The following is a 56666-nucleotide window of genomic DNA, read 5'->3' on the forward strand; positions in this document are numbered from 1 at the left end:
TCGGCCACGGTGCGGCAGAAGGGCACCATCACCTTCACGTTGGCGAGGCCCATGTCGTGGCGCACGCGCTTCAGGGCCTCGCACTCCAGCCGGAAGCCTTCGCGGTACTGCGGGCTGTAGTAGCGGCTGGCACCCCGGAAGCCCAGCATGGGGTTTTCCTCTTCGGGCTCAAACTGCCGCCCGCCCAGCAGGTTGGCGTACTCGTTGGTTTTGAAGTCGCTCAGGCGCACGATGACTTCGCGCGGGTAGAAGGCCGCCGCCACGAAGCCCAACGCCTCGGCCAGCTTTTCAATAAAATACTCGGGCTTGCTGGGGTACTGCTCGGTGAGGGCCGTGATTTCGGCGCGGGCCCGCGGGTCGGTGAGCTGGTCGAAGGCCACCAGGGCCATGGGGTGAATGCGAATGGCATTGTTGATGATGAACTCCATGCGCAGCAGGCCCACGCCCTGGCTGGGGTAGCGGGCCAGCGCCAGCGCCCGGTCGGGGTCGGCGAGGATGAGCAGGGGCTTGGTGTGGGGCCGGGCCAGGTGCTCCAGGTCCACTTCGGTTTGCTCAAAAGCCAGCTCGCCGTCGAACACCTGCCCCTCGTCGCCTTCGGCGCAGGACACGGTGATGCGCTGCCCGTCCCGGATTTTCAGGGTGGCGTCCAGCGTGCCCACCACGGCCGACAGGCCCAGCTCGCGCGCCACAATGGCCGCGTGGCTGGTGCGCCCGCCCTGGTTCGTGACGATGACGGAAGCCTTTTTCAGCACGGCGTTCCAATCGGGGCTGGTGCTGTTGGTCACGAGAATGTCGCCGGGCTGCAGGCGGTGGCCGTCGGCCGGCGAGTCGATGAGGCGGGCCGTGCCGGTGGCAATCTGGCTGCCCACGGCCTTGCCGGTGGCCAGCACTGGGCCGCGCGCCAGCAGGCGGTACTCGTGCAGGCGCAGCGCCCGGCGGCCGTGGTGCACGGTTTCCGGACGGGCCTGCACGATGTACAGCTCGCTGTTGAGGCCGTCTTTGGCCCATTCAATGTCCATGGGCAGGCCGTAGTGCGCTTCTATCTGCAGGCACCAGCGGCCCAGCTGCTCCACCTCGGCATCGCTGAGCACGAACTCGGCCCGGCGCTCGGCGGGCGTGTCGGTGTTGCGAATGCCCGCCGGGCCGGCGTCGGGGCCGGTGGCGTAGCGCATGGTGAGGGCCTTGCTGCCCAGCTGCTTGCGCACCAGCGCCCGCTGCCCCGCCCGCAGCGCGGGCTTGAAAAGGTAAAACTCGTCGGGGTTCACGGCGCCCTGCACCACGTTTTCGCCCAGGCCCCAGCTGCCGGTGAGGTAGAGCAGGTTTTCGTGGCCGGTTTCGGGCTCGATGGTGAAGGCCACGCCAGCCGCGGCCAAATCGGAGCGCACCATGGTTTGCACGCCCACCGAAAGGGCCACTTTCAGGTGCTCGAAGCCGTTCTGCACCCGATACTTGATGGCCCGGTCGTTGAACAGCGAAAGGAAACACTTATGGCAAGCCTCCAGCACGCCGGCCCCGCTACGCACGTCCAGAAAAGAGTCGTGCTGGCCCGCAAAGCTGGCCGTGGGCAGGTCTTCGGCCGTGGCGCTGCTGCGCACCGCCACCTGAATCTCGTGCTCGTAGCCGGCGCGCAGCTCGTGGTAGGCCTCCGTGATGGCCGTGGCCACCGGGGCGGGCAGCGTGGCCGCGCGCACCAGCGCCCGGGCCCGGGCCCCTACTTCGGCCAGGTTGCTGAATTCCCGGGTATCGAGGCCGGCCAGCAGGGCCGTGAGGGGCTCGCGCAGGCGGTTTTCGTCTAGAAACAGGTTGTAGGCTTCGGCCGTGGTGGCAAAGCCGTTCGGCACGTTGATGCCCTGGCCGTTGAGGCGGTTGAACATCTCGCCCAGGGAGGCATTCTTGCCGCCCACCTGCGCCACTTGGTCGGTGGTGATGTCTCGGAAAAACAGGGTGAACGGAGCAGTTGCCATGGCGCGGGAAGGGGTTAGAAATGAGGGGTAAGCAAAGCTAGAATCCTGCCCCGGGGCCGGCACTGCGCGCGCTCACCCCAACGACTGATAGAAATCAGGGCGACCTCCGGACAGCTGAAAAGCTGGCTGCCAGCACGCTGCGGGATGCCCTATCCTTTCTTCAGCAGCTTGTACACTTCCAGGGCGCCGGCGCCCAACAGCGCGGCCAGGGCGCAGCCGCCCAGCTCGGCGGCTGGCACGGGCGCGAAGCCGAACAGTGCCCGCGCGGCCGGCACCCACAAGCTCACCAGCAACAGGGCCAGCGCCAGGGCCAGCATCAGCCAGAGCAGGCGGTTGGGCACCGCCAGCGTGCGCCACAGCGGCTGCGAAAACGAGCGGTTCACCAGCGTGAGCACCAGGTTGCTCAGCACCAGCGTGGCAAACACCAGCGTGCGCACTTCGGCCACCGGCCGCCCCGCCCGCATGGCCGCGTAGTACACGCCCAGCACCGCCGCGGCAATGCCCAGCCCCTGCAGCAAGCTGCGCCCCAGCGCCCAGCCGCCCAGAAACGCGTCCTCCGGCGCCCGGGGCGGGGCGTGCATCTGCCCGGCCTCGGCCGGCTCGTTCTCGAAGGCAATGGAGCAGGTGGGGCCCATCACCAACTCCAGAAAAATGACGTGCACCGGGCCCAGCAGGTTAGCCAGCGGCCAGCCGGCCAGCAGCGGCACCGCCACCGTGGCCACAATGGGCAGGTGAATGGCCACGATGTAGGAAATGGCCTTTTGCAGGTTCTGGTAGATGCGGCGGCCCTGCGCCACGGCCGTCACCATGCCACTCAGGTCGTCGTCCACCAGCACCAGGGAGGCGGCCTGCCGGGCCACCTCGCTGCCGCGCCGGCCCATGGCCACCCCAATGTGGGCGGCCTTGAGGGCGGGGCCGTCGTTCACGCCGTCGCCGGTCATGGCCACCACTTCACCGTTGGCTTTCAGGGCGTTCACCACGCGCAGCTTGGCCTCCGGAAACATGCGCGCAAACACGGCCGTGCCGCCCACGCGCTGGCGCAGCGCGGCCTCGTCGAGGGCCAGCACTTCGGCACCAGTCAGCAGGGCATCGGCGCCGGGCAGGCCCACCTGGCGGGCAATGGCCTGGGCCGTGGCCGGGAAGTCGCCGGTTATCATCTTCACCTGAATGCCGGCCTGCCCGAAGGCCCGCAGCACGGCCGCCGCGTTTTCCTTGGGCGGGTTTTCGAGCGCCACCAAGCCCAGAAACTCCCAGTCGAAGTCGTCCTGGCTGGCCGGAAAATCCCCCTTCGGGGCCTCGGCCTGCGCCACGCCCAGCACCCGCAGCCCCTGTTCCGAGAGTTGCCGGGCCACGGCGCGCACTTGCTCAGCCTGCCCGGCATCCAGCCCTCGGCACACAGCCAGTACTTGCTCCACGGCGCCCTTGGCGGCCACGACCGGCGGGCCGGCGGGGCGGCGCCGCACGTGCGTCATCATGGGCGGGGTGCCGGCCAGCGGGTACTCGTGCACCAGCGGAAAATCAGCCGCGTTCAATCCGGGCGCAGTAGCGGCCCAGGCTTCCACAATGGCTTTTTCCATGGGGTCGAAGGGGGCGGTTTCGCTGGCCCAGCGGGCGTAGGCCAGCACGGCCGCGGCGGTGGTCGACAAGGCCGCGGGCAGGGGCAGCAGCTCGCCGGTGGCCCCGTCGAAGAGGCTGGCCACGCGCATGCCCGCCTGGGTGATGGTGCCGGTTTTGTCCACGCAAATCACCGAGGCCGAGCCCAGGCTTTCCACGGTTTGGGGCTGCTTGGTGAGCACGCCGGCCCGGCTCAAGCGGGCCGCGCCCAAGGCCATGAAGCTGCTGAAGGCCACTGGAATTTCCTCCGGCAGCAAGGACATGGCCAGCGTGAGGCCGAAGAGCAGGGCCGTGGCCCAGTCGCCGGTGCGGGCGTAGTTCACGCCCCACACCACGGCAAAGGCGCCCAGCCCCGCCCAGGCCATGCGCCGCACAAAATGGCTCACCTGGAGCTGCAGAGGTGTTTTTTCAGTAGCAATGGCGTGCAGGCTCCCGCCGATGCGGCCCAGCTCGGTGCCGGCGCCCACGGCCGTGAGGGTGAGCCAGGCGCTGCCCGATACGGCGCTGGTGCCGGCGTACACGGCGTCGGCCGGGGCTTTGGCCACCGGCACGGCCTCGCCGGTCAGGATGGCCTCGTCCACGGCAAAGTCGTTGGCGCTGTCCACGCGGCCGTCGGCCGGAATGCGCTCGCCTTCTTCCACCAGCACGGCATCGCCCACCACCAGGTCGGCGGCGGGCACGGCCCGGAGCTCGCCGCTGCGCCACACCTGGGCGCGGGGCTGGGTGAGCTCGCGCAGGGCCTGCAGGGCTTGATTACTGCGCACGCTTTGGTAGAGCGAGATGCCCGCCACGGCCAGCAGAGCCACCACCAGCGTCACGCCCTCGGCGGTGTGGCCCAGGCCAAAATACAGCCCACACGCCACCAGCAGCAGCAAAAACATGGGCTCGGTAACCACCTCCCGCGCCGTGGCCCGCCACCCGGAGGAATCTTCGGCGGCCACGACATTGCGGCCGTGCGCCGCCCGCGAGCGGGCCACGTCCGCATCGGGCAGGCCTCTTTCAACCGCCAAGGCTGGTTCCATCATGATAAGGGTTGAATGAGGCAATTTGGTCAACATTCCTAGGAGCCCGACGGCGCTACTGCTGCGCCGCCACCGTCAGCTCACTGGCCGTGGGGCGGGGCCGCGACGAAGCCGTGGGCAGCACCAGCACGGGCACGGGGCTTTGCTCCAGCAGCCGGGCCGTCACGCTGCGGTGGAACAGGTCGCTCATAAAGCTGCGCTGCCGGGCCATGACGACCACCGCGTCGGCGGCCGTGTCCTGGGTGGCCGTGAGCACGCCGTCGGCGTAGTCGCCGCTGCGGTAGCCGCGCAGCTCGGGGGCGCTGAACTCAACCAGGCCGCTGGCGCGCACGGCCTGGAGGGCGGCCGCGCAACCGTCGTCGTCCTCCACGCCGTCGGACACGTGGCCCACCACCACGCTGGTGGCCAGCAGCGCCAGCGCCGGGCGCAGCGCCTGCGCCGGCCCCGACAGCTCGAAGGGCTCGCGGTCGGCCGCCACCAAGAAGCGGTGGGGCGCCTGCTCGGTCGGGGCCGTGGCCGGCACGGCCAGCACCGGAAACTGGCCGGCCCGCAGCAGCTCGGCGCACAGGGCGGCGGTGCCGGCAAAGTCGGGGTGGTCTTCGTCGGGCTGGCCCAGCACAAACAGCGCCGGGTGGTAGCGGGCGGCCAGCTCGCGGGCCACGTCGGGCAGCAGGTCGGTGGCCATTTCCACGGTGGCGGGCACGCGCAGGGCCTGGGCCAGCTGCTGCAGGGCGGCGGCCGTGTCGGTCTGGCCTTCCAGCTCCTGGCGGTGGTACTCGCGGCCCACGGCCCCCACCAGCTCGTAGGGGTCGACCAGCGAAACACGATTGACGTGGAGCAGCACCACGCGTCCGTGCACGGCCTGGGCCAGGATTTCGGCGTAGCGGATGGCGTGGCGGGCGGGCTCGTAGAACCCCGAGAAAACGATGAGCGTGAGGGCCATGGCGATGAAAGATTTACGTCTTGATAAGTGGAAGGCAATTGCCGGGCGGCTCAGGGCCGCAGGGGCGCCGGGCTGGGCGTGGGCTGCGTGGCTGCCAGCAGCAGCACGGGCACGGGGGTGCGGCGCAGCACCTGGTCGATGACGCTGCCGCTGAACAGCTTGTGCAGCAGGCCATGGCCAATATCGAGCAAGGCCAGCCAATCGGCTTCCAGGTCGGCCACGGCGTGCAGCAGGCCGGGCGCGGGCTCCTCTCCCACCACTTTGTGCAGGCCGCAGCCGGGCATGGTGGCCATCAGGCCGCAGGTTTGGGCCGCGTGCAGGCCCGCCCAGCCGCGAATGCTTTCATCGCGCGTCAGCACGGTCACGGCCACCGCGTCGGGGGCCAGGGCGTCGAGCAGCGGGGCCACGGCCCGTGCCTGTGGCACCAGCACAAACGGCCGGTCTTCCACGGCCAGGGCCAGGCGCCGCGGCAGGCGCAGGGCCGCGTCGGGCAGGTGCTCGGGCACCAGCAGCAGCGGGTAGCCGGTTTGGTGGGCCAGGGGCTGGGCGCGGTTGCTGAGCCACTCGCTGAGCCAGTTGGAAGCGGCCGTGAGGCCGGCCACCACCAGCACGGGGCGGTACTTGGCCAGGGCTTCTTCGATGGCGCCGGGCCAGTCGGCTTCCAGCACTTCGGCCGTGGCGGGTACGGGCAGCGCGCGGGCCACCTGCTGCAGGCTGCGGGTGGTATCGGGCACGTACTCGGTGTCCAGCACGGGCAGCACCTGGCCGTACTCGGTGGCGATGGGCAGCGGCAAAAACACGTGCACCAGGTGCAGTTCGGCGTCGATGGCCGCGGCCAGCACGGCAGCGTAGACGCGGGCGCGCTCGGCGGCCCGCGAAAAATCGGTCAGCACAACCAGATTGGGTTTCATGGCTCAGCAGCTTTGGAGGTTGAGTAAAACAGTTGGCGCGGTCCGCTAGTCCTGGGCCGGCAGCAGCAGCACCGGAATGGGGCTTTCCTGCAGCAGCTGGGCTGTTACGCTGCGATGGAACAGGCTGCCCAGCAGGCTGTGGCGCCGGGCCACCACCACCAGCAGGTCGGCCTCCTGGCGGGCGGCTTCTTCGAGCACGCCCCCGGCAATGCGCTGGCGGCTAAGCTCGTGCAGGCGGCTCAGTTCGGGGCCCTCGTCCACCAATTCGTTTTGCCGGATGCTGCGCAGCAGGTCGGCGGCGTCGGGGCGGCCGTGCTCATCATCGGTGATGTGCACCACGTCGAGGGTGCCTTCGTTGGCCTGCAGCAGGCGCTGCACCACCCGCTGGTTGTGGCACAGGTTGAAGGGCTCGCCGTCGACGGCCAGCAGCAGGCGGCGGGGCGGAAAGGCATCCCAGCCCACGGTGGGCACCACCAGCACCGGAAACTGCGCCTGGCGCAGCAGGTCCATGGCCGTGCTCACGATGATTTCCTGCGGGGCATGGGCCAGGCCCGGGCGGCCCAGCACCAGCAGCAGCGGCTGGTGGCGGCGCACCACCTCCTGCACGGCCTCGGGCAGGTAGTCGTCCGAAATATCAACTTCGGCCGGCACGGGCTGCGCCGAGGCCAGGGTTTCGAGGGCCCGGCGAGTGCGCTGCTCGCCCTCAGGGGTGTGGCCGGCGTGGTATTCGGCCGGCGCCAGCAGGCCGTCGTGGCGCACGTGCAGCAGCACCAGGTGGGCATTTAGCGGCAGGGCCAGCCCGGCGGCGTAGGAAAGTGCGCGGTTGGAAACGGCAAAAAAATCGGTGAGGACAACTAAAGACGGACTCATGGCCAGAAGGGCAAAAGGTGGGTTAATGCGAAAAGCGAATGGCCGGAGCCGGCACTACCAGCGCCGGGGGCCACTGCGGGCCGCGGGGCCGGCAGCGGCGGGTACTGGTCGCCCCAGTCGTCGAGCGCCATGGCGGCATCGGCTTCGAGGGCGCGCAGCTGCGTGGCGGGGCTCACGGGCAGGGTCGGGCCGCCGGGCGCATCGGCCGAAGGCGCCGCGAAGGGCAGCAAGTGGAAGGACATAGCCCGGAAAATGAAAGGTGGAGCCCGCCGCGCAAGCCCGCGCGGCCAGGCAAAGGGGCCCGGCGCAGGCAGTTGCCGGGCGCGGCCGCTAGCGGGCCGCCGGGCCCTGGGAGCGGCCGTGGTAATAGGCGCTGGTGAGGGCCAGCACCGCCAGCAGCAGCACCGAAAACATGAGGGAGGGCGTAATCATGACCGGGAGGAAAGGGCCCTGGGCCAAAGCCCCGGGCAGGTGAAGAGAACACCTCAAAATTCGTTTTCTCCGGCCCCCAACGCCCTGACGCTGATTACCTCGGGGCCTGATTTTCATCAGGCCCAAACAGCGCCCGCCGCACGCTCTCGTCGCGTCCGTACACGTCGGCAAAGAACCGCAGGCGGCCGTTTTCGGCGGTGCAGGTGGCGTAGCGAATGAAGATGGGCATGGGCCGGATTAGACGGACGTCGCGGGGCGTGGGCTGACGGGCGCACTCGGCCTCGCTGGGCAGGCGCACCGGGCGGCCCTCGCGGCGCAGCAGGTAGGCGGCCAGCGCCAGGGGCTCGGCTAAGCGCACGCAGCCGTGGCTGAAGGCCCGGGCCGGCGCGGCAAAAAACTGCCGCATGGGCGTGTCGTGCAGGTACACGGTGTAGGGGTTGGCGAAGCGGAACACCACGTTGCCAAGGGCGTTGTCGCAGCCTGCCGACTGCCGGATGGTGTACGGAAAGTTTTGGGCCGTCACCGCCCGCCAATTCATGGCAAAGGGGTCGAGTGAGCGGCCCTGCTGGTCGTACAGGGCCAGATTGTTCAGGGCCAGGTAGCCGGGGTCCTGCTTCAGAAGGGGCAGCATTTCCTTGGTGGCAATGGAGCGCGGCACGTGCCAGTCGGGCGCCAGCGTGAAGTAGCGCACGGCACTGCTAAGCGTGGGCGTGGGCGTTTCGGGCTTGCCGATGATGACGCGGTGGCGCCGCCGCACCGAGTCGCGGGCCACCACCTGCAGCTCGTAAGCGGGCAGGTTCACGAGGAGGTATTCCGGCGTGGGCGCCCAGGCTTCCCAGCGCCAGCGCTCCAGGTTGAGGGCGGCCTGCTGGTAACGGGCGCGGTGCGCGGCGGCCGAGTCGGGCGGCACGGGCCGGGCCAGCCACCGCGCCAGCGCCGCCTGCAGCTGGCGGTACTCGCGAGTGGTGGGCTGGCCCGCGAGCATGGCGGCCGGCACTGCGCCCTGGCCCAGCGCGGCCCGGAGGGCAGCCACGGGCTGCCACTTCGCCCCTCCCCTGGCCCAGGCGGGCTCGGCCTGCGGGCGCAGGCGGCCGCGGTGCAGGTCGCGCATCAGCCGCAGCACGGCGTCGCTGAGCTGCAGTTCCAGTCGGGCACGCTGCCAGCTGCGCCGACCCGGGTCGGCCGGCAGCGCCAGCGAATCGCGCAGGGCGACCAGCGCAGCCGGCAGATAATCAGCAGGCAGGCCCAGCTCGGCGGCGCGGCTCAACTGTTGCCAGGCGGCCGCGGCATCGGTGGTGAGGCTGTCGGCGGTGGTCCAGATGGGCTCGTAGGTCGGGTTATAGAAAGCTCGCACTTCGGGGCCGGCCTGCAGGCCCAGGCAGGCATCGGCGGCGCGGGCGCTGCCGGCCGCTGCGGTATCGAGCAGGGCCTGCAGCAGCGGCGCCACGGGCACGTCCTGCGCGGGCGGCGAGGCAGTGGACTTGCTTTGGCCGGGCTGGCTGGCGGAGCTGTGCGTTTCGCTGGGGGCCGGGCTGCACCACGGCAGCACCGCCGCCAGGCTCAGCATCAGGCAGCGGCGCATCACAACCAGGGCAGATAATGGAATCACAGCGAAGCGTTAGCCAACTACATCTCAAGGTAAGCAAGGAAACAGCACGGAGGACGGACGTGGTGAGAACACAACCGTGCAACGGTCATCGGTCAGACGCCCGCACCGTCGGACTACAAGCGGCCGCTTGTAGTCCGCGACCTGCCCACCCGGCGCAGCCAGCGGCCGGCCTGAATCAGCAAGAGGGGCAGCAGGCCACTGGCCAGCACCAGAACCAGGGCCGCGGGCGGCAGCGGCACCAGGCCAAACACCGGCCGCAGCGCCGGCACCAGGTAAATGGTGAGCATGGCGCCGCTGCACAAAGCCAGCGCGCCCCACACGTACCAATTGCGCGTCACCTCCGAGCGCAGCAGGGTGCGCCGGTCGGCCGCGAAGTTGAACACGTGCAGCAGTTGGCCCAGCGCCATGCCATAGAACACCACGTTGTTGCACACCGCGGCCGACAGGCCCATTTCCCAGCGCGCGCAGGCAAACGCCCCCGCGCCGCCCGCCGTGAGGGCTGCCGCGTAGAGGCCCGCGCGGCGCCAGTCGGCCAAGCCCAGCAGCGGCTTGTGGGGCGAGCGCGGCGGGCGCTGCATCAGGTTGGGGTGGCCGGGGCCCAGGGCCAACGCCAGGGCCGGAAACACGTCGGTGAGCAGGTTCAGAAACAGAATTTGCAGCGGCCAGAGCGGCACCTTCGGGTGCAGCAGCGCCACCAGGGTCACGATGAGCACCTCGCTCAGGTTGCAGGAAATGAGGTAGCTCAGAAAAGTGCGAATGTTGGCCAGCATCACGCGGCCCTGCGCAATGGCCACCACAATGGAGCCGAAAGCGTCGTCCTGCAGCACGAGGTCGGCGGCTTCGGCGGCCACCTGGGTGCCGCGCAGGCCCATGGCAATGCCGATGTCGGCCCGGCGCAGGGCGGGCGCGTCGTTCACGCCGTCGCCGGTCATGCCCACCACCTGGCCGTGCTGCTGGTAGAAGGCAATGAGGTCGAGCTTCTGGGCCGGGCTCATGCGGGCAAACACCTGGGCCCGGTGCAGGCGGCGCCGGCCGGCGCCGTTGGGGTGGCGCAGCAGGTCGGCCAGCTCGGCGCCGAGTATCACGCCGTCGGGCTCTTCGTCTTCCAGCAGCCCCACCTGCCGGGCCACGGTGCGGGCCGTGGCGGGGTGGTCGCCGGTGGCCACTATCACGCGAATGCCGGCGGCCCGGCAGGCGGCCAGCGCCGGCGCCACTTCCAGCCGGGGCGGGTCGAGAAAAGCCACCAGGCCCACCCATTCCAGCTCGCGCACGAAGTCGGGGCCCGGGTGCCCGGGCCACTCGGCGCTGGCAAAGGCCAGGGTGCGCAGGCCGCGCGCGGCCAGGCCCTCGGCGCGGGCCACCCAGGCGGCGCGGTCTTCGGCGCTGAGCGGCTGGGGGGCGCCGGTGGCCGCCCACTGGTAGCGGCAATGGGGCAGCACGGCCTCGGCGGCGCCTTTCACGGCCACCAGGCAACGGCCGCCGGCCAACTGGTGCACGGTGCCCATGAGGCGGGTATCGGAGCGAAAGGCCTGCTCGGCGAGGCGCAGCGGCGGGGCGGCAGCGCCCTGGGTGGCGCCGGCCAGCTGCCACAGGGCAATTTCGAGGGGGTCGCCGGTGGTGCGGCCGGGGTCGGTGGGGTGGTAGGTGGCGTTGTTGCACAGCGCGGCCAGCAGCTGCAAATGCGCAAAGCCCGGGCTGGACAGCAGACCGGGGGCCCCGCCGGCCACGGCGCTCAGGCTGTCGTCCTGCAGGCGCACTTCGGTGCAGCCGTCGGCCAGCCACACGGTGTGGGCCTCGATGCGGTTTTGGGTGAGGGTACCGGTTTTGTCGGTCACGATGACGCCGGTGCTGCCCAGGGTTTCCACGGCAGGCAGGCGCTTCACCAGCACCTTGTGCCGGGCCATGCGCAACGTGCCGGCCGCCAGCGCCAGCGTGGCCACGATGGACAGCCCTTCGGGAATGGCCGCCACGGCTAGCACAATGGCGGTTTTCAGCACCTGCCCCAGCGGCCGGCCCTGCGCCCACACCAGCAGCCCATAGCCCAGCGTGAGCCCGCCCGTGAGCAACAGCAGCTGCCGGGCCAGCACATCGAGCTTGCCCTCCAGGGGTGTGGGTGGGCGCCCGGTGGCCTGCACCAGCCGCGTGATGCGGCCCAGCTCGGTGCCCATGCCGGTGGCCACCACCAGGGCCCGGCCGTTGCCGTCCACCACGGCCGTGCCCTTGAACACGCGCTGGCGCTGCTCGGCCAGCGGGGCATCGGGCGCGGCCGGGCCGGGCACTTTGCCCACGGGCAGCGACTCGCCCGTGAGGGCCGACTCATTGATTTGCAGCTGGTGGGCTTCGAGCAGGTCGGCGTCGGCGGGCACCACGTCGCCGCCTTCCAGCAGCAGCACGTCGCCGGGCACCAGGTCGGCGGCCGGCAGCAGCTGGGGCTGGCCGTCGCGCAGGGCCCGGGCCTGGGGCACGTCGAGGGCGTGCAGGGCGTCCATCGAGGCGCGGGCCTGCCACTCCAGCCCAAACCCGATGGCCGCATTCAGCAGCACCACCGCCCCAATGGCCACGGCCTCCGCCGCATCGCCGCTGAAGGCCGACACGGCCGCCGCGCCCGCCAGCACCAGCACCGTGAGGCTTTGGAACTGCCGCGCGGCCATGCGCAGCCACGATTCGCGCCGCGCCGTGGCCAGCACGTTGGGGCCGGTTTCGAGCAGGCGCCGCCGGGCTTCGGCAGCCGGAAGGCCGGCCGCCGACTCCGAAGAAGCGACGGGCGCCACTGCGGCGGCCGGCTGCGCAGTTTTGGGAAGCAGAGGCGCAGGGGGCAACGGCATGGCGGCGGGCGGGTTAAAAGCGGTGTAAATGGCCGGGGCGCCGCTCAGAGGCGGGCGGGCACTGCCCCGGCCGCGCCCAGTTCGTGCTCGGCCGGGTGGCCCAGCGCCCAGGCGTTGAGGCTGGCCAGGGTGGCGTCGGCAATGTTGGTAAGGGCCTCGCGGGTCAGGTAGGCCTGGTGACTGGTGAGCAGCACGTTGGGAAAGGTGAGCAGGCGCGCAAACTTGTCGTCGAGCAGCAGCTCCTGGCTGTGGTCGGCGAAGAAGAGGGCCTGCTCGTTTTCGTACACGTCCAGCCCCAGGTAGCCCAGCTGGCCGCTCTTGAGGGCGCGCAGGGCGGCGGCCGTGTCCAGCACGCCGCCCCGGCCGGTGTTCACCAGCATCACGCCGCGCTTCATCCGGCGCAGCAGCTGGTCGTCGATGAGGTGGTGGGTGGCGGCCGTGAGCGGGGTGTGCACCGAGATGATGTCGGCCTGCGCGCACAGCTCGGGCAGCGGCACGTAGCGCAGGCCATACTTCGCGGTGAGCTCGGGGGTGGGCTGCACGTCGTGGCCCAGCAGCTGGCAGCCGAAGCCGTGCAGAATGCGCGCCACCACGCCCCCGATGCGCCCCACGCCCATGATGCCCACGGTCTTGCCGTGCAGGTCGAAGCCGATGAGGTGGTCGAGGCGGAAGTCGTTGGCCCGCAGCTGCTGGTCGGCCTGGCGCAGGTGGCGGCACAGGGCCAGCATCAGCGTCACGGCGTGCTCGGCCACGGCGTAGGGCGAGTAGTCGGGCACGTTGGCCACGCGCAGGCCCAGGCGGCGGGCGGTGGCCAGGTCCACGTGGTCGGTGCCGGCGGCGCGCACGGCCAGGTAGCGCACGCCCCGCTCGGCCAACTCCTCCAGCACGGGAGCCGACGCATCGTCGCGGGTGAACACGCTCACCGCCAGGGCGCCGTGCGCCAGGTGCGCGGTGTCGGCCGTGAGGGGCGTGTCGAGCAGCGTGAGCTGGTGGTGGCCCTGGTTGGCGCGCTGCAAAAAACCGCGTTCAAAATGCTGAACACTAAAAGCCGTAACGTTCATAATCGAGTAGTTTGGCAAAATCAGTCCGCCCGTGGCGGCTGGCCGAAGCTGCCGGTCAGTAAGGTTTCAGGACTGTATAGTCCAGGTCCTGCACCACAAAACGGGCGTAGGGCCGGCGCCGGCCGCCCACCACCCAGCTGGCTTCCAGCACCGTGGGCACGCACACGCCATGCCAGTCGCGGTAGGCCGAAAACCGGCCCAGCCAAGGCTCTGGCGGGCCGTCGCCCCGGTGGCGCAGGGCTTCGCACTCCGCTATTTCGTCGTACTCGTTGAAGCGCACCAGATACGCGGCTTCCTGCCCGTCGTGGCGGCACAGCAGGCGGGCCGAGTGGTCGTCCACGTCTACCCAAGCCAGCTCAGGACCAGGCAGCAGCGCGGTGGGCATCCAAGCACTTTCGCCCAGCCAGCGCAGCAACTCGCCCTGGTCGTAGGCCGGACCTTCGCCGCGTAGCAGCGGCACGGCCCCCAGCAGGCGCACCGAAAGGCAGCCGTGCCCATCCGTGTATTCATCGCGGGCCGTAAACAGGCTGGTGGCGCCCTGCCAGATGAAGCCAGCCGGGCTGGCCCGCATGTACTCCTCCCCTTCTATGGCCACCCAGTCCTTGTCGATTTCGGTTTTGAATTGACCGTTGTGGCGCAGGCGCAGGCCGCGCAAATACGGCTGCCCGTCGCGCAGCACGTGCCGGAAATAGCGCTTCACCGGGGCGGGCAGTCCCACCAGCCGGGCCTCGTGGTGCACCTGCCCCGCCACGTCCGCCGACTCGGCAAACAGGCGGGCCACGTCTGCGCGCAGGCGGCAGGCCGCCGCGCGCTCCGCAGCAAGCAGGGCCACACCAGTGGCCGCCAGTGCCAGCCCGGCCGAACCGAGCAGCAGGAATTTCCAAGTCTTCATGGCGTAATGAATTGCTTGAGCCAATAGTAATATTCAATTGATTATCAGCACGCAACTATCAGAATATTCATCCTTGAAGTCAGCTATTCAGGCTTCTGAACACGGCGCGCACGGGCTAGCGCACCACGGCCGTAGCGTGCGCCGCGGCGTCTTCCATGGCGGCGGCCTGCTCGGCATCGTGGGCCAGGTGGGCCAGGGCGGGCAGGTCGAAGAGGCGGCCGCGCAGCACCACGGCCTCAATCAGGCGCAGGTTGTGGATGTCGGCGAGCGGGTTGGCGTTCAGCAGCACGGCATCGGCGAGGTAGCCCGCGCGAATGCGGCCGAGGTCGAAGCCGCGGCCCATGGCCATGGCCGGGTTCACGGTGCCGGCGCGCAGGGCCTCGGCCGGCGTGAGGCCGATGGCCACGAGGCGCTCCAGCTCGTCGTGCAGGCTGCCGCCATGAAAGAGGTTGGGCGTGGCCGAGCCCGCGTCGGAGCCGGCCACCAGGCGCACGCCCTGCCGGCCAAACGCGGCAATCAGGCTCCGCTGCAGCGAGTCGAGGGCCAGCAGCCGGGCCCGCCGGGCCGCCGTGAGGCGCGGCCGGGCGCGCAACGCCTTCGTCCACTGCAGGCGCACCGCCGCCGGCACCGAGCGAAAGCGCGGGTCGGCCGGGTCGGGCTCGCGGCCCAGGGCAACGTCCTGCGCCCCCAGCGCGGGCACCACAAAAGTGCGGTATTGCCCCAGGGCCTGGGCCAGGGCCGCGCAGCGCTCGGCGCTGAAGCTGGCCAGAATGAGCGGCTGCTGGGCTTTCACGCGGGCCTGCAGGGTGGTGAGGGGCCGCGGGCCGGCCAAGGCCCGGGCGCGCGCCTCCACCAGTTCGGCCTCACGGGTCGAGCAGCTCAGCAGCAGCTTATCGACGCCGTCGATGCCGCGCTGCCCGGCTCCGATGGCGTCGAGCACGGGCACGGCTTCGGGCACGGGGCCGGTAAGGTGCACGTGGGCTTCCTCGGCGGCTGCGGCCACGCCCCAAAAGGCGTCGTGCGAGAGCAGCGGACCCGTTTGCAGGCTGCACCAGCCGGCTTTGATGTGGCTTTCGGCCTGGGTGCGGCCTTCGGCGCGGGTGGCCGTCAGGCCGAGGCCGGTGCGCTCCGTGGCCGAGCCGTCGAGCACGGGGCCGGCCAGCTCGATGCGCGGGCCCACGCGGCTGCCGGTTTCCAGGGCCTGGTAAGTGCGCAGCAGGTCGTTGAGGGGCCGGGCGGTGGTCACGTCGCGGATGCTGGTGATGCCGTGGGCCACGTACAGCGGCAGGGCCATGCGCTCGTCGGCGGCCGAGCCCAAGGCATGGGTGTGGCCGTCCCAGAGGCCCGGCACCAGGTACTTGCCGGTGCCGTCGACGGTGGGCACGCCCCGACCGGCGGGCACCCATTTGCCCACCGAAATGATGGCGCCGTCGCGCATCACCACGTTTTGGTTAGGCTCGATTTCGCCCAGGTCCACGTTCACCACGCTCACGTTGGCGATGACCAACTCGTCGACCATCGGCGGTATTACCACCGGCGGAATGGTGGCGCCCGGCTGTTGGCCCAACGCAGCGCGGCCGGCCAGGCTCAGCCCCAGCAGCAGCCCGGATATACGGTTCAATTTCATGGCCCGGAATGTTTAATTGACAACGATTTTTCTGGTAATCAAATGCCGGCGAACAGCTGCACGCTTTCGAGGTACTCGGGCACTTCCACCTGGGGCCAGTGGCGCTGGCGCAGGGTGGCGGCCAGGCTTTCGGCGGCCGGGGGCTCGCCGTGCACCACGAAGGTGCGCTGCGGCGGGGCCTGAAACTGGTCGAGCCAGCGCAGCAGCTCCTGCCGGTCGGCGTGGGCCGAGAAGCCGTCGAGGTGCTCCACGCGGCAGCGCACGGGCACCAGCTCGCCAAACATTTTTATCTCCCGCTCCCCGGCCAGCAGGCGCCTTCCCCGGGTGCCCTCGGCCTGGTAGCCGATGAGCAGCACCGTGTCGGTGGGCCGGGGCAGACGGTGGTGCAGGTGATGCACAATGCGCCCGCCCGTGCACATGCCGCTGGCCGAAATGATGATGGCCAGCGCCGTTTTCTGGTTCAGGGCCTTCGACTGGGCCGCTTCCGTCACCAGGTGCAGGCCTTTGAAATCGAACACGTTGCCGTGACCCAGCCGGTGCGCCGCCGGGTGGCGCGGAAACAGGTCGGCTACGCGCAGGGCCATGGGGCTGTCCACGTACACCGGCACCGGCGGAATGCGGCCGGCGGCCAGCAGCTTTTTGAGGTAGTAGAGCAGGGCCTGCGTGCGGCCCACGGCAAAGGCCGCAATGAGCAGCACGCCGCCCCGGTCCAGGGCCTCGTTCACCACGTGGGCCAGGGCGCTTTCGGGGTCGGCCAGGCGGGTACTGCGGTCGCCGTAGGTCGATTCGACCAGCAGCACGTCGGCCTGGGCCACGGGGGTGGGGTCGTGCAGCACGGGGTTGTCGTAGCGGCCCAGGTCGCCCGAAAACACCAGGTGGCGGCGCTGGTGCTCGCCCTGCACCGTCACTTCGGCCAGGGCCGAGCCCAGGATGTGGCCGGCGTCGCGGAACGTAACCGTGAGCAGGCCGCCAAGCAGGGCCAGCGGCGCGTCGTAGGCCACGCTTTCCACCAGCGTGAGCACGTGCTCCACGTCGGCCTGGGTGTAGAGCGGCAGGGCCGGGTGGTGGCGCGAATAGCCTTTCTGATTGGCGTAGGCGGCTTCTTCTTCCTGCAGCTTGGCCGAGTCGAGCAGCATGATGCTGAGCAGGTCGGCGGTGGCCTCGGTGCACAGAATGCGGCCCCGGAAGCCGTCTTTCACCAGCTTGGGCAGGTAGCCGCTGTGGTCGATGTGGGCGTGGGTCAGGATGACGGCCTCCACTTCGGCCGGCGCCAGGGGCAGCTTCTCGCGGTTGCGCAGGCGCAGCTCCTTGAAGCCCTGAAACAGGCCGCAGTCGACCATGACGCGGTGCCGGGCGGCGGCGCTTTCCAGCGTGAGCAGGTATTTGGAGCCCGTGACGCAGTGAGCCGCCCCCAGAAATTGCAGATGAACGTTCATGGACCTGAGGCTGAAGAAGATGATAATGCAAAGGTTCCCGCCGTTCCGGCCGACAAAACATGAGCAATGTCAGTCGCTTGGCTAATTTTGCGCAGGTCCGCCGCCCGGATTAGGCCGGAGCTTTGTCGCAGGAAATCCCCCATTTTTTGCCCCGCCTCATGGACGCCTCCCTGCTCATTCTCACCGATTTCTTTCAGGCCGCCAACAAGGCCCTGGACTACGCCACCAACCTGACCGGCCCGCTGGGCGCCCGCCTGGTGCTGCTGCACGTGCGCCGCGACTCCCTCCTCGACCCCGAAGCTTTCACGGGCGGCATCTCCAACCTGAGCCAGGATGCCATCCGGCTGGCCCTCAACAGCGTGGCCGACAGCCTGCCCGTGCCCGTGGTGGCCGAGGTGGGCCACGGCCGCGTGGCCTTCGCCGTGGCCGACGCCGTGAGCCGCCACCACCCCCTGCTGGTGGTGCTGGGCCGCCCCGATTACTCCGACACGCCCGACGAGCTGGTGCAAACCACCTCCCTCGACCTACTGCGCACCGCCCCCTACCCCATGCTGGTGGTGCCCCACGGCGTGAGCTCCACGGCCCCGCCCCGCCGCGTGCTGCTGGCCACCGACGGCGGCCCCTTCTCGCTGGGCGAGCACGCCGGCACCGCCCGCCACCTGCTGGCCGCCCTTGGGGCCGACATCACCGTGTTTCACGTGGTGCCCGAAACCGGGCCCGACGAGTTGCCGCCCCTGGTGCTCGACTCGGTGATGCGCACCGGGCTCATGCTGGACCTGCCCCCGGCCCAGTGCCGCACCGTGGTCAGCGAGCAGGCCGCCGCCGGCATCCTCAACGCCGCCCAGCCCGCCGACTACGACCTGGTGGTGCTCATTGCCCGGCGCCGCAGCTTCATGGGCAACCTGTTCCACCACAGCGTGACGGCCCAGGTAATGCTCGAAAGCAAGCTGCCCGTGCTGGTGCTGCCCGCGGAGTAGCCCACGCAGATAAAACCACAAAAGCCCTTCGGCCGTGCGCCGAAGGGCTTTTGTGGTTTTATCTGCGGAGGAAACGCCACTCGTTGCAAGCGGCCGAACGGCCGCCCACTTAGCGCAGCAGCGGGGCCACGCGGGTGCCCAGCAGCTCGGTAGCGCGCAAAATTTTCTCGTGCGGCAGCACGGCCACGTCCATCTGAAACGTGACCCGCGAAATGCCGCCCAGGGCCTCGGCGTGGCGCAGAATCTTGGCCGCCACTTCCTCGGGGTTGCCCACCAGCAGCGCCCCGAGCGGCCCGGCCTGGGCGTCGAAGTGATAGCGCGTGAGGGGACTGCCGCCCCGCTCGCGGGCCCGCTTGCTGAAGGTTTCGAGGTAGCCGGGCACGAAGTCGGCCACGGCTCCTTCGGTGGTGGGAGCCACGTAGCCCAGCGAGTGCAGGCCGACTTTCAACTGCTCGGGCGCGTGGCCGGCGCGGCGGCCCGCCTCCCGGTAGAGGTCGACGAGGGGCCGGAAGCGGTGGGTATCGCCCCCAATGATGGCCACCATCAGCGGCAGGCCCAGGGCCCCGGCCCGCACAAACGACTCGGGCGTGCCACCCACGCCCAGCCAGATGGGCAGCTGCGCCTGCGCCGGGCGCGGGTACACGCCCTGCCCCGTGAGTGCGGGCCGGTACTGGCCCTGCCAGCGGATTTTTTCGGTGTCGCGGATGGCCAGCAGCAGGTCCAGCTTTTCAGCAAACAGCTCGTCGTAGTCGTTGAGGCTGAAGCCGAACAACGGAAACGCTTCCGTTGATGACCCGCGGCCCACCACCATTTCGGCGCGGCCCTGCGAAATCAGGTCCAGCGTGGCGTATTCCTGAAACACCCGCACGGGGTCGGCGGCCGAGAGCACCGTGACGGCGCTCGTCAGCCGGATGCGCTGCGTGCGCGCCGCGGCGGCGGCCAGAATCACGGCCGGGGCCGAGTCGAGGTATTCGGCCCGGTGGTGCTCGCCGATGCCAAACACGTCGAGGCCCACCTGGTCGGCGCGCTCAATGCGTTCGAGCAGCAGGCGCATGGCCTCCAGCCCGCTCAAGGGCGTGCCGCCATTCTGGAGCAGGTGCGAGGCGAAACTATCAATGCCAACTTCCATGAGAACTGATAAACTTCAGGGATGAACGGCTAAAGCCGTGATAAAAACTTATCAAATGTACATACATAAAATGTACATACATTGTTCAACCGAATAAATAATTATTCTCGATAGATGTAGTAGGGAAATTGTGGCGCACAAAAGACTAAGCGGCATTAGAGTCGTTGCAAAAACAACTCTAATGCCGCTATCCACGCCGTGCCGCAGTAATTACTGCTTAGCCGGCCCGGCCTCGACTAAGCAGCCGGCTCGGCACGTAGCAGCAGTCGGATGCCCCACGGGTCGGTGACGAGGGGCCCGGCGGGGGTGGCCTCGGCCGGGTAGCCGGCGGCTTGCAGGCGGGCCGCGGCGGCATCGCGGGTGGCGGCATCGGGCAACCACAGTTCCCAGCGGAGCAGGCGGGCATCGGCTGCGGTGGCGGCGGGCGAGCTGGCTGCCCACACGTTGAGCCCCAGGTGGTGGTGGTAGCCGCCCGCCGCCACAAACAAGGCCCCCGACAGGTTCCAGGTCATGACGTCGAAGCCCAGCGCCTCGTGGTAAAAAGCGGCTGCCCGGGCCAAATCGCCCGTGTAGAAATGCAGGTGGCCCATGGTGGTGCCGGCCGGCAGGCCCTGCCAGGGCGTGTCGCCGGCCGCCTGCAGCACGCCCGCCGCATCGAGCGGGTCGAGGGCCGACTGCACCTCGCCCTGCGCCGACACCCACCACTCGGCGCGGGGCCGGTCGCGGTACACTTCGATGGTGAAGCCGTCGGGGTCGGTGAGGTAGGTGGCCTCGCTGTAGCGGTGGTCGGACGAGCCCACGTGCACGCCCAGCGCCTGGGCGTGCCGCAGGAACCGGCCGAGGTCGGCGCGGGTGGGCAGCAGCAGGGCAAAGTGGTAGATGCCCAGACGGCCGCGCCGCGGCACGGGGCGGGCGTCGGGCTGCTCGTAGAGGGCCACCAGCACGTCGGAGCGGCCGGCCACGCCCAGCTCAGCCGTGGCATACGGGCCGTCAGCAGCCGAGGTGCGGCGCAGCCGCTGAAAGCCGAGCACGCCTTCGTAAAAGGCCAACGAGCGGTCAAGGCTGGCCACGGTCAGATGCACGGTGCCCAGGCGGATGGCAGCCGGCAGCTCGGCGGGCGGGTGAATGCCGATGCGCTCGGCGGGCATAGCAGGATAAGGCAGCAGGTTCGTGGACATGGCAGGTAGGAAAGTGGGAAATACGCCGGGAGTCAGCTAATACTCCGCTAAGCACACGACAAAGGTTGCCCGCTGCCCCACCCCGGCGCCTTATCCTAGGATAAGAAATGTAGGCTTGCATAGCCACGCTTCCCGGCTCGCCTTCCCGAGCTACAGCTGCCGCCGCACCCGGCTCAGCGACTCGGGCGTGATGCCCAGGTAGGAGGCAATGACGTGCTGCGGCACCCGCTGCACAATGGAGGGATGTTGGTGCACAAAGTGCTGGTATTTCTCGGCCGCCGTCTGGCTCAACGAGGCGTTCACCCGCTCCTGAAGGGCCACGTAGCGGCTTTGCATAAGCAGGCGCATGTAGCGCTCAAACAGGGAGCATTCGGCGTAGATGGTTTCTAGGTCGGCCTGCGCCAGCAGCAGCACCTGCGAGTCTTCCAGCGCGTCGATGTTCAGGGTGCTGGGCTGCTGCGTCAGAAAGCTGTATAAGTCGGATACCCACCAGTCTTCCGGGGCAAACTGCAGCGTGTGCTCCTGCCCCTGGGCATTGAGCGAATAGCTGCGCAGACAGCCTTTCGTCACAAAAGCCAGGTCGGTACACACGGCGCCGGCCACCAGCAGGTGCTGCCGCTTGTCCAGAGCCAGGGGCCGCACGTGCCGCTCAAAAACAGCAAAGTCGGCGGTGGTAATAGGCACGCGGGCCTGCAGGTGGGCCCGCAGCAGTTCGAGGGCAGAAGGAAGCGCCATGCCGTGAAGGTAGCCACGCCGCTGCCCCGCCCCGTGCCCCGGCCTGGCGCTAAGGGACCCGACTTCCTTGGCCGGTCGGCTGCATTCGGGTGCCTTAGGGCCAGGCCGGGGCTCCTTGGCTGGATATGCAGCAATAAAAAAAGCCCGTTTCCAAGTTGGAAACGGGCTTTCTGGTGGCCACGTTAGGAATCGAACCTAAATCAAGAGCTTCGGAAACTCTCATACTATCCGTTGTACGACGTGGCCGGTACGTGATAGGACTGCAAAAGTAGCCTTAAAAGCGCATGGCTACCAAATAGCTTGGGCAAATTCCTCGGTCCGGCTGGCCGGGCGGCACAACCCCGGCGCCCCAAAACCAGTTAAGCCAGTACCATACCGATTGAAAATCCCATCACCTCCCGCTCTGTTTTTATGAAGAAGAACCTGTATACGGCCGATGCCTCGGCCGTGGGTGGCCGCAGCGGCCACGTTCGCTCCGCCACCGGCGTCATCGACCTGGAAATGTCGGTTCCCGAGGGCCTGGGCGGCAAAAATGGCGCCACCAACCCCGAAGAGCTGTTTGCCGCCGGCTACGCCTCGTGCTTTCAGCAGGCCCTGCTGGTCACGGCCCAGCGCAACGGCGACACCCTCGACAAGGAAAGCACCGTGACGTGCTCCGTCACGCTCTTTCAGGAAGGCGAAGGCTACGGCCTGAGCGCCATTCTGGACGTCGACCTGAAGAAATTTGACGAAGCCAAAACCATCGACATGGTGCGTTACGCCCACAAAATCTGCCCCTACTCGGTGGGTACCCGCGGCAACATGGAAGTGGAGCTGCGCGTGCAAGGCAAGCCCGTGCCAGTACAAGCCGAAGAAAACGCCGGCGTGGCCGGGAAATAGTTGTTCGTTGCTCGTTATCCGTTGTTAGCACAACGAACAGCCTCAATAAAAAGGCCCGCCTGACGACTCAGGCGGGCCTTTTGGCTGCTAACAACTAGCAACGAACAACTGACAACTAGGCGTTGGCCAGCACTTCTTTCACGCGGGCGGCGGCGTCTTTCAGCAGCACGGCCGACGACACTTTCAGGCCGCTCTCGTCGATGATGCGGGCGCCTTCTTCGGCGTTGGTGCCTTGCAGGCGCACGATGATGGGCACGCGGATGTCGCCGATGGCTTTGTAAGCCTCCACCACGCCGTTGGCCACCCGGTCGCAACGCACGATGCCGCCGAAGATGTTAATCAGGATGGCCTTCACGTTCGGGTCCTTCAGGATGATGCGGAAGCCGGCTTCCACCGTCTGGGCGTTGGCTCCACCGCCTACGTCGAGGAAGTTGGCGGGCTCGCCGCCGCTCAGCTTGATGATGTCCATGGTGGCCATGGCCAGGCCGGCGCCGTTCACCATGCAGCCCACGTTGCCGTCGAGCTTCACGTAGTTCAGGCTGTTGTTTGAAGCCTCCACTTCCAGCGGGTCTTCCTCGTTGAGGTCGCGCAGGGCCAGGAAATCCTTGTGGCGGTAGAGGGCGTTTTCGTCCAGCGTCACCTTGGCGTCCACGGCCAGGATTTTGTTGTCCGAGGTTTTCAGCACGGGGTTGATTTCGAACATGCTGGAATCGGTTTCGTCGTAGGCCTTGTAGAGGGCCGTCACGAACTTCACCATTTCCTTCTGCGCCTCGCCTTCCAGGCCCAGGTTGAACGCAATTTTGCGGGCCTGGAAGCCCTGCAGGCCCACGGCGGGGTCCACGTGCTCGCGGTGGATTTTCTCGGGATGGGCCTCGGCCACTTCCTCGATGTCCATGCCGCCCTCGGTGGTGTAGATGATGACGTTTTTACCCAGCGTGCGGTCGAGCAGCACGCTCATGTAGTATTCTTTGGTTTCGCTCGGGCCGGGGTAGTACACGTCCTGGGCCACCAGCACCTTGTGCACCTTGCGGCCTTCGGCACCGGTCTGCTTGGTCACGAGCTGCATGCCAATGATTTCGCTGGCAATGTCCTTCACCTTGTCGATGCCTTTGGCGAGCTTCACGCCGCCCCCTTTGCCGCGGCCACCGGCGTGGATTTGCGCCTTGATGACGTACCAGCTGGTGCCGGTGTCGGCGGTCAGCTTCTCGGCGGCGGCTACGGCCTCTTCGGGGGTGTCGGCGGTGATGCCTTCCTGCACGCGGACGCCGTACTTTTTCAGGATTTCTTTGCCCTGATATTCGTGAATGTTCATAAAAACGGGTAAGGGGTGGGTTGTGCCTTGCAGCCCTGCGGTTGCAGACGCGAAAGTACGGCGCCCGGATTTGATTGTCGCAACCAAATAACTAGCATTGTAGCGCGGACTCTGCGAGTCCGCGCATTCTCACGTCGGTAAATGGGCGGACTCGCAGAGTCCACGCTACACTATCACTGCCCATACCAGCGGGCCAGCACGGTTTCGGCGGGCTTGTGCTGGGGCGTGAAATCGGCGTGGCGGCGGGCCGGGCCGTCGGGCGCCAGGCCCGGGTACCACTTCCAGATAAACATGCCTTTCAGCCACGGCTGGCCCCAGGTGGCCCGGAACAGCGCCTCGTAGCAGCGGGCCTGGGTGGCCTCGTCGGGCGCCTCGGGCAGGGCCGTGTGCTCGGGCCACTCCCAGGGCTTAGCGGCAGCGTCGGGCGTGGTTTTGTAGCCCACTTCGGTGAACACAATGGGCTTCTTTACCTTTTTCTGCCAGGCGGCCAGCTCGCGCAGGTGGGGCTGCCAGCCGCGCACCAGCGTGTCGAGCGACGGACTGAAGGCGGTGCTCAGCGGGAAATAGGCCTGAATGCCCACGTAATCGAGCGCGTCCCAGAACCGGATTTGCTGGTACTCCACGGCCCAGTTGGCGGCGTAGGTGAGCGGGCCGTGGTACACTTTCCGAATGCGCTTGATAAGCCCGCGCCAGGCTTTTTCGTGGGCCGGCTCGGTGGCGTGCAGCAGCTCGGTACCAATGCACAGGCCGTCGAAATGCGCGCTTTCGGCCAGGGCGGCGTAGTGCAGGATGAAGGCCGAGTAATTGGCAAACCAGGCATCCCAATCGGCTTTATTGGTCATATTAATGTCGCCGGGCCAGGCGTTGCGGCCCCGCACCCACAGGTGCGGCTTGAGCAGCGTGCGGATGCCGTGCTGCCGCGCCAGCCGGGCCGTGTACGTCAGGCCGGCGTCGCTTTCGCCCCAGAGGCCGCGGCGGCCGGTGGGCCGCGCCGTGTTGGTGCGGATGCCGGGCTCAGTAGCGCCGGCCTGCCAGCCGAAGGGCATCTGGGCTATCCAGGTCACGTGGTCGCGCAGCAGCGGGGCCAGCTCTGCCTCTGTCACCGAGTCGCTGCCCACCCAGCTCACGCCGCGCAGGCGGCTGCTGTCATAGGGCGAGCCGGGGGCGGCGGGCAGCCGCAGCGCGCGGTCTAGGTCGGCGCCAAGCGCCTGGGCTGCCCCGGCATCTCTACGCTGGAACGCGGTGCGCTGCAGCCGCCAGCCGGCCACGCCCATTGCCAGCGCGGCAACCCACAGCCAGCGGCGAACCGAAAAAAAAGCGGACATCGGCAACGAAATCTGAGTCATCAACTGAAAGATAGCTGCGCCAAAGCGGCGGCGGCCCAGCAGGCCTGGCACGGCTGCCACCGGATTGTGCGTAGCTTTGTTGCTACTGCATTCCGTTCACGTCTATCGCTGGCTCCGTTGCTGCAAGCTATCAACATTCACAAGAGCTACAACGCTCTGAACGTCCTCAAGGGCATCGATTTGACGATTGAGAAGTCGGAAATCGTGAGCATCGTCGGTTCTTCGGGCGCGGGCAAGAGCACGCTGCTGCACATTCTGGGCACGCTTGACAATCCCGATTCGGGCGAGGTGCTGTTCGATGGCGAGTCGGTTAGCTCGCTGGGGCGCAACGATTTGGCCCGGTTCCGCAACCGGCATATCGGCTTCATTTTTCAGTTTCACAACCTGCTGCCCGAGTTTACGGCCCTCGAAAACGTGTGCCTGCCCGCCTACCTGGCCGGCCGCTCCGAAAAAGAAGTGCGCGTGCGGGCCCGCGAGCTCCTCGGCATGCTCAACCTGGAAGGCCGCGCCGAGCACAAGCCCAGCGAAATGAGCGGCGGCGAGCAGCAGCGCGTGTCAGTAGCCCGCGCCCTCATCAACTCGCCCGAAATCATTTTCGCCGACGAGCCCAGCGGCAACCTCGACACCAAAAACGCCCAGGAGCTGCACCAGATTTTCTTCCTGCTGCGCAAGGAGCTGGGCCAGACCTTCGTCATCGTGACGCACAACGAACAGCTGGCCGACATGGCCGACCGCAAGATTGTGATGCGCGACGGCCACATCCTGGAAGGCGGCTAAGACACTGTTCTCGCAAAAAGGAACGTCATGCTGAGCGTAGTCGAAGCATCTCTACCGCGCAACGTAACTACTTACTATTGCACGCGAGATGCTTCGACTACGCTCAGCATGACGTTCCTTTTTGTATTAAGCCCCGCTCCTGCTCACGGCGCGGCGGCAAACCACTTGTCGCCGGAGTCGTCGAGGTTGTGGCCTTCTACTTTGCCGCGGGTGGCGCCGTCGCCGGCGTAGTAGTAGAGCGGGCGGCCCTTGTACGTGAGCTGCTCGCGGGTGCTGGTGGTGGTGCCGTAGGGCCCGGTGGTGGTGCTGGGCTCGCGGGTGATGGTGCCGAAGTCACTGGCGCGCAGCGTGGAAGGCACGAGAGGCGCACTCTTGTACACGGCGGGCCAGATGGCGGCGCAGTTGCCAGTGCAGTTGGTGGCCTGCGTGGCGGGCGTGGCGCCGTTGTCTTTGGCAAAGAAGTAGAGCGTGCGGCCCAGGCCGTCGACGAGGTAGGTGCGGCTGGCCACTACGTGGGTGGTTTTGTCTTCCACGTTTTTGCTGGCCAGGGTCACGCCGTAGTTGGGGCTCACCACGTGCCAGATGCCGCCGATGCCGTTGCCGCCGGTGGTGCCGGGCGCCTCGCGGGTGTTGACGCCGCCCACGGCCGGGGCGTAGTAGTAGAGCGGCCAGCCTTTGTAGGTGGTCTGCGGGCGGCCGTCGGTGGTGGTTTTGGTGCTAAAATCGGCCGCGTTCAGCGCTCTGGGCACTTTGATGTCGGCCTGGTAATACACGGGCCACAGCGGCATGCAGGTGGCGCTGGTGCAGGCATTGGTGCCGTCCACGTCGCGGGCGAAGAAATAGAGCGTGTTGCCGTCGGCATCGGTGAGGTAGGTGCCCAGGGTGGCCGAGTTGGCCAGCTTCACGTTGGCCACGGCGTCTTGGTCGATTTCGGGCGTGGAGTCTTTTTTGCAGCCGGCCACGCCGGCGCCCAGCGAAGCCAACAGCGCAAGCCAGAAGGCCACGAGCCGGAAACGCCCCAGAAATGAGTGTGCTGAATGTGCCATGAATAGTGGTTGGTTTGGTGGTGAGTGAAAAATGCGACCCGGCAGTTTCGGGCGCAGCGGTTCCTGACCCGGCCGGCAGGCGGCGGGCAAAAGCAGACACAGCCAGCAGGCGGGCCGGCCAAGCAAAAAGGACATCGAGCAGCCAGCAGGTGAGCGGGCAGCCACCGTCGGCGCCGACGGGAAGCCGCCCGTTCACGGGCTAGCCAGCGCCCCGTTGCGCGGACCTGGGTGAGTCAGTCGCGCCGGGGCCAGGGGCTTTACCTCCTACTCGGAGGCAAGCAACAAATGGTTGGCTCAGCGCTAAAAAATGGTGCCTTCGGGCCCGGCGGAATTAGGCTGGCCGCCGCTCAGAGAATCTGCATTGAGCCGGAATTTTAGCAAAGCCGCTGATGTTTGGGAGCCGAGAAGCACATCCCAATCTAATTAGCCATAGATATTTTTCCTAATGTTGATAATCTGCTGATTTACACCAATAAAATTTACCAATATTTTTGGCTTTTTTGGCACGTTTCATTCTATCTTTGGGTTATACTCACGAACATCAGTTGGACACATTAACACACCGCACCGCCATGAACGAGGCCACCAAAACCACCAAGGACATTACCAAAAAAGTAAAAGTCGAGAGCTTTGACATCAGCCGCTCCGACGAAACGCTGGACTTGGCGAAGGACCTCGCCAAGTTCATCAAGGACAACAAGCTCACCACGAACGTGCAGGGCAAGGAGTTCGTGAATGTGGAAGGCTGGCAGTATGCCGGCTCGCGCCTGGGCATCGTGCCCATCGTGGAGCACGTCATCAACGTGAGCTCGCCCGAGGAAATGAAGTACCAGGCCAAGGTCACGCTGTTTGACCTGCGCCACAACGCCACCGTGGGCGCTGGCTTCGCCGTGTGCTCGAACAAGGAGAGCGGCAAGAAATTCTACCAGGAGTTTGCCATCATGAGCATGGCCCAGACCCGCGCCATCGGCAAAGCTTACCGCAACTGCCTGGCCTGGATAATCCGCGCTGCCGGCTACGAGCCCACGCCTGCTGAGGAAATGGATTACAACACCAACACGCAAGCCGCCGCTCCGGCCCCGGCTGCTGCCGTGGCCCAGGCCGTGCCTGCCATGCAGGTAGTGCCCGCCGAGGCACCCGCCGTAGCGGCCGAGCAAGCTGCGCCGGTGCAGTACGCCACGGCTTCGCAGAAAGAGGAAATCATCCGCCTGCTGAACCACCCGGTCATCACCCGCCCGGAGAAAACCAAGATGCTGCTCAACATCAATCGCCTCGACGAAGAGCGCGCCGTGCAGGCCATCGCCAAGCTGCGCAAAGCCATCGACGACCGCGAGAACGGCGAGAAGGCTGCCGCTTAATCAACATCGCTTCTATCTCTACCAGCCCGGTGCCGCAAGGTGCCGGGCTTTTTTGTGGCAAGGTTGGATTATGTGGTCGCAGTCACCCCATCCGTTCATCCCACCCACGCCAGCAGCCCCACCACCAGCAGGGCAACGGCCAGCACGCAGAGAATGATAGTGCGTAGCAACCGGTTGCCAGCCTGCTCTCGCGAGTTGATGCCGTTCCACGCCCGGTCCAGTTGGTGGTCGACTTGCCGCTTGACGAAGTACACCACGTTGGCTCTTTTCGCCTTTTCTTCCGTGCTGTTGAGGTCGTACAGGGATGTCTACCGGGGGCTGAATAAGTAAAGCCAAGGACCAAATTTAGCTGCCTTCATTCTCCTTCCATCAAAGGGCGCGCGTCTACCTTCGCCCTTTCTGATTAGTAGCAGACGCTTCAATTCGTCATCGCAATAGCGCGCGTGAAATCCAAGTGAAAGGACTAGCGGAAAAGTGGAACTAATCTGACCTTCAACTGTATATTAGCTGTCACTCTTAGCGTCTGTTAAAATTTAATTTGTGTGAAGTCTGCTGCTCTACCCAATTATGCCTCTTGGCTGGATGCTGCCCTGCTGGAGGCCATGCAGGAGAGCGACGAAAGAGCTTTCGCAGAGATATATAAGCGGTACAGCTATCAGCTTTTTACCGTGGCATACGGGAAGTTGAAAAGCAAAGAAGCGGCCGAGGAGCTGGCCCAGGACTTGTTTGAAAACCTGTGGGACAAACGCCGCAGCGCCCAAATCCAGCAGTTGAAGCCCTATTTGTTTTCGGCCATCCGCTACCGCATCATCAACTACATCAAGTCCGAGAAAGTCCGGACGAGCTACGAGCTGTTCTGCCGCCTCACCCGCACCGATGCCGACACGGGCACGGAGGCCACGGTGGCACTCAACGACCTGAACGAGGCGCTGGCTGCGGGCATGCAGCAACTCTCCGAAAAGACCCAGGAAGTCTTCCGCTTGAGCCGGTTGGAGCAGTGCACCATCCCCGAGATTTCGGTGCGCGTGAACTTGTCGGAGAAAACGGTGGAGTATCACCTCCGGAAGTCGCTCAAGCTCCTGCGGTCCTACCTGCGCAATTTCCTGCTAACGGTGTGGCCCTTGTTGTTTTTCATAAGGTAAGTGACTGATAACAGCACATTTGTTGTCAGAGAGATGGTGTCAAAAAAAATAATTCGGTTTGATTGAGGGTAAATGGCGGCTTGGGTGACTTCCTAATTAGCAGCCAGCCCAACTCTCCCAGCCGTGACGGAATCCGAATTTCACAAGCTACTTGAACGCTACCTCAACGGCTTATGCACGCCCGAAGAGCAAGCCGTGGTCGAACGCTGGTACGACCGGCTGGAACAAGCAGAAGGCCCGGCCCTGCGCACTCAAAACCAGGAAGACATTGAGCAAGCCATCTGGGCACGGCTCATGAGCAAGCGTGCTACCAAACCGGAGCCTCGGGTGGTAGCCATGTGGTCGTCGGCGCCGCTGCGGTGGGCAGCGGTGCTGGCGCTACTTGCGCTCGGTATTGGCTGGTTGGTGTTCTCCACCAGCCGTTTTGCCAAGCCTTCTCAGCAAACTACGGTTGCGACTACGAATGGCGGGTGGACGCGCCGCAGCAACCAGACCCAACAAGTGCAGGCCTTCCGCTTGCCCGACAGCAGCCGCATAAGCCTGCACCCGGGCAGTAGCGTGCGCTACGCCACGGCCTTTGCCGGCCCCCGGCGGGAAGTGCATCTGGTGGGCGAGGCCTTCTTTCAGGTAACCAAGAACCCCCGTCGTCCCTTCCTGGTGTTCACCAAAGACGTTGTCACCACCGTGCTCGGCACCAGCTTCCGGGTGAAGGCCTACGCCGACGGGAAAGAAGCGTCGGTGGCGGTGCGCGAAGGCAAAGTGTCGGTGCAGGCCCGCGAGGGAGCGCAGCTCGACGCCTCGCCGGCCCACCCGGCGGCCGCGGGAGTGGTGCTGCTGCCCAACCAGCAAGTGGTGTACTCGGCCAGCCAGCGGCGCTTGAAGAAGGAATTGGTGGACCGGCCGGTGGTGCTGGCGCCACAGTCCTTCGAGTTTGAAGAGCGGCCCGTGGTTGAAGTACTGGCCGCGTTGGAAAAAGCCTACGGCGTAGACATTGTGTACGACAAGGCCAAGCTGGCCAACTGCACGGTGAGCATCACCTTCTACGACGAGCCCCTGTTCGAGAAGTTGGGCTTGCTCTGCAAGTCGTTGGGGGCCTACTACACCCTTGCCGATACCAGCATCCTCATTCACAGCCCTGGCTGCCAGGGCCAGCTAGGCAAATAGGACAGGCATTTTGATTCTGCCCGAGCCTCGTGCGGCGGCGGTGGCCTCCCCTGGCAACCCTTTCACAATCGATTGCGGAAACGTCACCCGCTTCTTTTTCCAGTTTCAAATTCCCACAAACTACCCCACATCAATCCATGAAAAAAACAGTACAGTTTCCGCCGCCTTCCTGGTCTGCCGTGAAGGTTCTCTTGCTGCAGGCAGCTCTGGTGAGCTTGCCGGCCGCGGCGAGCGCACATGTAGGTGTGAAGAACGCCACCGCGCCGCGCCGGGCCGTGACGCAAGGTGTGCTTGAGCAAAAAATCACTTTACGGGTAGAAGCCCAAACGATTAAGGAAACGCTCAGCCAGATTGCGAAGCAAGCCAATATCCGCTTCGTTTACAGCCAGCAGCTGGTGGGGGCCGAGCGCCGGGTAAGCATCAATGCGCAGGATGCGCCGTTGCTGGCGGTGCTGGATGAATTGCTGGCTCCGCTCAAGGTCCAGTACGAAGTTGATAATAAGCGTGTGGTGCTGCGCGCGCCCTCTGAGCCCATTTCCGCAATCGATTCCGGTAGGCAGGACGTCACTGTGTCCGGGCGGGTGACGGACGCCAAAGGGGAAGGCATGCCGGGCGTGACGGTGGTGGTAAAAGGCACTTCCACCGGCGCCAGCACCGGCCCCGACGGCAGCTTCACGGTGCAGGCCCCTGAAAACAGCGTGCTGGTGTTCAGTTTTGTGGGCTTTGCCCGGCAGGAAGTAACCGTGACCGGGGCCACCAGCAACTTGACCGTAACACTGGCGGAAGACAAGCAGGCCCTGAACGAGGTAGTGGTCATCGGCTACGGCACGGCGCGCAAAAGCGACCTGACCGGAGCCGTGGCTTCGGTAACGAGCGCGCAGCTGACGCAGGTAGCTACCTCCGACGCCGTGCAGGCGTTGCAAGGCCGCGCGGCCGGCGTGGAAGTTACTTCCAACAGCGGCCAGCCCGGCTCGGGCACCCGCATTCGGGTGCGGGGCGTGGGCACCATCAACAACAGCGACCCCCTGTACGTGGTAGACGGCATCCAGACCAGCGACATCGGGTTCCTGCTGCCCGCCGACATCGAGTCGACCGAGATTCTGAAGGATGCTTCGGCCACGGCCATCTACGGCTCGCGCGGGGCCAACGGCGTGGTGCTCATCACCACCAAGCACGGCAAGGCGGGCGCCACGCAGTTCAACCTGTCGGGCTACACGGGCTTCCAGCAGATTCGGCGCACGCTGCCCCTTGCCAACGCCGCCCAGTACGCGACGCTCGTGAAGGAGGCATACACCAACGCCGGACAACCACTGCCCGCCGACTATAGCTCGCAGCTGCAAAACGCCATTGACACCAATGCGCAAGGCATTGATTACCAAGAATTGGTCACTCAGAAGGGGTTGATTACCAACTACAGTTTGTCGGCTTCGGGCGGCACCGAGCAAAACCGCTACCTGGTGAGCGGCAGCTATTTTCAGCAAGATGGCATCGTCAAAAATTCGGGCTTCAGGAAGTACGTCGTTCGGGTGAACGACGACGTGGTGCTCACCAAGCGCATCAAGGCGGGCGTAGCGGCTACGTTCACCAACAACAACCAAACGGGCAGCGGCGACGGCCAGGGGGGCTCGCAACCCTACCTGGTGCTGCAATACGCCTTGCAAAAGAACCCGCTTCTCGACCCCTACGGCCCCAACGGAACCTACAACGACGACATCATCACGCGCAATGCGCCGAACGTGCCGCGCTACCTCGATGAACAGAAGTACAATAAGATTATCAACAACAACCTGTTCAGCAGCAGTTACCTGGACATTTCGCTGGCCAAAGGACTGTCGTTCCGCTCCACGTTTGGCGTCAACTACTTCAACAACCACCCCAAAGTTTTCCTGCCGCAGTACTACATCGGTCCCACGGACCAGCGGGCCCAGAGCGCGCTCATCGAGACGCGCACCGAGAACGTCTCGTGGGTGTGGTCGAACTACGCCAACTACACCAAGACCTTCGACAACAACACTTCCTTCTCGGCTACGCTGGGCCAGGAGGCGCAGCGCGGCTACGGCAACGGGATTTCCAGCACGGCCTTCGACGTGCCAGCCGATGCCTCATTACAGTACTTATCGGCTTCGCGCAGCACCAACAACGTGGTGCGGAGCACCCAGTACGACGGCAGCTTATCTTCTTACTTTGGGCGGGCCAATTTCAATTTCCGCGACCGCTACCTCGTGACGGGTACGTTGCGATTGGACCAAACCTCGAAGTTTTTGGGGCCCGTGCGCAAAGGGTACTTCCCATCGGTGGGCGCGGCCTGGAACATTTCCAACGAGAACTTTCTCAAGGGCGTTAGCTACCTCTCGGTGCTGAAACTGCGGGCCAGCTACGGCCAGGTGGGCAACCAGAATGCCGCGCCTAACTACGGCTATGCCTCCGTGGCCAATGGCAATCAGACCTACGTGTTCAACAACACGCCCGCTCCTGGCCTGGCCATCACCCAGATTAACAACCCGGGCCTGAAGTGGGAAACGGCCATCACCACGGACGTGGGCCTCGATGCCGAATTCTTTAACAGCCAACTGACGTTTACGGCCGATTATTTCGAGCGGCGCACCCAGGACATGATTGCCTTGCTGCCGGTGCCCGACTACGTGGGTCAAGCGCCTGCCAGCGCCAACGTTGGCTCCCTGCGCAACCGCGGCCTGGAGCTGGCGCTGAACTACCGCAACGCGGTGGGCAAGTTGCAGTACAACGTGGGCGTCAACTTCACGAAAATCAACAACGAGGTAACTAGCCTGGGCGGCGGCAACGCCATTGCCGCCGGCAACGTGCTCACGCAAATCAACAACACCACCCTCACCGACGTGGGCCGCGAGGTCGCTTACTTCAACGGCTTGCAGGCCCAGGGCGTGTTCCACAATCAAGCCGAAATTGACGCTTATAAAAGCGCTTCCGGGGCGCTGATACAGCCCAATGCCCGCCCTGGCGACGTGAAGTACGCGGACACCAACGGCGACGGTGTAATCACGACCGCTGACTACACGTACCTGGGCAGTGCCACGCCCAGCTTTAGTTACGGCGCCTCGCTGAACCTGAGCTATGTAGGCTTCGATTTCAAGGTGTTGCTCTACGGGGTGCAGGGTGCTGAGGCCGTGAACGGCGCGGGCTTTAACCTGAACAAGTCCTCCAACTTAGTGGGCGTGTGGAGCAACTTCTACGCGAGCCGCCTGGACCGCTGGACGCCCAGCAACCCCAACAGTGACCAGCCCCGCGTGACGGCCACTGACAACAACGGCAACGACCGTTTCAGCAGCCGCTACGTGGAGGATGCCAGCTACCTGCGCGCTCGCAACATGGAGCTGGGCTACTCGCTGCCCAAGGACTTCCTAGGCCGTTATCAGGTGGGTGGCGCACGGGTGTTCGTGTCAGTTGATAACGTGTTCACCATCACCAAGTACACGGGCTACGACCCGGAAATTTCGACGGTTGCTTCCTACAACAACCCCCTGGCCTACGGCGTGGACTACGGCAACTATCCGCAGGCGCGCACCTATCGCGTGGGCTTCAACGTGCAGTTTTAATCCACCATGTCCTACCTCGCCTATATGAAACCCACCCGCGTCACCGTATTGCTCGGCCTGCTGCTAACGACCGCCCTGGCTCCGGGCTGCAAAGATTTCCTGGAAAAAGAGCCCTTAGGCACCACTACCCAGGATAACCTTTTCCGAGACCCTATCAACTCCATTCAGGCCATCAACGCCGTGTATGACGTGGCCGCTTGGGACCAAGGCCCCAAGTGGGGCGACCCCAATGGCCAGTACGTAGCCCAGACCTACGAATGGATGTTCGGGGATTTGATGACCGATGATGCTGAAAAAGGCGGCGGCGGGCCCAGCGACTTTCAGTCCCTGATTGAGCTCAAAAACTGGACCATCCCACCCTCCAGCCCGCCCGTTACCACGCTGTGGGTTCACAGCTTCACGGGCATTGCCCGGGCCAATACGGTCATTAACAACATCGACGCCGGCACCATCGATGCGGGCCTGAAAACGCGCCTCAAGGGCGAGGCGCTGTTCTTGCGGGCTTATTTCTACTTCAACCTGGTGAAGAGTTTCGGCGGGGTGCCCTTGTTTGAAAAGAGCGTAACCCCCACCGAGGCGCCCAACGTGTCCCGCGCCACCATTGCCCAGACCTATGCCTTCATCGAAAAAGACCTGAGGGCCGCGGCCACCATGCTGCCCGAAAAGAGTGCTTACTCCGCCGCTGACGCGGGCCGCGCCACCAAGGGAGCTGCCAACGGCTACCTGGCCCGCGCCATCATGTACCAGCTGGGCACCGTGAACGGCAACAACCACAGCTGGCAGGAGGTCTACGACCTCACGAGCACCATCATCACCTCCAACCAGTACAGCCTGCTGGCCAACTATGCCGCTATCCATCAGGACATCGGCGAAAACAGCAGCGAGTCGTTGTTTGAAATTCAGTTCGGCACGGACAACAACACCTACGGCCCCATCTCGATAGGCACAACCAACAATATTTTCCAGAACAACCGCGGGACGTTCGGCTACGGGTTCAATAACCCCACCCAGAACTTAGTGGATGAGTTTGAGGCCAACGACCCCCGCCGCGAAGTCACGATTATCCGCAACAACGACATCGTGCTGGGCATCCTCAACCCCGTTAACCTCTCGGAGAATGCCACGGGTTACTTCAGCCGCAAGGTCGCCATCATCCGTCCGCCCGCCCCGGAGGCTGGCCCCCAGAACATCCGCAAGCTGCGCTACGCCGACATCTTGCTGATGAAAGCCGAAGCCGCTGCCCAAACCAGCAAGCCGGCCGAAGCCATAGCGTTAGTCAACCAAGTGCGCGCCCGCGCTCGCGTGTCGACCCGCCCGCCGGGCACTACGCTGGGCACGCTGACATACGCACCGGCCAACACGCCTGCCGGCACCTTGCCGGACCTGGCGGCCGGGCTGTCGGGCACGGCCTTGTTGAACGCCATCTGGCACGAGCGCCGGGTAGAATTTGCCGAGGAGTCGCTTCGGCTGTGGGACCTCATCCGCACGGGCCGTTACCTGGCCACCCTGCCCGCTGACGTGCGAGCCCGGGCCGCGTCGCACGTGGCCACCGAGTCGTCGGTCAATCCGTTCCCACTGCTCCCCATTTCCCTAAACGACGCGCAAACCTGGAAGCTGCCGCAAAACCCCGGCTATTAATTCGCAGCAGCTTCGCAAAAGCCGGCTCACTACCTTAAGCAGTAGTGAGCCGGCTTTTTTGTATGCCATTCGGAATGAACTGCGCATACGTTGGGTGCCAGTGTACACGCCCAGTGACCTATGTAACCGTCGACTAATACATTCCTTAAAGTCCAAATTAATAAGCATATATGCCATCATTTTGCCGTTGTCTGACAAGCGACAAATTGGGGCGCCTGAGAATATCACTGACTATACAGGCCGCACTTTTATTATCCGTTCTACAGATTTGACCGTTTGGGTGAACCGCTTCTTATAGGTTTTGATGTTCAGCTCCGTTTCGTTAGGAATGCGAGGGCGGCTGAAAGGGCGCGGCGAGGGCGGCCACGCCAATCGACAGGAACAGCCACGCGCCCAACCAAGGCGTGGCGCGCCATTTCCCCAGGCAGAGCATCAGCACGGCACCCAGGGGGTTGAACGCCCAGCTCACCATCAAATACAACCCCACGGGTTGGTACTCCTGGAGCACCAAGTTCGCCACCAAGAGAGACACCAACACCAGATTGAGGTACAAGGCCGGCAGATAGGCTTTGGCAGAGAGCATACGGGGCAGACGACGGGATAAACGAAGCGAAAAATAACGCATCTTTCCGCAAACGCCTACTTACTCCCGGCACCAAGCGCCAGTGCAGAGGTGGCCGAGTTTAAGAAACTCGTCTACGAATCAACGTTTACGAAACGCGAAGTGGCGATGAGTTTCGTGAACTCCTTCCGACTGCACCCCTCCGGCCTTTTTGTTGCTTGCATGGCGCGTAGAGATACTGGCAGCGAAACTACTGCTGCATACAAACGGGCAGTATCTTCGCCGCATGCCCTCCCCTACTACCGAAGCTTCGCCCCTGGCCCTGCTGCGCGAGCACTGGGGGCACACAGCTTTCCGGCCGGGGCAGGAAGACATCATCAACTCGGTGCTGGCGGGGCAGGACACGCTGGCGCTGCTGCCCACCGGCGGCGGCAAGAGCATCTGCTTTCAGGTGCCGGCGCTGGCGCGGCCGGGCATCTGCCTCGTGGTGTCGCCGCTCATTGCCCTGATGAAGGACCAGGTGGACAACCTGCGCAAGCGCGGGCTGAAGGCCGAGGCCATTTACGCCGGCATGAGCCACCAGGAAATCGACCACGCGCTGGACAACTGCGTGTACGGCCGCAACGTGAAGTTTCTGTATGTAAGTCCCGAGCGGCTGCTCACGGAGCTGTTTCAGGTGCGGGTGGCGAAGATGAACGTGGGCCTGCTGGCCGTGGACGAGGCGCACTGCCTCTCTCAGTGGGGCTACGATTTCCGGCCGCCCTACCTGCGCATTGCCGAGCTGCGCGAGAAGCTGCCGCAGGGCGTGCCGGTCATCGCGCTCACGGCCACGGCCACGGCCCAGGTGCAGGCCGACATCGTGGAGAAGCTGAAGTTTCGGGAGGGTTCGCGGGTGTTTCGGCAGAGCTTTGCCCGGCCCAAGCTGTCGTATTCGGTGCTGCCCACCGAGGACAAGCTGCGCCGGCTGCTGGAAGTGGTGCGCGGCGTGGGGCCCGGCAAAACCGGCATCGTGTACGCCCGCACGCGGCGGCAGACGGAGGACACGGCGGCCTTCTTGCAGCAGCACCGGTTTCCGGCGGCGGCCTACCACGCGGGCCTGCCGGCCGAGAAGCGCACCCAAGTGCAGCAGGACTGGATAGCCGACAAAATCCGCCTCATTGTGGCCACCAACGCTTTTGGCATGGGCATCGACAAGCCCGACGTGCGCCTGGTGGCCCACCTCGACGCGCCCGACACGCTGGAAGCCTACTATCAGGAAGCCGGCCGCGCCGGGCGCGACAACCTGTTTGCCTTCGCCGTGCTGCTGGCCGGGCCCAACGACGCCGACGAGCTGCGCCGCCGCACCAACCAGTCCTTCCCGCCCCTCGACACGGTGAAGCGCGTGTACCAGGCGCTGGCCAACTACTCGCGCACGGCAGTGGGCGGCGGCGAGCTGGCGGCGTTCGAGTTTGACATGCAGCAGTTTGCCGAAACCTACCGCATCAAGGCCGTGGACGCGCACAACTCGCTGAAGATTTTGCAGCGCGAAGGCTTCGTGCAGCTCAACGAGGCCGTGAACCAGCCCGCGCGGGTGCACCTCATCCTTAGCCACCAGGATTTGTACGCCTTCCAGGTGGCCAACGCCCAGCACGACCAGCTGATAAAAGCCCTGCTGCGCCTGCACGGCGGCGAGCTGTTTTCCGACTTCCAGACCATCTCGGAGAATGCGCTGGCCACCCACCTGCGCCGCAGCGTGGTGGAAGTGCGCCAGCAGCTGCGCTACCTGCACACGGCGGGCATCCTGCACTACCAGCCGCGGCAGGAGTCGCCGCAGGCCCTGTTCACCACGCCGCGCTTCGACGCCGCCAAGCTGCCCCTCGACCAGGTGAAGATGACGGCCGCCCGCGACCTGGCCCGCCACAAAACCAACGCCGTGGCTCAGTACCTGAGCGGCACGCGCTGCCGCCAGATTCTGCTGCTCACCTATTTCGACGAAACCGACCCGGCCCGCTGTGGCGTGTGCGACATCTGCCTGGCCGAGAAAAAAGCCGCTCAGACGGCCGAACAGGCGCCTTCGCTGCGGGAGCCGATTTTGGCGCAGGTGCGGCAGGCGGCCCGGTCGCCGCGCGAGCTGCTGGCGCTGTTTCCGCCGAAGGAGGCCGCGGCCGTGACGGCCGCCGTGCGCGAAATGGTGGACCGCGGCGAGCTGGCGTATGCGCCCGATGGCCGGCTGGTGCTGCCGGCTAGCCAGTAGTAATACAAAACGTCATGCTGAGCGCAGCCGAAGCATCTCTACCGCACAACTAATCAATTTTAGTACTGCGGTAGAGATGCTTCGGCTGCGCTCAGCATGACGTTCTGGATGAGGGTACTAATGGCTACTACCCTTCGGCCGTGTAGGCTTGGTAGCCGCCGAGCAGGTTGCGCACGTTGGTGAAGCCTTGCTGGGTCAGAAAAGCCTTGGCCGAGGCCGAGCGGCCGCCCCCTTTGCAGTGCACGATGACTTCTTGGTTTTTCCACTCGTCGAGGTCGTCGAGCTTCTCGGGCAGGGAGTTGAGGGGGATGTTTTGGGCGCCGGGAATGCGGCCCTCTTCGTGCTCCCAGGTTTCGCGCACGTCGATGAGGTTGGGGGTTTCGCCGGCTTGCTGGCGTTGGCGGAGTTCGGCGGGGGTGATGTCGGCCATGGCTAATGAAAGGAAAAGGAATTGGTGAGGTGATGAGTCGGCGAAAGTACGGCCGAAGTCTTCTCGGTTTCGTAACGGACGAGGCCCCAACCGGGCTTCGCCAAACCCTTATCTTTGCGGCTTCCCTCTGCCACCCGCTTCATTTTCATTCCCACCACTACTTCTCTTTTTATTCGATGAAAAATTACTTTACGCTGTGCCTGGTAGCACTCGGCCTGGCGCCGGCGGCCCTGCAGGCCCAGACGGTGCCCCCCATGCCGGCCGCGCCGCCCGCCAACCTTTCGGGCGTGGCCCTGCGCGACTGGTACCGCCAAAACTGGTACGACGGCAAGCGCGTGGAGCTGAGCTACGCCACGGCCCGCGGCAAGATGTACAACTACGCCGACAACTACAACAACCTGGTCACCTGCGTGTACTCGGGCTACCAGGAAACGGTGCCCTACAGCGCCACCAACACCAGCACCGGCGTGGTGACGCGCATCAACTGCGAGCACACGGTGCCGCAGTCGTGGTTTAGCGAAGTGGTGCGCATGCGCTCCGACATGCACCACCTCTACCCCACCTACGACACCTGGAACAACCTGCGCGGCTCCGACCCGTTTGCCGAAATCCCCGACGCCACCACCCAAACCTGGATGCGCGGCCTCGTGAGCCAGGCCACCATCCCCACGGCCAACATTGCCGAGTGGAGCGAAGACACCAACACCCAGTTTGAGCCCCGCGAAGACCACAAGGGCAACCTGGCCCGCTCGGTGTTCTACTTCTACACCATGCACGCCGGCCAGCCCGCGCTGGTGGCCACCGGCCACGGCGACATCAACTCGGTAGCCGACATCAATACCCTTTATGCCTGGCACCTCGCCGACCCGGTAGACGCCCACGAAATTGAGCGCAACAACCGCGTGGCCGCCAGCCAGGGCAACTTCAACCCCTACATTGCCTACCCCGGCACCGTGGCCACGGCCTGGAACCTGGCGCCTCCCGGCCCGGTGTTCAGCTTTGCCAGCACCAGCGGCGCCATCAACGAGGGTAACGCCGGCACCAGCACCTACACCTTCACGGTGAGCCTGACGCCCGCTGCCACCACCGCCACCACCGTGCAGGTGAACGTGGACGGCGCCAACTCGACGGCCACCGCCGGCTCCGACTTCACCTTTGCCTCGCCCGCTACTGTTACCTTCCCGGCCGGCAGCACCAGCCAGACCGTGACCGTGACCGTGAACGGCGACACCCAGCCCGAAGCCGACGAAACTGTGGTGCTCACCCTCACCAACCCCAGCACCGGTAACAGCGTGGGCTCGCCCGGCAGCCACACCCTTACCATTACGAATGACGACGGCCCGGCGCCCACGGTGGCTTTTGCCACGGCCGGCGGCACCATTCAGGAAGGCAACAGCGGCACCAGCACCTACACCGTGAACGTGACGGCCAGCGGCACCCTACCCACCGGCAGCTTCACGGTGCCCGTGACGGTGGACGCGGCCAACAGCACCGCCACCAGCCCCGCCGACTACACCCTGAACACCAGCAGCCTTACGTTCAGCAGCACGGCGCTCACGCAGGCCATCACCGTCACGGTGAACGGCGACGTTACCTTCGAGCCCAACGAAACGGTGCGCCTGCGCCTGGGCACGCCCTCCAACGCCACGGTGATTGTGGGCCAGCCCAATGCGCACACCCTCACCATTCTGAACGACGACGCGGCCCCGGCCGGCGCGCCCTGCACCAAAGCCTACTTCTCGCAGTACGTGGAGTCGAACGTGGGCAACACCAAGGTGCTGGAGATTTATAACCCCACCCTCACGCCCATGCCGCTGGCCGGCAAGCGCGTGGTGCTGTACGCCAACGGCGCCACCGCGCCCACCGCCACCCTGAACCTCACGGGCACCATTGCCCCGGGTGATGTGTACGTCATCGCCAACACCGGCGTGACCGATACCGGTGTGGCCGCCCAAACCGACGTGCAAAGCAACGTGGCCTTCTTCAACGGCAACGACGCGGTGGCCCTCTTCGACGGCACCGACACGCTCGACGTGATTGGCGTGATTGGCCAGGACCCCACCGGCGGCGCCTGGACCGTGCCCAACGGCTCGACCCTCAACAACACCCTGGTGCGCCAGCCCACCACCAGCCAGGGCGGCCGCTGGAATGGCCCCAACGGCAGCAGCACCTGGAGCGCGGGCGGCGTCGACAACTACACCGGCGTGGGCTCCTACGTGAGCTCGGCCTGCTTCATTCCCACGGCCAGCCGCAACGTCACCACGCTGCGCAACGCCCTCGAAATCTACCCCAACCCGGCTTCGGAAACCGTGCAGCTGCGCCTGCCCGGCGTGCCGGCCGCCCGCCCCGCCACCGTGGAAGTGCTGGATATGCTCGGCCGCGCCGTGCGCCAGCGCACGGCCCAACTCAGCGCCACCGATGCCGTGTCGGTGGACCTCCGCGGCCTGCCCGCCGGCCTCTACGCCATCCGCGTGAGCTGCGAGGCGGTGGAATACACCGGGCGCGTGGTGGTGCAATAGCGCCACTTGGTCATTGGGAGCGTAGCGCGGCAACCGTGCTGTGCTCAGCGTCCAGCCTTCTGATGCAAAAAGCCCCGACTCTGCGCAGAGTCGGGGCTTTTTGCTGGGCAATAATCAACTCGAAGTAGAGTCGCATACTTACGTCTCTACGCCAGACTTCACGCCAGAATGTCCTCGTACTCGGCGCGGTGGCGCTTCACAAAGCCGGCCATGAAGGTGCAGGTAGTTTTCACTTTGAGGTGCTCTTTGCGGGCGTAATCAAGGGCGGTGCGGGCCAGCTCTTCGCCCACGCCCTTGCCGCGCAGGCCTTCGTCGACGAAAGTATGGGTGAAATCGATGACGTCGTCGGACGGGCGGGCGTAGGCCAGCTCAGCTTGGTAGCCGTCGCGAACGGTGGTGAATTCCTGGTCGGTGGTGTTGTGGGTAATGGCCATGTTAACTAAAAATACGGATGAGAATGAACGGCCTTGCGGGCCCGGGTGAACAGCGGCGGCTGGTTTGCGTACAGGAAGGCAAAGATGGGCGGTGCCCTTCTCATACCCTTTTTACTTCTTCTTTCCCATGGATACGCAAAACCACCCCTGCCGCCGGAAAACGACTATCGCCCGCTGGACCAGCAAGACCGCGCCGCGGACGCCCGCCCCAACCCCAACGACCCCATGGTGAACGCCAGCAGCCCCGGCTACGGCGAGTTTGGCGGCGTCGCACCTTCGGCTCCGCTGTCGGCCAGCTACGCGGCCCAGCCCACCAACGCCGCCCCGGCCGGCCGCGACGGCTCCAACGACAACCCCGACGAATTCAGCGAATTCCGCGACCGCGAGAAGGACGCCCGCAAAGCCCCCGCCAACCCTGAAGACCAGCCCGGCCACGTGGAGCAAAACCAGGACCCCGCCGCCGTGCGCGCCACCCAGGACGCCGACAACGACGTGCAGCGCGCCGCCTGGGCCCAGGACGACCCGCGCTACGCCGGCGGCGGCTCGCACAACACCCGCGACGAGCCGGCCGACACTTCCAACGGCCAATAGTGGACCGGGTGCCGCGGCCGGTGCTTCATGCCGGCTACGGCCCCGCTCTTTTTGCTTTTCACCGCTAACCGCATTTTTTATGTTGCCCGACAACCCCAACACATTCGACGAAACCCCCGACGCCGAGGACGGCGCTTCGACCCCCATGCTCGACGCCGCCACCTACGGCCAGGTGCTCGACGACAACAACGCCTCGGGCCAGGAAAAAGCCGATGAGATGGACGACTCGCTGCGCTCCGACATCCAGGCGATGACCAAGACCGGCCCCGCCCCAGCTTCCGACGAAAACCTGCCCCGCGAGCTCACCGACCCCAGCGACCGCGCCTACACCCTGCCCGAAGAGCAGAGTTAAACGTCGGCGCTGGTAGCGTAAGCAAAAGAGGGATGAAGAATTGGCCTTGACGGTCATTCTTCATCCCTCTTTTTTTAGTCACCGCGTTAAAACCGCCAGCCCAGTTGCGCGCCGGCGTACCAAGCCCGGCCCGGCGCCGGCTGGAAGTAGCGCCCGCCGAAGGCATTCAGGTCGTTGCCGAGGCTGTAGCGCCGGTCGGTGGCGTTGTCGAGGCCGGCGTAAAGGTTGGTGTCGAGGCGGCCGCTGAAGGTGCGCCGCCAGCCGCCGCGGGCGCCGAAAACCCAGTAGCCCGGCGCGGTTTCGGTATTGGCATCGGTGAGCACCACGCGGGCCTGGTGGCCGAGGTTGGGGCTGAAGTAGAAGCCGTGGCGCTCGCTGAAATCGAGGCCGGCGCTGAGGGTGTGGGGCGTGGTGCCGGTGAGGCGATTGCCGCCCAGGTCCTGCCCGCCGCTGGCGTAGCTGCCAAAACGGAAGTCGTTGTAGGCGTAGCTGGCCCAGGCGCGCAGGCCCGTGTCTTCCTGCGGAGGCATTCTTTTCGTTGAGTCGCGATACGTCACGCTCGTCACCCTGCGCTGCTGCCACACCCAGCCGCTGAGGGCCGCTTCGAGGCCGCGCTGGTGGGTGCTGCCCGTGTTGCGAAACACGACCACGCCCTGGTCGGTGGTGCTGCTGACGATAGTTTCGCGCAGCTCCAGGTCGAACAGATTGAGCTCGTAGCGCAGCCGGTTGTTGAAGAAATTGCCGCGGGCGCCCAGCTCGTAGCTGGTGCCGCGCTCGGCTTGCAAGTCCTCGTTCAGCCGGCCATCGGAGGTGCGCACCTCATCGGTGGTGGGGGGCGAGAAGCCGAGGCTCACGCTGCCGTATACCGACAGCCCGGCGCCCAGCTCGCGCAGCAGCGCCACCCGCGGCGACAGCACCGGCCGGAAACTGCGGCTGATGTCGTAGCTAGCGGGGGCCGGCGCGGGCAGGCTGCTACTCACCCGCGCGATGCCGTAGCGCAGGCGGTTGTAGCTGCTGGCCACCGTGAGCAGCAGCCGGGCCGGCAACTCGTAGTCGGCCTGCACGAAGGCGAAGCCGGTGCTGGTGGTGATTTCGTCGTCGTAGCGCAGGGTGCCCGGCGTGCCGGCCTGGTTCTGGTAGCTGCGCCCGTTGGCGAAGCCGACCTGCGCCTCGGCCCCGCCTTGCAGCCGCAGCGTGCGCCCGCCCAGCGCGGTGCGGTAGCGCAGGGCCGTGCGCCCGCCCAGCCCCAGCCCGGTATTGCGCTCGTAGTCGGTCAGGGAGGCGGTGCGCACGGCCGTGCCGCTGCCGTAGCCGGTGGTTTCCAGCTGCAGCCGTTCGGTGAAGCGGTATTCGTGGGTGAGGCCCAGCAGGCCGGTGCGCGAGGCGTAGAAGGCCCGCTGGGCCACCTGGCCGAGCACGGTGGCCGTGCCGGGGCGCGCCTGCTGCGGGTCGGCCTCGAACTGGGCCCGGGTGAGGCCGCCGGGCAGCTGGTAGCTGATGTCAGTATACAGCAGGTGCGCGGACAAGGTGGCTTTGGGCGAGGTCACGGTGCGCACGTCCAGCGCAAACGCGTCGCGCTGCAGGGCGCTTTGCTGGCGGTAGCCGTCCAGCTCCTGGTGGGCATACTGGGCGCGCACGCTGCTGGTGGCGCTGCCCGTTTCGGCCGTGATGGTGCTGCGACGCAGGCCGTAGCTGCCCACGGTGGCGCCCGCGGCCACCCGGCTGGTGCCGGCCACTACCTCGGGCGTGCCGAAGAGGGCCACGCCGCCCGTGCCGGCCCCGTACACGCTGCCGGCCGGGCCTTTCAGCACTTCGAGCCGACCGATGAAGGCGGGGTCGAGCAGATTGAGCGGGGTGCTGCCGCCGGCTTCGGTGAAGGGAATGCCGTTGTAGTACACTTTCACGTTGCGCACCCCGAAGGGCGAGCGCAGCGTGCTGCCCCGGATGCTGAGCCGGTAGCTGGCCGTGGCGCGCTCCTCCAGCCGCACGCCGGGCAGGGTGTTCACGGCCTGGGTGAGGGCGGCGGGGTTGAACTGCTGAATGGTGCGGGCCTCGAGCACGCCCACGGCCGCTGCCGTGCGCCGCAGCGGCAGCCGCTGGCCGTAACCCGTGACGGTGGCCTCGGGCAGGGCCACAGCGCGGGCGGTATCGGCGGGCGTTTGGGCGCGGGCGGGCAGCAATGGCAGCCCAAGCAGCAGCAGAAACAGGGAGCGGGAAGACATAAAGGAAAGGGCGTGACGACGCAGACCAGCGGAGTACGCAAATTGTTGGGCAGGCACGAAATATTTTAAGTTGGCATTGCAAATGCGGGGGGGGTATATATTCGGCCCATCGTTCCTTATCTACCCTAACGGCGATGCTTAAAACTCCCTTTCCCGCGCTGGCCTTGCTGGGCAGCGCCCTGCTCGTGGCCGCCTGCCACCGCGACACGCCCACGCCCGAGCCCGACCCCTGCCTGGGCCTCAAAGCCAACCCGCTCGCCTTCCGCTTTCTGGAAAACTACGGCACGCCCACCCCCGACACGGCCTTCACCAAGCAAACCATCAGCTTTGAAGCCCCCGGCGCGCCCTACACCAGCTACGAGTGGCGGGTGGGCACCGACCCGCGTGTGTTCACCACGCGCAAGTTTGGGTTGTTTTTTCCCGAGGCGGCCACCGGCACCTACGCCGTGCGCCTGATTGCCACCCGCCCGCCCAACACCCGCTGCTTTGCCAAAGACGACGGCGTGGACACCCTGACCCAGGTGCTGACCCTGGTGAACCGCACCCAGCGGCGGGCCGTCATCTACGGCAAGTTTCTGGGCAGCAACACCGACGCTCCGCGCGACACGTTCACCATTCGCGTGTTTCAGGCCCCCGATTTCCACCAGCCCAACGACCCGCTGGCTGCTCCCTACGACTACCTGCGCAACCTGGGCCGCAGCTGCCAGTCGCCCTATTTCGGCATCGGCCTGACCTGGCGCGGCATCAACTTTAATTACGGCGGCAACGACTTCAATTGTCTGACGGAAACAGGCACGGGCTACCTCACCACGCGCGACTCGATTCGCGTCGACTACTCGCAGTTCGAGTCTGACCAGTCCCTCAAGCGCGTGAGCCGCGTGTTCAAGGGGCGGCGCGTGCGCTAGTAACTGCTGGGCTTGCTTTTTTCATTGGTTTCGGCATTACGTCGGTGGTGCCTCATCCGGACTTGGCAAGCGGCCTAGCCTGCGTTATTTTGAGGGCTGTTCGTACATAGTCCCATGCCCGCCCTCCCGCCCGACCTGCGCCGCGCCCTTTTCAACCTGCCGGAGCGAGAAAAAGACCAACTCCTGGCCCGCCTCGTGGCCCTCGACCCCGTCCTGACCGAGCAGTTGGCTTTCCGCCTGCTGGAAGGCCCCGATGCGCTGGAAACCCGCCGCGCCGCCCTGCGCGCCCAGGTCGACGACCCCGTGCGCGGCTACCACCAAACGCCCAACGACCTGCTTGTGATACTGCGGCAGCTACAGGCCCGGCTGGCCTACCACGCCAAGATTACCGACGATGCTTTTGGCGAAGTGGAACTGAGCTGGCGGCTGCTGGCCAACGTGTTTCGGCACCAGGCCGAGGTAACGGCCCGCCTACACGGCCCCACCCAGCCGCTGCTGCAACACCTCACCAAGCGCACCCACGAGGCCCTGAAACAAACCGCCCGGCTGCACGAGGACTACCATGTGGAGCTGGCCGACGCCGCCAACACCGTATTGGCCGCCTTATGGCAGTCGGGTGCCGCGCCGCTGGCCCGCGAGGCCGGGCTGCCGCGCCAGTGGCCAGCTTAGGCGCTTGCGCTAGCGCAGCCGAAAGCTGATGGGCAGCGTTTGCTGCACCCGCACCGGCTGGCCGTGCTGCCGACCGGGCGTCCACCAGGGCATGAGGCGCACAAGGCGCAGGGCCTCCTCGTCGAGGCCGGCCCCGATGCCTTTCACCACTTCTACGTCGCGAATGCGGCCTTCTTCGTCCACCACAAACCGCACGTAGACCGTGCCCGACAGGTTGAGCCGCTCGGCCTCGGGCGGGTAGCGGGTTTTGGCGCTGAGGTAGCGGCGGAAGGCTTCTTCGCCGCCCGGAAAGGCCGGCATCAGTTCGGCGTAGGCCAGCACGGCCGGCGGCGTGGCTTCGGCAGCTGGCGGGACGGTGGGCGGGCCCGCCAAAACGGTTTGGGCGCAGGCCGGGCCAGCGCCCGCCGCCAGCAGGCTGCCCGCTAGAATCAGGGTGCGACGCATGAGCGCAAAACGGGGAATTGCTTGACGGGGCAAAGCTACCGGAGCGGCTTGCGCCCAGGTTGTTCGCGCGGTTATGCTTGCGTTGCGCTTGTGTTGGGCCAGCAGGCGCTGGCGGGGGCGTTGGGCATCTTTTCGGCCGCAAAGGGAGTACAAGTACACTACTCTGCTTTACTCGTCCGCATCCCCTTCCGCCATGTCCACTCCCCTCCACCCCCGCGCGCCGCAGCTGTCCGAAGCCGATTTGCGCCAGGCCCTCGACGAGCTCGACGCCAAAATTCAGACCCTGCGCAACCGCGCCCACGCCACGGCCGCCGGCTCGCCCAACACTTACCAGCAGCACGCCGACGCCCTCGAAACCAAGCGCGCCTTGCTGGCCCGGCAACTAGGCGAGTCGCCGGCCGACACCGCCGACTCGGGCCTTCTCTCGCAAATTCGGCACGGCATTGAATCCTTGCGCGACGACGTGCGTAATCTGCTCTGATTCACCGTTCACGGACCAGGCCTCCGGGCCAGCATCATTTTTTCCTCCTCCTACCTCCGTATTGTCCGCATCGTTATGAAACAGTTCGTCATCCTCCTGCTCCTGCTTGGTTTCGCCGCGGGCACCGCCCAGGCCCAGAACAAGCCCAAGGTGAAGGCCAAGCGCGCTTTCTCGCACAGCTCGGAAAGCAGCCGTGGCAAAACGGCCAAAACCCACTTCCGGGCCGAAAACAACATCCGCCCGGTCATCGACCTGAACCCGCGCAGCTTGGAACGCTCCAAAACCGTGAAGGCGCCTAAGCCCTTCAAGTACAGCAAGGGCAACCGCCTCAAGCCGGCCCATTAAGCCCAGGCCCCGCTTCTTCCGAAGCGGGGCTTTTTTGTGGCCCGGCCGGTAGGACCGGTTCTTTTCGGGCAAAAAAATAAATGGGGCACCCAGGTAAGCCAGACCGGCGGCGAGTTCGTAAAAGGTATCTTAACTTCCGCCTTATCCTTCACGCTTCTGCCTGATGAAAAACGCGTTACGCCTGTTCTTATTCCTGTGCGCAATTGGACTGGCCGGGCCAGGCCGGGCGCAGGTCGCGCCGCCCACCATTCCCGGCCGCCTGGTGCTGAAGCTGCGCCCCGGCCATGCCCCGGCCCAACTGGAGGCGGCGCTGAGTCGCCTGGGCGCGGCCGGGCTGCAGCAGAAATTCCCGCACGCCCAAGCGCCCAGCGCCGAGCGCCCCGGCAGCGTGGATTTGCGCGGCATCTACCAGGTTGAGGTGCCGGCCGGCCTTGCGCTGGGCAAGGCCCGAGCCGCGTTGCTGGCCACCGGCGCGGTGGAATACGTGGAGCCGCTCTACATCCGCGCGCCGCTGTACCAGCCCAACGACCCGCTGGCCGATTCCACCCTCACCGACATTACCAGCAGCCAGTTTTACCTGAAGCAGATTCAGGCTTACCGCGCCTGGGACGTGACCCGCGGCGACACCAGCCTGGTCATCGCCATCACCGACGGCGGCATGCGCCTCACCCACGAAGACCTGCGCCAGCAGGTGAAACATAACTACGCCGACCCCATCAACGGCGTCGACGACGACAACGACGGCTTTGTGGACAATTTCACGGGCTGGGATTTTGCCAACAACGACAACGACTCGGGCTTCGACCCCGCCATCTACCACGGCACGCAGGTGGCCGGCGCCGCGGCGGCCCGCGTGGGCAACGGCCTGGGCATGGCCGGCCTGGGCAACCTGTGCAAGTTCATGCCCCTGAACATTTACCCGAATACGCCCACGGGCACATTCGGCGGCTACGAGGCCATTGTGTACGCCGCCGACCACGGCTGCCAGGTCATCAACATGAGCTGGGGCGCCATTGGCGGCTACTCGCGCTTCGAGCAGGACGCCATCACCTACGCCGCCGTGAACCGCGACGCCGTGGTGGTGGCCGCCGCCGGCAACTCCAACTCCGACGTGCTGTTCTACCCCGCCTCCTACGACCACGTGCTGTCGGTGAGCGGCGTGCAAAGCACCGACCAGAAAAGCCCCGGCGCCACCTTCAACCACCGCGTGGATATGGTGGCGCCGGGCCTGAGCATCGTGACCACCTACGGCGCCCAGGACCGCGACTACGGCGCCGTGGGCGGCACCTCGTTTGCCTCGCCCCTCACGGCAGCCGCGGCCCTGCTGGTGCGCAAGGTATTTCCGCAGTACACCTCGGCTCAGGTGATGGCCCGCCTGCGCCAAACCACCGACAACATCGACGCCCTGCCCGTGAACACGGCCTGGGCCGGCCGCCTCGGCACGGGCCGACTGAATGTGCTGAAAGCCCTCACCCGCACCAACCTGCAGGAGGCCCGGGTGGTGAGCAGCACGTTTGCGCCCGCCAGCGCTGCCTACCTGCCCGGCGATACTCTGCGCCTCGCCGTGGAGGTGCAGAACTTGCTGCAGCCGGTGGCGGGCCTCACGGTCACGCTCACCTCGCTCTCGCCCTACGTGGTGGTGCGGCAGGGCAGCTTTGCGGCGGGCAGCCTGGCCACGCTGGGCCGCGCTACTAACGCCGCCGCACCCTTCCGGCTGGCCGTGGCCGCCAGCGGCATTCCCCTCAACACCACGGCCACGCTGCGCTACCGCCTTACAGCTGCTAGCGGTTTCCAGTACGACCAGTACGTGGACCTGCAGCTCAACCCCGACTACGTGGTGCTGAACGCCAATGACCTGGCCCTGACCCTCACCAGCCGCGGCAACCTGGGCTACGACAACCTGGCCGGCACCATCGGCACGGGCCTGAGCTACCGCGGCAGCAGCAACGTGCTGAGTGAGGGCGGCCTGCTGCTGGCCACCAGCCCCACCCGCGTGTCGGACCGCCTGCGCACCAGCGGCGGGCAGGCGCGGCAGTCGTTTTTCAGCCTGGCGCAGGCCACTCGCCAGCAGCCCGGCCCCCGCGCCGACCAGGAAGCCCGCGCGGCCTTCCGCGACACCATTCCTGGCGCCGGGCCGCGGGTGCGCAGCGTGGGCGTGGCCGTGCGCCAACGGGCCTACGCCTGGGCCACGGCCGGCCGCCGCGACTTTGTGCTGCTGGAATACTCCCTCAAAAACATCACGCCTGACACGCTTAAGCCGCTGTATGCGGGCATCTTCGCCGATTGGGACCTGCCCAACTCCGACGGCGCTGGCCAAAACGCGGCCGCCTGGGACAGCACCCGCGCCTTGGGCTACTGCTACGTGACGGGCACGACCACACCCCAGGCGGGGCTGGCCCTCTACGCTGGCCTGCGGCTGCTGAAGGGCGGCACGCCGGCCGTCTACTCTATCAACAACGGGGCCCCGGCCGGCGCGGCCGTGCGCCTGGCCGATGGGTTTTCGCCCGCCGAAAAATTCCTAACCCTGAGCAGCGGCACCGCCCGGGCCCAGCGCACCGCCGGCCTGCCCGGCGGCGCCGACGTGTCGCAGGTAGTGGGCACGCGCCTGGCCAAGCTCGCGCCCGGCGACTCCACCACCGTAACCTTTGCCCTGCTGGTGGCCCCCACCCTGGCCCAATTGCAAACCAGCGCCGATGCCGCGGCGCAGGCTTACGCGACCTTGCTGCCCGCGCGCGCCGCGGCGGCCACGGCTGGTTTCGAGGTATATCCCAACCCCGCCACCGGGCCGTTGCAGGTAGAATTGCCCGCCCAGTTTGGCGTCCAGAGCGTGCAGCTGACCAATGCCTTGGGCCAGGTAGTGCGGCACCAGGCAGCCAGTGGGCGCAGCCTGAGCCTGAGCGTGACGGGCCTGGCGCCGGGCTTGTACGTGCTGCAGGCACGGGGCGCGGGCGGCCTACTCTCCCGGGCCGTGCTGGTGCAGTAAGGGGGTAATTGCACCGGGGTAGCGGCTGGTTTGGGCGGAGTTTTAATACGGAGGTGACACCGACGAATACGGGCTAAAAAGCCTATTCAGGCTTCAAAAACCCGCATCTATTTCTCGTCGGCAGCTCAATCTCGCGGGCCAGCGGCAGCGCGGCGGCGATGAAGTCCGGCGCCGGCTACACGAAGCTGGGCTTGTCGAGCTTTTTAGAAATGCGATACGCGGCGTTCATCAGGCCCACGTGGCTGTAGGCCTGCGGGAAGTTGCCCCACTGCGAGCCGGTTTTGGCATCTACGTCTTCCGAGAGCAGGCCCAGGTGGTTGGTGTAGCGCGTGAGCTTTTCAAACTCCCGGATGGCGTCATCGACCCGGCCCACGCAAGCCAGAGCCTCCACGTACCAGAAAGAGCAGATAAGGAAGGTGGTTTCGGGCGTGCCGAAATCGTCGGGGTGCCGGTAGCGGTAAAACAGGCCTTCTGGCGTCTTCAGCTCCTTTTCGAGCGCCGCCAGGTGGGTGCTGGCCAGCTCCGAAGCGGGGTCGAGGTAGCCCATCAGGATGAGTTGCAGGGTGCTGGCGTCGAGGTGCGGCGAGCCGATGGCGTTGGTGTACACACCGCGCTTTTCGTCCAAGCAAGCTTCGATGCGGCGCGTGGCTTCGGCCAGCAGGCGCTCGGCGCGCACCTCCATCTCGGCGTTGCCCAGCTTGCGGGCCACGTGGCCGGCGGCGTGGCAACCGGCCCAGTGAAAGAGGTAGGTGTAGCAGTGAAACTGCGCAATGTGCCGGAACTCCCACAGGCCGGCGTCGGGCAGGTCCATGGTGCTTTCGATGAAGTTCAGGGCCTCGTACACCAGCTTTTCGGGGGCGCTGCGCTCGGGGTTCACAAAGCGCTGGTCGACGTAGAGCGGCAGCAGGGCCACCAGCACCTGCCCGTACACGTCGTTCTGAATGTGGGTGTAGGCGTCGTTGCCGATGCGCACCGGCTGGTTGCCCAGGTAGCCTTCCAGGTCCAGTTCCTGCTCCACCAGCTCCGAGGCACCGCTGATGCCATAAAGCGGCTGGTACTTGCCCTTGATTTTGGTCGAAATGTTGGCGATGTAGTGAAAATACCGCTCCATTTCCTCAAAGTGGCCAATGTTGCTGAAGGCCGTGAGGATGTAATAGGTGTCGCGCATCCAGCAGTAGCGGTAGTCCCAGTTGCGGGTGCTGCCGGGCGCCTCGGGCAGGCTGGTGGTGCTGGCCGCAATGATGGCGCCCGTGTCTTCGTACTGGTGCACCTTCAGGGCCAGGGCCGAGCGGATGACCTGCGCCTGAAAAAAGTCGCCGATGCTGGTGCTCTTCACCCACTTGCGCCAGTGGTCCACGGTGCTGCGCAGAAACTGCTCCACCGTGCTTTCCAGGGGGGCCTCCAGCGGGGCGCCGTAGGTGAGCACGAGGTACTTGGTTTCGTTGAGGGCAAAATCCTCGCCCTCCAGAATGTAGGTGAGCGGGATGTTGGTGGTGAGGCGAATTTCTTCTTCCAGCCCTAGGTAGGCAATGTGGTTGGAGCTGCGGCGGCGGGCCAGCTGCTTCTGGCCGTACTCGCCCACGGGGTCGCACACCACCCGCACGCGGGGCGAGCCGGCCAGCGGCTCCAGCTTCCGAATGAACATCAGCGGCTTGTAGTACCGGTCGTATTGCGCAAAGCGCGGCGCAAAGTCCGTGACGCGGTAGCTGCCGTCGGCGGCCTCAATCTCGGTGCACAGCACGTTGGTGTTTTCCAGGTAGTACTGCGTGGCCTGAAATTCGCCATGGGCCGGCTTCACGCTGTATTCACCGCCCTTTTTGGTGTCGAGCAGGCTGCCAAACACAAAGCTGCTGTCGAAGCGCGGCCAGCACAGCCAAGCCACGGAGGTATCCATTTTTATCAAACCCAAAAAGGCGCAGTTGCCAATCAGGCCCATATCGTAGGTGTGCTTGGCGGCGGAAGTTGGCAGGGAATCAGACATGGCAATCGAGCTAGGGTAAGCGGGCGCCGGACCAGGACCGGGCAGCCACGAAAAAGCCCGGCAGTCGCCTGCCGGGCCCTGAAACCGTACGCGCCCCTAGCCTCAGGGTTGCGCCCGGGCCCGTTTAGCGCACCTCCCACAGCTCATTCCAGCCCGTGGTATACAGCGGCGAGCGGTGGGCCGAACGGCCCGCCCACGACGGCTGCTGCACTTGGCCGGCCGCATTTTTGGCCACGCCTTGCGCCGCCAGCCGCACCAGCTGCCGGCCAAAGCGGGCATTCAGGCCGTCCAGCGTCTGCATCAGCTTCTGGCTGCGCTGCCGGTCGGCGGCCGTGCCCGAAAACAGCCCCAGCTGCCCCTGCCCTTCCGGCTCGAGGCCGCTGAAAAGCACGCCGGCGCGGCTGTAGGCGGTGCCGGGGCGGCGCAACCGCCGCAGGCCCAGCAGGGCGGCTTGGGTTAGCCGCGTGGTGTCGCTGGAGCTGGCCGGCAGGCTCACTACGGCCGTGTGGGTCTTGGGCTCGGCGCCCGGCGCAAACCGGTCGGTGCCCAGTATCACGGTCACCAGGTGGGCGGCCAGGCCGTGCCGGCGCAGCTTCTCGGCGGCTTTGGCGGTGAAGGTGGCCACGGCTTCGCTCAGCACGGCGTCGTCGTGCTGGGGGCGGCCAAAGGAGCGGGTGCACGTCACGCTGTGGCGGCTGGCGCTGGCGGGGTGCAGCTGGTCTTCGTCGTCCCACTCGGCCGGGTTCCACTCCAGGCAGGGCTGGCCGTGCAGCTCGCGCCACAGGCGCTGGCCCACCACGCCGCCCATGTGCTTGCGCATCCAGTGCTCGGGCATGTTGGCCAGCTTGAGCCCGGTGTCGATGCCCATGTCCAGCAGCTTGCGGGCGTAGCGCCGGCCCACCCCCCAGATGGTATCGACCGACACCTCGGCCAGGGCCGCCTCCCATTGGGTGGGGGTTTCCAGCAGCAGCACGCCATTGGTGCCGTGCAGGCGGGCGCGGCGGTTGGCCAGCTTGGCCAGGGTTTTGGTGGGCGCGATGCCCACACAGGTGGGGATGCCGGTGTGGCACCTGACCGTTTCGAGGACACGCTGCCCGTACTTCGCTAGGTCGACGCCTTTGGTTAGCCACTTCAGCCCGCTAAAATTCAGGAAGGCCTCGTCGATGGAATACACTTCTACCTCCGAGGTGAAGCCGCTGAGCACCTGCACCACACGACGGCTCATATCGCCGTAGAGCGCGTAGTTCGACGAAAACACCTTCACCTGGTGCTGCTCCAGCAGCGGGCGCGACAAATGGTAAGGCTCCCCCATTTTCAAGCCCAAATCCTTGGCTTCCTGAGAGCGCGAAATCAAGCAGCCGTCGTTGTTCGACAGCACCACCACGGGCTTTTTCTCCAGGTGCGGCGCAAAAACCCGCTCGCAGGACACGTAGAAATTATTGCAGTCGACGAGGGCGTACATGGCGTTTCGAATCGAGCCGGAGAACTATCGGATGGTGGCGATTTGGTGCTCGCCCAGTGAGTGGATGACGTGCGTGACCACGCCCCACACAAACAGCCCTGCCTCCTGACTGACGGCCACGGGAGCATATCGCGCGTTTTCGGCCACCAGCCACGGCTGGCCGCCCCGCTCCTGCAGGCGCTTGATGGTGTGCTCGCCATCCACCACGGCCACCACGATGCTGCCGTGTTTGGGCCGCAGGGCCCGGTCGACGGCCACGAGGTCGCCGGGGTGAATGCCGGCCCCAATCATGGAATCGCCGCTGACGCGAGCCAGGAACGTGGACGCCGGGTGCCGGAACAGGTGCCTGGTCAGGTCGAAGGGCCCGTCGAGGTGGTCGTCGGCCGGCGAGGGGAAGCCCGCCGGCACGGGGCAACCGAACAGCGGCAATTCCCGAGTGGTGAGCAGAGAAGCCGCAATAAAATCGTGTAGTGATGTAAGCATAAGCGCCAGGCCACCGTCAGTAGCGGTGGCATCAGGCCGCTATTTACTAATTATTTTAGTAAATTGTTTCTGCAGCCCCCTGCAATCCGCACTTAGACCGGGGCCGTACATCAACCTGCTTCATTCAATAATCATGTTCACATCGCTAATTAGGTTAAATTCTCATTAAAAAAGCCTAAAAATAATTCTCCAAATTTTTTAGTTTATCTTAAAATTAGTATCTTTGGACATGTCAAACGTAAAGCTCCCCACGCCGCTGCCCATGCAGCAGTTTGCCCGTTGCGTGAACGACGCGCAGCGCCCTGCCGACTTCGTCGGCGACTGGCCCGAGGCCGGCCGCGTTTACCCGGTTCGGGTGCTGCCGCATGTCCGCACCGGCCAGCCGCAGGTGCACGTCCTCGGTTTCTACGCCGAGCGGCCCTACGGCGCCTTCGCCGCCCACCGCTTCGAGCAAGTGGCCGAGGTGTGGCTTAACTAAGCCGCCCGGCCCCTGGCCCATGGTTCCACCCATTTTGGCCCCGCTGGCTTCACCGCCGGCGGGGCCGGTTTGTTGTGGGTGGAAGGTACGGGCTAGCGGCCGTACTGATAAAAAATGCCCTTGTCGGAAGGCGTCCAGAGGCAGGCGCGTTGGCCGCTGGCTTTGAGGGCGTTGTTGGTCCAGGTGTTGCAGGTGTAGGCGAAGCTGTAGACGCGGCGGGCTTCGTAAAAAGCGTCGTCCGGTCCGTAGCTGTGGCCTTTGATGTGCTGCACGCGGCCGACAGCATCATACCTAAAGCTGGTTTGGATGTAGCGGATGAGGCGGGCGTACTCGGCGTGGCTGAGGTGGAGCGGCACCGTATCGGGGCCGGGCGTGGGGGTGGGCAGGTAGGTGGCGTGCACGGCCGAGGAGCCCAACCAGAACGCCGCCACGAAGGCGGTGCTGAACTTAAGGTCGGCCCAGGTGGGCGTGTCGAGGTAAAAGCCCTTGTCGCCCCAACCGAAGGCGATGTAGCGCAGGGAGGTGTCGCCGGATGGGATGTTGCTGTAGGGCAGCAGCCGGCTCCAGTCCATCTGAGCGGTTTGCACGGGCACCACGATGTCGGTGTGCACGCCGTTGGTGTGCAGAAACACGGGCACGTCGGGCGCGGCGTTGGGGTCGGCTTTGGGCACGGCGATGTGCGAAAGCACAAACGCCGCCGACAGGTAGGCGGCTACCGTGCCGCTGAGGCCCACGGCGGCGTAGGCGGCCATTTTCAGCGCTTTTTGTAAAATAGAAGGCATGCGATAAGCTAAACTGGGCGTCGGACCGGCAAGCGGCCACCGCCCCCCAATACGGCAGAACCGGAAAACAAGCCGAACCGTGGGCGCCTGGTCGGCGCCCGTACTTTTGCCGGGCCGCAGCCCACCATCGGGCCGGCCCCTGCTCCCCATGTGGACCTCTACCGCCGACCGGCTGGCCTTGCTCGAAGCCGAGTGGCGCACCCCCGCCCCGCGCTTTCACAACATGCCGCTTATTGCCCGCTACCACGCCTCGGTGAAGGCCGAGCCCGCTTACCATCGCCTCGACGACCAGACCTGGGCCGACCTCAACGGCGACGACCTGTTTGCCCTGCTCGACGGCACCGTGAGCCGGGTGGGCCAGCAGTGCCTCTACCATCGCCTCCGCAGCCCGCTCAACGACGAAGATGCCTTGCAGGACTTCGACCAGGCCGCCGAGCTATTTGCTGACCCCGCCCCGCGCGGCAAGGCCCTGTTGGCCTTGCGCCGCCTCACCTCCTCCCAGGCCTACTACCTGCCCGACATCCTGACCGGCGATGCCCTGCCGGCCCTGCCCTGGGCGGCGGCCGCGCCCGCGCTGGTGCTGCTGCTGCTGGCCTCGGTAGCGGGCGGCTTCTGGCAGCCGGCCCTGTGGCTGCTGTCGCTGGGCTTGTTTGTGCTGCACTCGGTGCTGCACTTCTGGTACCGGACGCGCATTGTGTGGGCCGTGCGGCCCATGCTGCAGTTGGGCAGCCTCTACCGCGCCGGGCGCGGCCTGGCCCGGCTGCAGCTGCCGCTGGCGGCGCTGCGCGAACTGGCCGGGCCGCTGGCCCGGCTGGGCTCCATCGTGAATAGAGTAGCATTCCTGCAGGCCG

Annotated in this window: 47 protein-coding genes and 1 tRNA gene (2 of these 48 only partly in view); 19 read left to right on the top strand and 29 right to left on the bottom strand. The window is 65.9% G+C overall.

Features of this window, described 5'->3' with window-relative positions:
- The 12 genes from ppsA to MUN81_RS14805 all read right to left on the bottom strand — a co-directional run.
- On the bottom strand, positions 1-1964 hold the 5' portion of the coding sequence (gene ppsA, locus MUN81_RS14750) for a phosphoenolpyruvate synthase (protein WP_245111578.1). It extends 433 nt beyond the left edge of the window; 1964 of the gene's 2397 nt are visible here — the first part of the coding sequence; the start codon lies at positions 1962-1964; the stop codon falls past the left edge of the window.
- A gap of 149 nt (positions 1965-2113) precedes the next feature.
- A complete protein-coding gene (locus MUN81_RS14755; protein ID WP_245111580.1) occupies positions 2114-4603 on the bottom strand; it encodes a cation-translocating P-type ATPase in 2490 nt (829 codons plus the stop codon).
- A 52-nt stretch (positions 4604-4655) separates the two neighbouring features.
- Positions 4656-5543, bottom strand: a complete 888-nt coding sequence (locus MUN81_RS14760) for a universal stress protein (protein ID WP_245111581.1) — start codon at positions 5541-5543, stop codon at positions 4656-4658.
- 50 nt (positions 5544-5593) lie between these two features.
- Entirely contained in the window at positions 5594-6454 is an 861-nt protein-coding gene (locus MUN81_RS14765) for a universal stress protein (protein WP_245111583.1), read from the bottom strand.
- Between the two features lie 45 nt (positions 6455-6499).
- Positions 6500-7324, bottom strand: a complete 825-nt coding sequence (locus tag MUN81_RS14770; RefSeq protein ID WP_245111585.1) for a universal stress protein — start codon at positions 7322-7324, stop codon at positions 6500-6502.
- Positions 7321-7566 (bottom strand): hypothetical protein, encoded by a 246-nt coding sequence (locus MUN81_RS14775; protein WP_245111586.1) that lies wholly within the window; start codon positions 7564-7566, stop codon positions 7321-7323. Before MUN81_RS14775 ends, MUN81_RS14770 begins: the two co-directional genes overlap by 4 nt.
- A 284-nt stretch (positions 7567-7850) precedes the next feature.
- The gene (locus MUN81_RS14780; RefSeq protein ID WP_245111588.1) at positions 7851-9365 is read right to left on the bottom strand and encodes a L,D-transpeptidase family protein; all 1515 of its coding nucleotides are present in this window, start codon (positions 9363-9365) and stop codon (positions 7851-7853) included.
- 113 nt (positions 9366-9478) lie between these two features.
- Complete coding sequence (locus tag MUN81_RS14785) at positions 9479-12190, bottom strand: cation-transporting P-type ATPase (protein ID WP_245111590.1); 2712 nt, start codon at positions 12188-12190, stop codon at positions 9479-9481.
- A gap of 44 nt (positions 12191-12234) precedes the next feature.
- Positions 12235-13251 (bottom strand): 2-hydroxyacid dehydrogenase, encoded by a 1017-nt coding sequence (locus MUN81_RS14790; RefSeq protein ID WP_245111591.1) that lies wholly within the window; start codon positions 13249-13251, stop codon positions 12235-12237.
- 55 nt (positions 13252-13306) lie between these two features.
- Positions 13307-14143, bottom strand: coding sequence for a DUF6544 family protein (locus tag MUN81_RS14795; RefSeq protein WP_245111593.1), 837 nt, complete (start codon positions 14141-14143; stop codon positions 13307-13309).
- Positions 14144-14258: 115 nt separating this feature from the next.
- Positions 14259-15770 carry an amidohydrolase family protein gene (locus tag MUN81_RS14800; protein WP_245111595.1) on the bottom strand — a complete coding sequence of 504 codons (1512 nt, stop codon included), beginning with the start codon at positions 15768-15770 and terminating at the stop codon, positions 14259-14261.
- A gap of 38 nt (positions 15771-15808) precedes the next feature.
- Entirely contained in the window at positions 15809-17206 is a 1398-nt protein-coding gene (locus MUN81_RS14805) for an MBL fold metallo-hydrolase (RefSeq protein WP_245111597.1), read from the bottom strand.
- Positions 17207-17364: 158 nt separating this feature from the next.
- Between MUN81_RS14805 and MUN81_RS14810 the strand changes: the two genes are divergently transcribed.
- Entirely contained in the window at positions 17365-18183 is an 819-nt protein-coding gene (locus MUN81_RS14810; protein WP_245111599.1) for a universal stress protein, read from the top strand.
- 109 nt (positions 18184-18292) lie between these two features.
- On the opposite strand, the gene MUN81_RS14815 is transcribed toward MUN81_RS14810, so the two are convergent.
- The 4 genes from MUN81_RS14815 to MUN81_RS14830 all read right to left on the bottom strand — a co-directional run bounded on the left by MUN81_RS14815 (position 18293) and on the right by MUN81_RS14830 (position 21471).
- Positions 18293-19312 (bottom strand): Atu2307/SP_0267 family LLM class monooxygenase, encoded by a 1020-nt coding sequence (locus MUN81_RS14815; protein WP_245111601.1) that lies wholly within the window; start codon positions 19310-19312, stop codon positions 18293-18295.
- Between the two features lie 236 nt (positions 19313-19548).
- A complete protein-coding gene (locus tag MUN81_RS14820) occupies positions 19549-20490 on the bottom strand; it encodes a VOC family protein (RefSeq protein WP_245111602.1) in 942 nt (313 codons plus the stop codon).
- Positions 20491-20640: 150 nt separating this feature from the next.
- The gene (locus tag MUN81_RS14825; protein WP_245111604.1) at positions 20641-21225 is read right to left on the bottom strand and encodes a Crp/Fnr family transcriptional regulator; all 585 of its coding nucleotides are present in this window, start codon (positions 21223-21225) and stop codon (positions 20641-20643) included.
- Between the two features lie 171 nt (positions 21226-21396).
- Positions 21397-21471, bottom strand: a tRNA-Arg gene (locus MUN81_RS14830).
- A 165-nt stretch (positions 21472-21636) separates the two neighbouring features.
- Between MUN81_RS14830 and MUN81_RS14835 the strand changes: the two genes are divergently transcribed.
- Positions 21637-22104, top strand: a complete 468-nt coding sequence (locus MUN81_RS14835; RefSeq protein ID WP_245111606.1) for an Ohr family peroxiredoxin — start codon at positions 21637-21639, stop codon at positions 22102-22104.
- 115 nt (positions 22105-22219) lie between these two features.
- Here MUN81_RS14835 and sucC read toward each other — a convergent pair whose 3' ends face one another.
- Together sucC and MUN81_RS14845 are read right to left on the bottom strand one after the other, a co-directional pair.
- Positions 22220-23416, bottom strand: coding sequence for an ADP-forming succinate--CoA ligase subunit beta (sucC, locus tag MUN81_RS14840; protein WP_245111607.1), 1197 nt, complete (start codon positions 23414-23416; stop codon positions 22220-22222).
- Between the two features lie 173 nt (positions 23417-23589).
- Positions 23590-24741, bottom strand: coding sequence for a hypothetical protein (locus MUN81_RS14845; protein WP_245111609.1), 1152 nt, complete (start codon positions 24739-24741; stop codon positions 23590-23592).
- Positions 24742-24879: 138 nt separating this feature from the next.
- Between MUN81_RS14845 and MUN81_RS14850 the strand changes: the two genes are divergently transcribed.
- The gene (locus tag MUN81_RS14850) at positions 24880-25539 is read left to right on the top strand and encodes an ABC transporter ATP-binding protein (RefSeq protein ID WP_190923742.1); all 660 of its coding nucleotides are present in this window, start codon (positions 24880-24882) and stop codon (positions 25537-25539) included.
- A gap of 143 nt (positions 25540-25682) precedes the next feature.
- Here the strand turns inward: MUN81_RS14850 and MUN81_RS14855 are convergent, their stop codons facing one another.
- A complete protein-coding gene (locus tag MUN81_RS14855; protein WP_245111610.1) occupies positions 25683-26585 on the bottom strand; it encodes a hypothetical protein in 903 nt (300 codons plus the stop codon).
- 572 nt (positions 26586-27157) lie between these two features.
- Between MUN81_RS14855 and MUN81_RS14860 the strand changes: the two genes are divergently transcribed.
- The gene (locus tag MUN81_RS14860) at positions 27158-27943 is read left to right on the top strand and encodes a hypothetical protein (RefSeq protein ID WP_198979438.1); all 786 of its coding nucleotides are present in this window, start codon (positions 27158-27160) and stop codon (positions 27941-27943) included.
- A gap of 95 nt (positions 27944-28038) precedes the next feature.
- Here MUN81_RS14860 and MUN81_RS14865 read toward each other — a convergent pair whose 3' ends face one another.
- Positions 28039-28200 carry a hypothetical protein gene (locus tag MUN81_RS14865; RefSeq protein WP_245111611.1) on the bottom strand — a complete coding sequence of 54 codons (162 nt, stop codon included), beginning with the start codon at positions 28198-28200 and terminating at the stop codon, positions 28039-28041.
- 345 nt (positions 28201-28545) lie between these two features.
- Between MUN81_RS14865 and MUN81_RS14870 the strand changes: the two genes are divergently transcribed.
- The 4 genes from MUN81_RS14870 (at position 28546) to MUN81_RS14885 (ending at position 35459) form a co-directional block, all read left to right on the top strand.
- On the top strand, positions 28546-29085 hold the full coding sequence (locus MUN81_RS14870) for a sigma-70 family RNA polymerase sigma factor (RefSeq protein WP_280638280.1): 540 nt from the start codon (positions 28546-28548) through the stop codon (positions 29083-29085).
- Between the two features lie 123 nt (positions 29086-29208).
- A complete protein-coding gene (locus tag MUN81_RS14875; RefSeq protein WP_245111615.1) occupies positions 29209-30249 on the top strand; it encodes a FecR domain-containing protein in 1041 nt (346 codons plus the stop codon).
- A 179-nt stretch (positions 30250-30428) separates the two neighbouring features.
- Positions 30429-33821: a TonB-dependent receptor gene (locus MUN81_RS14880; protein ID WP_245111617.1), complete on the top strand. Its 3393-nt coding sequence runs from the start codon at positions 30429-30431 to the stop codon at positions 33819-33821.
- A 24-nt stretch (positions 33822-33845) separates the two neighbouring features.
- Positions 33846-35459, top strand: a complete 1614-nt coding sequence (locus tag MUN81_RS14885) for a RagB/SusD family nutrient uptake outer membrane protein (protein ID WP_245111623.1) — start codon at positions 33846-33848, stop codon at positions 35457-35459.
- A 322-nt stretch (positions 35460-35781) separates the two neighbouring features.
- Here MUN81_RS14885 and MUN81_RS14890 read toward each other — a convergent pair whose 3' ends face one another.
- Positions 35782-36042, bottom strand: coding sequence for a hypothetical protein (locus tag MUN81_RS14890; RefSeq protein ID WP_245111625.1), 261 nt, complete (start codon positions 36040-36042; stop codon positions 35782-35784).
- A gap of 265 nt (positions 36043-36307) precedes the next feature.
- Between MUN81_RS14890 and MUN81_RS14895 the strand changes: the two genes are divergently transcribed.
- The gene (locus tag MUN81_RS14895; RefSeq protein ID WP_245111626.1) at positions 36308-38254 is read left to right on the top strand and encodes a RecQ family ATP-dependent DNA helicase; all 1947 of its coding nucleotides are present in this window, start codon (positions 36308-36310) and stop codon (positions 38252-38254) included.
- Between the two features lie 127 nt (positions 38255-38381).
- On the opposite strand, the gene MUN81_RS14900 is transcribed toward MUN81_RS14895, so the two are convergent.
- A complete protein-coding gene (locus MUN81_RS14900) occupies positions 38382-38684 on the bottom strand; it encodes a rhodanese-like domain-containing protein (RefSeq protein WP_245111628.1) in 303 nt (100 codons plus the stop codon).
- 176 nt (positions 38685-38860) lie between these two features.
- On the opposite strand from MUN81_RS14900, the gene MUN81_RS14905 reads away from it, so the two are divergent.
- A complete protein-coding gene (locus MUN81_RS14905; protein WP_245111630.1) occupies positions 38861-41203 on the top strand; it encodes an endonuclease in 2343 nt (780 codons plus the stop codon).
- Positions 41204-41361: 158 nt separating this feature from the next.
- Here the strand turns inward: MUN81_RS14905 and MUN81_RS14910 are convergent, their stop codons facing one another.
- Positions 41362-41637: a GNAT family N-acetyltransferase gene (locus MUN81_RS14910; RefSeq protein ID WP_245111632.1), complete on the bottom strand. Its 276-nt coding sequence runs from the start codon at positions 41635-41637 to the stop codon at positions 41362-41364.
- 225 nt (positions 41638-41862) lie between these two features.
- Between MUN81_RS14910 and MUN81_RS14915 the strand changes: the two genes are divergently transcribed.
- Together MUN81_RS14915 and MUN81_RS14920 are read left to right on the top strand one after the other, a co-directional pair.
- Positions 41863-42228 (top strand): hypothetical protein, encoded by a 366-nt coding sequence (locus MUN81_RS14915; RefSeq protein ID WP_245111634.1) that lies wholly within the window; start codon positions 41863-41865, stop codon positions 42226-42228.
- A 79-nt stretch (positions 42229-42307) separates the two neighbouring features.
- Entirely contained in the window at positions 42308-42580 is a 273-nt protein-coding gene (locus tag MUN81_RS14920) for a hypothetical protein (RefSeq protein ID WP_245111636.1), read from the top strand.
- Positions 42581-42666: 86 nt separating this feature from the next.
- On the opposite strand, the gene MUN81_RS14925 is transcribed toward MUN81_RS14920, so the two are convergent.
- Complete coding sequence (locus MUN81_RS14925; RefSeq protein ID WP_245111641.1) at positions 42667-44802, bottom strand: TonB-dependent receptor; 2136 nt, start codon at positions 44800-44802, stop codon at positions 42667-42669.
- Between the two features lie 134 nt (positions 44803-44936).
- Between MUN81_RS14925 and MUN81_RS14930 the strand changes: the two genes are divergently transcribed.
- Both MUN81_RS14930 and MUN81_RS14935 read left to right on the top strand, forming a co-directional pair.
- A complete protein-coding gene (locus MUN81_RS14930) occupies positions 44937-45707 on the top strand; it encodes a hypothetical protein (protein WP_245111642.1) in 771 nt (256 codons plus the stop codon).
- A gap of 114 nt (positions 45708-45821) precedes the next feature.
- The gene (locus tag MUN81_RS14935; protein ID WP_245111644.1) at positions 45822-46376 is read left to right on the top strand and encodes a hypothetical protein; all 555 of its coding nucleotides are present in this window, start codon (positions 45822-45824) and stop codon (positions 46374-46376) included.
- 9 nt (positions 46377-46385) lie between these two features.
- On the opposite strand, the gene MUN81_RS14940 is transcribed toward MUN81_RS14935, so the two are convergent.
- Complete coding sequence (locus MUN81_RS14940; RefSeq protein ID WP_245111646.1) at positions 46386-46820, bottom strand: energy transducer TonB; 435 nt, start codon at positions 46818-46820, stop codon at positions 46386-46388.
- 193 nt (positions 46821-47013) lie between these two features.
- On the opposite strand from MUN81_RS14940, the gene MUN81_RS14945 reads away from it, so the two are divergent.
- The 3 genes from MUN81_RS14945 to MUN81_RS14955 all read left to right on the top strand — a co-directional run bounded on the left by MUN81_RS14945 (position 47014) and on the right by MUN81_RS14955 (position 50629).
- The gene (locus tag MUN81_RS14945; RefSeq protein ID WP_245111648.1) at positions 47014-47301 is read left to right on the top strand and encodes a hypothetical protein; all 288 of its coding nucleotides are present in this window, start codon (positions 47014-47016) and stop codon (positions 47299-47301) included.
- A 75-nt stretch (positions 47302-47376) separates the two neighbouring features.
- On the top strand, positions 47377-47646 hold the full coding sequence (locus MUN81_RS14950) for a hypothetical protein (RefSeq protein ID WP_245111649.1): 270 nt from the start codon (positions 47377-47379) through the stop codon (positions 47644-47646).
- 163 nt (positions 47647-47809) lie between these two features.
- Positions 47810-50629 (top strand): S8 family peptidase, encoded by a 2820-nt coding sequence (locus tag MUN81_RS14955; protein WP_245111651.1) that lies wholly within the window; start codon positions 47810-47812, stop codon positions 50627-50629.
- 175 nt (positions 50630-50804) lie between these two features.
- Here the strand turns inward: MUN81_RS14955 and MUN81_RS14960 are convergent, their stop codons facing one another.
- From MUN81_RS14960 to umuD, 3 genes are all read right to left on the bottom strand, one after another.
- On the bottom strand, positions 50805-52610 hold the full coding sequence (locus MUN81_RS14960) for a glycoside hydrolase family 15 protein (protein ID WP_245111653.1): 1806 nt from the start codon (positions 52608-52610) through the stop codon (positions 50805-50807).
- Positions 52611-52734: 124 nt separating this feature from the next.
- Positions 52735-54072 (bottom strand): Y-family DNA polymerase, encoded by a 1338-nt coding sequence (locus MUN81_RS14965; RefSeq protein ID WP_245111654.1) that lies wholly within the window; start codon positions 54070-54072, stop codon positions 52735-52737.
- Between the two features lie 24 nt (positions 54073-54096).
- On the bottom strand, positions 54097-54555 hold the full coding sequence (gene umuD / locus MUN81_RS14970) for a translesion error-prone DNA polymerase V autoproteolytic subunit (RefSeq protein WP_245111656.1): 459 nt from the start codon (positions 54553-54555) through the stop codon (positions 54097-54099).
- Between the two features lie 229 nt (positions 54556-54784).
- Between umuD and MUN81_RS14975 the strand changes: the two genes are divergently transcribed.
- A complete protein-coding gene (locus MUN81_RS14975) occupies positions 54785-55033 on the top strand; it encodes a hypothetical protein (RefSeq protein ID WP_245111657.1) in 249 nt (82 codons plus the stop codon).
- A 92-nt stretch (positions 55034-55125) separates the two neighbouring features.
- Here the strand turns inward: MUN81_RS14975 and MUN81_RS14980 are convergent, their stop codons facing one another.
- Positions 55126-55815 carry a TIGR02117 family protein gene (locus MUN81_RS14980; RefSeq protein WP_245111659.1) on the bottom strand — a complete coding sequence of 230 codons (690 nt, stop codon included), beginning with the start codon at positions 55813-55815 and terminating at the stop codon, positions 55126-55128.
- Positions 55816-55963: 148 nt separating this feature from the next.
- Here MUN81_RS14980 and MUN81_RS14985 point away from each other — a divergent pair, with 148 nt between their 5' ends.
- Positions 55964-56666 carry the 5' portion of a hypothetical protein gene (locus MUN81_RS14985; RefSeq protein WP_245111660.1) on the top strand. It continues 884 nt past the right edge of the window, so the window shows 703 of its 1587 coding nt (coding positions 1-703); its start codon is at positions 55964-55966; its stop codon lies beyond the right edge, outside the window.

The organism is Hymenobacter sp. 5317J-9 (genome assembly GCF_022921075.1).
Taxonomy (GTDB): Bacteria; Bacteroidota; Bacteroidia; order Cytophagales; family Hymenobacteraceae; genus Hymenobacter.

Bases quoted from the DNA above. Each gene is read 5' to 3' on its own strand.
- MUN81_RS14845 (WP_245111609.1), bottom strand. From the start codon at position 24,741: ATGTCCGCTTTTTTTTCGGTTCGCCGCTGGCTGTGGGTTGCCGCGCTG.
- MUN81_RS14980 (WP_245111659.1), bottom strand. From the start codon at position 55,815: ATGCCTTCTATTTTACAAAAAGCGCTGAAAATGGCCGCCTACGCCGCC.
- MUN81_RS14855 (WP_245111610.1), bottom strand. From the start codon at position 26,585: ATGGCACATTCAGCACACTCATTTCTGGGGCGTTTCCGGCTCGTGGCC.
- MUN81_RS14935 (WP_245111644.1), top strand. From the start codon at position 45,822: ATGCCCGCCCTCCCGCCCGACCTGCGCCGCGCCCTTTTCAACCTGCCG.
- MUN81_RS14860 (WP_198979438.1), top strand. From the start codon at position 27,158: ATGAACGAGGCCACCAAAACCACCAAGGACATTACCAAAAAAGTAAAA.
- MUN81_RS14965 (WP_245111654.1), bottom strand. From the start codon at position 54,072: ATGTACGCCCTCGTCGACTGCAATAATTTCTACGTGTCCTGCGAGCGG.
- MUN81_RS14795 (WP_245111593.1), bottom strand. From the start codon at position 14,143: ATGAAGACTTGGAAATTCCTGCTGCTCGGTTCGGCCGGGCTGGCACTG.
- MUN81_RS14890 (WP_245111625.1), bottom strand. From the start codon at position 36,042: ATGCTCTCTGCCAAAGCCTATCTGCCGGCCTTGTACCTCAATCTGGTG.
- MUN81_RS14755 (WP_245111580.1), bottom strand. From the start codon at position 4,603: ATGATGGAACCAGCCTTGGCGGTTGAAAGAGGCCTGCCCGATGCGGAC.
- MUN81_RS14810 (WP_245111599.1), top strand. From the start codon at position 17,365: ATGGACGCCTCCCTGCTCATTCTCACCGATTTCTTTCAGGCCGCCAAC.
- MUN81_RS14775 (WP_245111586.1), bottom strand. From the start codon at position 7,566: ATGTCCTTCCACTTGCTGCCCTTCGCGGCGCCTTCGGCCGATGCGCCC.
- umuD (WP_245111656.1), bottom strand. From the start codon at position 54,555: ATGCTTACATCACTACACGATTTTATTGCGGCTTCTCTGCTCACCACT.
- MUN81_RS14765 (WP_245111583.1), bottom strand. From the start codon at position 6,454: ATGAAACCCAATCTGGTTGTGCTGACCGATTTTTCGCGGGCCGCCGAG.
- MUN81_RS14900 (WP_245111628.1), bottom strand. From the start codon at position 38,684: ATGGCCGACATCACCCCCGCCGAACTCCGCCAACGCCAGCAAGCCGGC.
- MUN81_RS14790 (WP_245111591.1), bottom strand. From the start codon at position 13,251: ATGAACGTTACGGCTTTTAGTGTTCAGCATTTTGAACGCGGTTTTTTG.
- MUN81_RS14905 (WP_245111630.1), top strand. From the start codon at position 38,861: ATGAAAAATTACTTTACGCTGTGCCTGGTAGCACTCGGCCTGGCGCCG.
- MUN81_RS14895 (WP_245111626.1), top strand. From the start codon at position 36,308: ATGCCCTCCCCTACTACCGAAGCTTCGCCCCTGGCCCTGCTGCGCGAG.
- MUN81_RS14950 (WP_245111649.1), top strand. From the start codon at position 47,377: ATGAAACAGTTCGTCATCCTCCTGCTCCTGCTTGGTTTCGCCGCGGGC.
- MUN81_RS14940 (WP_245111646.1), bottom strand. From the start codon at position 46,820: ATGCGTCGCACCCTGATTCTAGCGGGCAGCCTGCTGGCGGCGGGCGCT.
- MUN81_RS14770 (WP_245111585.1), bottom strand. From the start codon at position 7,324: ATGAGTCCGTCTTTAGTTGTCCTCACCGATTTTTTTGCCGTTTCCAAC.
- MUN81_RS14920 (WP_245111636.1), top strand. From the start codon at position 42,308: ATGTTGCCCGACAACCCCAACACATTCGACGAAACCCCCGACGCCGAG.
- MUN81_RS14870 (WP_280638280.1), top strand. From the start codon at position 28,546: ATGCAGGAGAGCGACGAAAGAGCTTTCGCAGAGATATATAAGCGGTAC.
- MUN81_RS14800 (WP_245111595.1), bottom strand. From the start codon at position 15,770: ATGAAATTGAACCGTATATCCGGGCTGCTGCTGGGGCTGAGCCTGGCC.
- MUN81_RS14815 (WP_245111601.1), bottom strand. From the start codon at position 19,312: ATGGAAGTTGGCATTGATAGTTTCGCCTCGCACCTGCTCCAGAATGGC.
- MUN81_RS14825 (WP_245111604.1), bottom strand. From the start codon at position 21,225: ATGGCGCTTCCTTCTGCCCTCGAACTGCTGCGGGCCCACCTGCAGGCC.
- MUN81_RS14760 (WP_245111581.1), bottom strand. From the start codon at position 5,543: ATGGCCCTCACGCTCATCGTTTTCTCGGGGTTCTACGAGCCCGCCCGC.
- MUN81_RS14955 (WP_245111651.1), top strand. From the start codon at position 47,810: ATGAAAAACGCGTTACGCCTGTTCTTATTCCTGTGCGCAATTGGACTG.
- MUN81_RS14975 (WP_245111657.1), top strand. From the start codon at position 54,785: ATGTCAAACGTAAAGCTCCCCACGCCGCTGCCCATGCAGCAGTTTGCC.
- MUN81_RS14820 (WP_245111602.1), bottom strand. From the start codon at position 20,490: ATGTCCACGAACCTGCTGCCTTATCCTGCTATGCCCGCCGAGCGCATC.
- MUN81_RS14930 (WP_245111642.1), top strand. From the start codon at position 44,937: ATGCTTAAAACTCCCTTTCCCGCGCTGGCCTTGCTGGGCAGCGCCCTG.
- MUN81_RS14915 (WP_245111634.1), top strand. From the start codon at position 41,863: ATGGTGAACGCCAGCAGCCCCGGCTACGGCGAGTTTGGCGGCGTCGCA.
- MUN81_RS14885 (WP_245111623.1), top strand. From the start codon at position 33,846: ATGAAACCCACCCGCGTCACCGTATTGCTCGGCCTGCTGCTAACGACC.
- MUN81_RS14835 (WP_245111606.1), top strand. From the start codon at position 21,637: ATGAAGAAGAACCTGTATACGGCCGATGCCTCGGCCGTGGGTGGCCGC.
- MUN81_RS14960 (WP_245111653.1), bottom strand. From the start codon at position 52,610: ATGTCTGATTCCCTGCCAACTTCCGCCGCCAAGCACACCTACGATATG.
- MUN81_RS14805 (WP_245111597.1), bottom strand. From the start codon at position 17,206: ATGAACGTTCATCTGCAATTTCTGGGGGCGGCTCACTGCGTCACGGGC.
- MUN81_RS14925 (WP_245111641.1), bottom strand. From the start codon at position 44,802: ATGTCTTCCCGCTCCCTGTTTCTGCTGCTGCTTGGGCTGCCATTGCTG.
- MUN81_RS14785 (WP_245111590.1), bottom strand. From the start codon at position 12,190: ATGCCGTTGCCCCCTGCGCCTCTGCTTCCCAAAACTGCGCAGCCGGCC.
- MUN81_RS14945 (WP_245111648.1), top strand. From the start codon at position 47,014: ATGTCCACTCCCCTCCACCCCCGCGCGCCGCAGCTGTCCGAAGCCGAT.
- MUN81_RS14910 (WP_245111632.1), bottom strand. From the start codon at position 41,637: ATGGCCATTACCCACAACACCACCGACCAGGAATTCACCACCGTTCGC.
- sucC (WP_245111607.1), bottom strand. From the start codon at position 23,416: ATGAACATTCACGAATATCAGGGCAAAGAAATCCTGAAAAAGTACGGC.